The organism is Ruminococcus hominis (genome assembly GCF_014287355.1).
Classification (GTDB): domain Bacteria; phylum Bacillota; class Clostridia; order Lachnospirales; family Lachnospiraceae; genus Schaedlerella; species Schaedlerella hominis.
Map to the genome: position 1 here is coordinate 3229601 of NZ_JACOPE010000001.1, position 57671 is coordinate 3287271.

Consider the following 57671-nt stretch of genomic DNA (forward strand, 5'->3'; position numbering starts at 1 on the left):
ACCCAAATTCACTGTCCGAATCACATACTTGCGGTAAATCTTCAGGACAAATTCCAAACAATTTACATATTTCTTCATCCCATTTTAAGGTAAAGATATTGAATAACTGTGTTCTTGACGCATTAGAATAATCTGTTTTATAATCATGGCCTTTTGTCAGACGATATACAAGCCATGTATCAATTGTTCCAAAACAAAGTTGATGTTGAGCCATTAGTTCCTGACACTTTTGGCTCTTTAAAGCCACTGGTTCCTGACCCCTTTGGCTCTCTTCCCATTGGAAGTTTTCCAACAGCCATGCCATTTTTGCTGCCGGGAAATAAGGTGATAGGGGAAGTCCTGTTTTCTCGCGAATCATTTTTGCCGCATTTTTAATTTCTGGACGTTCACAAATCTCCGTTGCTCTGGAGCATTGCCATACAATTGCATCTGCGATTGGTTTATTTGTTTCTTTGTCCCAGATTAGTGTTGTCTCTCTTTGATTACTAATTCCTATTCCCTGAACAAGTGAATGGTCAATTCCGGACTCTTCTACAAGATCTTTTACAACCCGAATGGTATTTCTGTAAATCTCTTCCGGGTCGTGTGAAACCCATCCTTTTTCGTTTACAATCTGACGATGTGGCACATCTGTTCTTCGAAGCAAATGTCCTTCTGCATCAAATAGAAGTGCTTTTGTTCCCTGTGTACTCTGGTCGATACTGATAATATATTTCTCTTCCATTTTCATATCCTTTCAAACGGGGACGGAGTTAATGGCTCTTTATCTGTCCCCGCTGGCTCTAATCCACTGGAGGCAGATAAAGAGCCATTAACTCCGTCCCCAGTGGTTACCTACAGAATTTCTTTCACTTGTTCGGCGATTCCTTCTGCATTCAATTTATAATAATTGAACACTTCCTGTGAAGTTCCTGTAATAACAGGAGCATCCGGCAGTGACATATTTACCACTTTTTTCGGGCATTCACTTCCAACGACTTGTGCAACCATAGAACCGAGTCCGCCAAACGGAGCATGTTCTTCTACTGTAACAACTGCTTTTACATTTACAGCTTCTCTTACGATTGCTTCTTTATCCAGCGGTTTTACACAATACATATCAAGAACAGTTGCTGTGATTCCTTCTGCTTTCAAAAGATCTGCTGCGTCTTTTGCAGGTTTTACCATTTCTCCACAAGCAACAATCAACACGTCCTCTCCCTTTGTTACAACCGTTGCTTTATCCATTTCAAATGGAACATTTCCTTCTTCATAAATCGGATCTACTGCATTTCTTCCTGTGCGAATATACGCAGGTTTTTCATCTTTTAATAATGCCTTCATAAGTTCTTTTGTCTGAAGATGGTCACTTGGAAGATATACTCTCATATTTGGAATTGCACTCATAGCTGCAATATCCTGTGCAGAATGGTGACTCATTCCGAGTGCACCATAGCTGACACCTCCGCTGATACCGATTAATTTTACATTTGTATTTGAATAAGCTACATCTACTTTGCACTGCTCGTAACTTCTTGTAGATAAGAAACATGCCGGAGAAACTGCGTATGCTTTTTTACCACATTTTGCAAGCCCTGCGGAAATGCTTACAAGGTTCTGTTCTGCAATGCCTGTCTCAACAAACTGCTCCGGGTATGTATCTGCAAATGGTGTAAAAGAACCGCTTCCTCTTGAATCACTGCAAAGTGCCACGATATTTTTATCTGTCTTTGCCGCTTCCATCAATACTTCACATATCATCTGTTTATTTGCAATTTTTCCCATTACTGAAGTGCCTCCTCTGCTTTTTTGAAATCTGCCATAATCTGAGCATATTCTTCCTCTGTCGGAACTTTGTGATGCCAGTTTGCCTTATCTTCCATCACTTTTGAACCTTTTCCTTTAACTGTATTTGCAATCAATACAGTTGGTTTTCCTTTCACTGTTTTGGCTTCGTTAAATGCAGCTTCCAATTGGTCGATATCATTACCATCTGCCACATCAATCACATGCCATCCAAAACTCTTAAATCTCTCATGAAGGTCGTCTTGGTGCATCACATCTTCTGTATTTCCTGAAATCTGCAGACGGTTTCGGTCTACTACAGCACATAAATTATCCAATTTGTAATGACTGGCTGCCATTACACCTTCCCATACAGATCCTTCTGCCAGCTCTCCGTCACCCATAACTGTATAGACACGATAATCTCTGTTATCCATCTTTCCTGCCTTCGCCATACCAACACAAACCGGAAGCCCATGTCCAAGAGAACCTGAATTCATTTCAATACCTGGAAGTTTATTATTTGGATGACCGATGTATTTTGAACCGAATTTGCTGAATTCTCTGTGCAATTCTTCTTTTGGAATAAATCCTTTTTCTGCAAGAATAGAATAATATGCCTCTACAGAATGCCCTTTACTGAGCACAAACAAATCACGATTCGGGTCATCCATGTTCTCAGGACTAATGTTCATCTGGTGGAAGTACAACTCCACAAGAACTTCCATCACACTCATATCTCCACCAATATGACCTGCCTTTCCGGCACAGATTAAATCTACAGTATCTTTTCGAAGCTTATATGCAAGTAATTTTAAATTCATATTCATTCACCTTTCTTGAAAATGTTATTGTTGTTATCATTCTCCTCTTAAGTAAGCCTTAACTTCTTCCTCAATCGGATCGTATAAATCTGGTTTTACTCCGATGTATTTACATGCTTCATAGAGCACCGGCACTACATCTTTGTGGATTCCTACGCAGTGATGAATGTATGGTCCTTCTACTATTTTTGCCTCCAGACGTTTGATATTCTCAACTTCAACCCAGAGATAAGTTCCCATACATTTTGGTCCTTCCACACCTTTGGCACGTCCCAAAAGAAGCGAATATTCTCCGTTGTCTCCATCGAATCTACACAGTGTAACATCTCCGTGTTTTGCTTCTGCTGTCAGGCTTCCCGGATGTTCAAATGCCAATGGGTATGTCAGTTTTGCCTTCTCTCTTGCTACTGATACCGGCCATGGACCACAATGCTGAAGCAGTTCTCCACTTTCAATATCTGGGTGACGGATTGTCCAATCTGCAAAAAATCCTCTTGTTTCATCCATTCCTGCTGCTTCCACCATAAGTGCTGTGATTGCACCGTGGATATCTGTTTCGCATACAACCGGAATACCCTCATCATTTAAGATTGCATTTGCAGCACATGGCATAATTCCAAGCTCTGTCTGAAGTGCATTCCAGCACTGAATTGCTGCTGCCTGACATCCATATTTTTCAACCAGATTTTTCATTGCAACCGCAAGGGCAGCTACGTTTTCCACTTCTTCGTCTTTAATCTGAATTTCCATATTTTCACGGATATATTCCAAAACTTTTTCTTGTTTTGTTCTTTCATCCTTAACCGCCTTCACTTCTTCAGTAAGTTCTGTCATCGGAACCGGTGCCAGCTGAATGTTGAATTTCTCCAGTAGTTCTCCTTCGTTGCACATTGTTGTCCAGAAGTCAAACGGACGAGTGGAAATCTGAAGAATTCGAATGTTTCTGAATCTCTTAACTACATTACAGACTGCAAGAAAATCTCTTACTCCACGCTCGAATACCGGGTCATTCAAACGGCAGTTTGTTAAGTATGTAAATGGCACTTGAAATCTTCGAAGCACTTTACCTGTTGCAAACAGACCGCACTGTGTATCACGAAGTCTCACTCCATCCGGTTCAGGCCTCTCATCCAGTGGTCCCCAGAGAAGTACCGGCAGCCCAAGTTTCTTTGCCAGTCTTGCACAGACATATTCTGTACCAAAATTGCAGTGTGCGAGCATGATTCCGTCTACTCCTTCTGCTCTAAATTTAGCAGCAATTTTATCTACATCCTGATCATCATAGAGAAGTCCTTCCTCATTAATATCTGTGATATCTACAAAATCAATTCCTAATGCTCTGAATCTGTCTGCTGTTAATCCGCGATATTTAATCGCATCCGGTGCACTAAAAATACTTCTTCTTGTAGGTACAAATCCCAATTTTACATTTGCCATTTAAATGACCTCCTCTTTGTTATTTCATTCGTTCTTATATCGTTTTTGCCAGTATGTTGCAAGAATCTTTTTCCCTTGCTTTGTGTCCCCAGTATATCTCTCGCCTCACTTAATTACAGTAAATAATTTAGCGTGTTTTACTTAATTTCTAGCTTAACGCTTGTGTTTTATTCAGTTATTGTTCATAATAAATTTGTAAGGAAATTTCGTTTTATTTTAAGAAGTGAAAGTATTTGAACAAATACACGTATATTTATAACGATAGGAGATTTTTGATATGTCAATTACATCAAAAGAACTTGCTAAAATTTTGAATCTATCACCTGCTGCTATTTCTATGGCATTAAACAACAAACCAGGTGTCAGTACCTCAACCAGAAAACTTGTTATGGAAACAGCTGACAAATATGGATATGATTTTTCAAAGCTTGCCGAAAAGCATAATCTAAAGGGAACTATTTACTTTGTAATTTATAAAAAACATGGAGCTGTCGTGAGCGATACCCCTTTCTTTTCTGAATTATCAGAAGGGATTGCTCTCGGATGTAAAAAAGCTGACTATAAACTAAAAATCAGCTATGTATATGAAGATGAAGATATAGTAGAAAAGCAATTAGAAGAAATTCAGTATTCTGACTGTATCGGAATGATTGTTCTGGGAACAGAAATGAAGCCGGAAGATTTAAAGCCATTCCAAAAACTACCTATTCCATTTGTTTTAATAGATAGTTATTTTGAAACTGTTTCCTGCGACTGTGTACTGATCAACAACGTGCAAGGTGCTTATCTGGCTGCATCCCATTTAATCCGCAAGACAAAAAAACAGCCTGGATATTTACATTCTTCTTATGATATTGGAAATTTTGCAGAACGAAATTCTGGATTTTTTAAAGCTGTACGTGCACATGGAATGTCTTCAGCCAAAAGCATTGTCCATTTATTAACCCCATCTATGGACGGAGCATATGCCGACATGAAAGAAATTATTGAAAAGGGAGAAGAACTGGCCCCATGCTATTTTGCAGATAATGACCTGATCGCTATGGGAGCAATGAAAGCACTGAAAGAAGCCGGCTACCGAATTCCTCAGGATATTGCCATTGCCGGATTTGATAATCTTCCGTTCAGCAAAGTCTTTGAACCGGCACTTACTACGATAAATGTACCGAAACTTTACATGGGAGAAATGGCAGCGGCAAGACTTGTAGAGTTGTTAAAATCACCAAGTGCTAATCCGGTGAAGATCGAGGTGGGAACGGCATTGGTGGAAAGACGAAGTACGGATTTGTAAGAAAATTTGCTTATACTAAAAAAGGTCCACTGGACCTTTTTTAATATACTTGGCAACTCAGAATATACCTAAATTCACTCTGCTTCTCCTATCTCATTAATAATTGCCTGAATAACAGAAGTTTCCTCCTCGCACTTTCCACCGAAGAAGCGTATCTATTCTGCACTCAATTCTTATCTTTCCTGGAAGAACTCAATCTCTTCTCCAACCGGTCCTCTACAGAAAGCAATTCTTGCAGGGAACTCCGGTGTTGACGAAATTACAATATCGTTTAGCTCTATGAACACTTCATATCCAGCCTCTTTTACTTTTTTGGCACATGCGTCTACATCGTCTGTTGCAAGTGCAAAATGTCTGATTGTTCCCTGTCCCAATGGACATTCTCCATCGTTAAAAATCTCCATCAGACCTGCTCCAGTATTAAACATACAACCTGTATCCCAGGCTCTTACCTCTTCGAGCTCCAGAATCTCTTTATAAAAATGACTCAAAATCACTACTTGATTTTGCACAATATCGTTTTGTTCCCCATTTTATATGTTATCTCATGTTAAAAAATGCTATGATATATACAGAACATTTACAGATAAACCCATTGCTAAATGATTGGTTCAAAACACACTCACATCTCGTAATGTGTTTATATTAAAATTTTTCAGGAGGAAATCATTATGTTAAAAGTTGGAATTATTGGATGTGGTAAAATCGCTCAAAGACGTCATGTACCTGAGTACGCTTCAAATATCCATGCCAAGATCATTGGATATTTCGATGCCAGAAAAGAAGCAGCTGAAGCATTGGCCGCGCAGTATGGTGGGAAAGTTTACGATTCAATCGATGATATGCTCTCAGACCCGGAAGTTGAAGCGGTCAGTGTATGTACATCAAACAATACCCACGCAGAAGTCAGTATTCAGGCCATGCGTGCCGGAAAACATGTTCTCTGTGAAAAACCGATGGCCCGTACCGTAGAAGAATGTGAAGAGATGCTTCGCGTTGCCAAAGAGATGAATTGTTTTCTTATGATCGGACAGAATCAGCGTTTTAACACAGGTCATGTACGTGCCAAAGAATTAATTGAACAGGGAATTATCGGAAAACCACTCAGCTTTAAGACCTCTTTCTGTCATGGCGGTCCAGAACGCTGGCTTGCCGGTTCGGATTCCGACGACATGCCAAAAGACATCTGGTTCTTTGATAAGAAAATCGCCGGCCTTGGAGTTATGGCAGATCTCGGTATTCACAAAATTGATCTGATGCAATATCTGTTAGGTCAAAAGATTAAAGAAGTAACCGCAAAAGTTTTGACTTTGGATAAAAAAGATTCTTCCGGAAATCTGATCGAACTGGAGGACAATGCCATCTGTATTTTTAAGATGGAAAATGGTGTCATCGGTACCATGAATGCCAGCTGGACCGACTATGGCGAGGAAGATAACTCCACTGTTATCTTTGGAACAAAAGGTCTGATGCGTATCTATGACAATAGCGAACATACCATTCAGATCAGTACTGACCGCGGTGATAAAATTTATTATGATCTGGATCGAATGATGACAAATATGGATCAAAGAGAATCCGGTGTTATCAGAGAATTTATCCGGGAATTAGAAAAAAATAACTGGGCAAACGCCGCCGATGAATTTTCTGTAAATGCAATACGTGTAGTGCAGGCAAGTTTTCAGTCGAGTATTGAGGATCGTACGATCAAGCTTTAACGAAAAAACCGGGAAATCGACAAATGCTGATTTCCCGGTTTTTACTAATCTAAATTACTTCGATCCACTAAATACTCAATTGTATCTGGCACATCTACATTCAATTCCACTTCTTTTCCATTTCTTTGTGCAGACACTTTTATTCCCCCCTGAGGTGTTTTAAATGAACAGCTAAAATGATTCATTGTATTTGGCATATATGGCTTAATCGTTACTTTTGTAAATCCAGGCTCCTCTGGGATAATTCCTGCAATACCATTGTAATACCATTCAATAATATGTCCCATCATAGTAGGCTGCAAGCATATTTGCTGTGATGGACTTTCCAAAACGTCTTGGACGACTGATACAATTCAAGAATGCCTCTGCATTCTTGCTGCGAGATGCGCGTCATGCAATGCATGACATACTTCTTCTGCGCATCTCTGCAATCCTGCCGGAGGCTATATCAGATGGGGGATTGACTCCCACCACTGATACTGATTTGTTACTCGCCACCTACAGAGGTGGGAGTCATCTCACATCTGATATATTTTTGCGTTGTCCCCATCCGGCTCATGCAAAGAGCCACTAAACCCCGTCCCTACCGGCTCTACAGCACAACTTCAAACGTCGTTCCACCATATTCATTTTCTTTTATCGATATCTTTCCATTATGCACGCGCACAATCTCCCGCACCATTGCAAGTCCAAGTCCGACTCCGCCTAATGCACGGCTTCTTGATTTATCTACACGGAAGAATGGCTCAAATACTCTTTCTCTAAACTCCTCGGATATTCCATTTCCTGTGTCTTCAATCTCAATCACGATATCCGTATCTTTTTGAGCCGCTTTAACCAGTACCTGCCCACCAACATGATTATATTTAATCGCATTTTCCACGAGATTATAGATCATGCGATAAATCAAAATATCGCTCCCTGTCATAACGAGTTCTTCGCTTTCCTCTACCAGCTTTATTTCTTTTTCCTGTGCCAGTGGCTCAAGATCCGCTAACACTTCCTCGATAAGAGAATTGAGTTCTATCTCATCTTTACGTGCCACCGTCTGAAGTTCACTCATATCTAACAGAGTTCTTACCAATTTACTAAGTCGCTCATTTTGCTCTGTCATCATTTTTATTGTTTCTTTCGTCTGCTCATCACTATCCGGATGCTCTGTTGAATTATAAATATCAAGCTGTGCCTGCATAAGGGCCAACGGTGTTCGAAGCTCATGCGCTGCATTTCCGGTAAATTGTCTTTGCACTTCAAAAGCTTCTGACAATCTTAAGAGCATTTTATTATATGATACGCTCAGCCTGTCCAACTCAGGAACCGTTCCACCTTCAATCGTACAGTCTGTAAGATTCTGAGCCTGCACTTTTTCAACAGATTTTGAGAAATCCCGAAGTGGCTTCAATGCACGTCCGCTTATAAAATAAGTCACAGCTCCGCCAAACATTGCTATGAGCACTGTGATCAAAAGACTTCTCTTCCTATAATCTTCTTTGCTGTCGTACACCTTCATGGAAAATTTCGCTGCAAAATCATCCCACTCATCATCCGGAATATCAATATATAATTCATCCGGATTTGTATTTTGACTGTTTACCGTATCCTGCAATGAATCAATATAATAAATTCCATTCTTATATAAAAGAAGCGTCAGGCATCCGCATATAATAGCAATCAACAGTGTTGTAATAATTGTAAGTCTCCACTGGAGTGACATTTTTTTCATTTAAAATTGCCTCCTATCCTATAGCCCTCACCGATTTTATTTACAATCGGATCAAACCCAAGCGTCGCCTTTAGCTTTCTTCTTAAAGAAGACATATGCACACGAATAGAGCCACTAAAACTGTCCACCGAAGAATCCCATACATGCTCTATCAACTCTTCCTGACTCACCGGTCTGCCCTGGTTCAGCAACAAATATTCCAGGATTCCGTTCTCTTTTCTGGTAAGTGCTACCTTCTCTCCATTCGCATACGCCATTCGTTCCCGCGTATCAAACTTCACCCCATCACATTCCAGGCAAACATTTTTCTGTATAAATTTTCTTCTCGTCAGACTTCTTACACGCGCCTCTAATTCTTGTAAATGAAATGGCTTTTCCATATAATCGTTTGCCCCTGCGTCGAGCCCGTCCACCTTGTCCGCAATCTGACTTCTTGCAGAAAGTATCAATACTTTTGTCTCCTCATTTTCCTTACGAAGTTCCCTAAGGATCTCCATCCCATCCACTCCTGGCAAATTCAGATCCAATACGATCAGATCATACTTTTCTGCATAGATCATCTCCAATGCATCCTCTCCATCGTAACACAGATCCACTTCGTACCCTGCATCATGCAAGCTTTTTCCTATCATATCACACAAATTCTTTTCATCTTCAACTATTAATATTCTCAATTTAACTTCTCCATTTTCTTAACAGAAATTTTACACCTTCTATTGTATAATGCGAACATCGAAAGGTCAATAAATCAGCAAATGAAAGGAAGGAGTCTTATTTTGAAGTCAATAAAATGGTCGCAGCTCGGTTTATTTTGCGTCGGTATTATCATGTTTCTCTATGGTATTTTCCGTGGCGAAGCCGCAGTTGTACTTAGCAAAGCAATAAAATTATGTCTGGAGTGTGTCGGAATTGGATAAGAATAAAAATATAATCTCAAAAACTTTAAGCCGCTTCCGCGGGTGGATACAAGCAGCTGCAACACTGCTTACCAACATTCATCTGCCAAACCTTTTCAAAGGAACTATTTATCAGGGAAATGTCAAGACAGCCTGCGTACCGGGTCTGAATTGTTACTCCTGTCCGGCGGCTACAGGAGCTTGTCCGATCGGCGCTTTTCAGGCAGTGGTCGGTTCATCCAAGTTTAAAATATCCTATTATATAACAGGATTTTTTATATTAATGGGCGTTCTGCTTGGAAGATTTATTTGTGGTTTCCTCTGTCCGTTCGGATGGTTTCAGGATCTGCTCCACAAAATCCCCGGCAAGAAATTTTCCACAGCCAAATTAAAACCTTTACGATATGTAAAATATATTATTCTTGTCGTTTTTGTTATACTACTCCCTGCCCTTGTAACAAACTCGCTTGGCATGGGTGACCCATTTTTCTGCAAATACATTTGCCCCCAGGGCGTATTAGAAGGAGCACTTCCGCTTTCTATCACAAATGCCGGCATCCGAAGTGCACTTGGAAAACTTTTTACATTTAAATTTTCTATCCTTACAATTGTTATCATCCTTAGTATTTTATTTTACCGTCCGTTTTGTAAATGGATCTGCCCTCTTGGAGCGATTTATTCTCTCTTTAACAAAGTTTCATTCCTTAAAATAAACGTGGACAATAATAAATGTGTAGGATGTCAGAAATGTAGTAAGGTCTGCAAAATGGATGTAAATGTAGTCGAAAGCCCAAATCATCCGGAGTGTATCCGATGTGGCGAATGTATCAAAGCATGTCCTACAGACGCACTTTGTTATAAATACGGATTTAGTAATAAATCCACAAAGAAGAATACAAACAATTAACTTTTAAAACAACCGATACAAAAACATTTCGGTTCAAAATAATAATATAAAAAACAAGGAGATTTTAATTATGAAATTCAAAAAACTTATTGCAACAACAATGGCACTTTCAATGGTATTAACATTTTCAGGATGCACAAGCAAAAGCTCTGATGCAGACAAAAACAGTTCATCTACTCAAAGCAGCACAGCAGCTACTACAAAAAATGATTCTTCCGATGACCTCAATGCACGCCTGGATGCTCTTTATCAGCAGGAAAATGAACTTTTTGCCAAACATCAGGATGCCTGGAACAAATTCTTCGGTCTTATGAATAAAGATGCTGCTGCCAGTGAAATGGATGAAAACTATGCGGATTTTCTTGCTAAAACAGTTGAAGCAAACAAGGATAGCTTCACTGAAGAAGAACTTGACACATTAAATAAAGATATTGAACAAATTCGTGGCATCGAAGAAGAAATCGCAAAACTTGAAAAAGAGATTTCCGCTTCTGATAAATCTGCTTCTGATAAATCCGATTCTTCTTCAAGTGTTTTCAGTGGTTTCGCCGGAAAAGATCTTGACGGAAACGATGTTGATGAAAGTCTTTTCTCAAAAAATGCTGTTACAGTTGTAAACTTCTGGTTCAGCGGTTGTAAACCTTGCGTAGCAGAACTTCCTGAACTTAACAAATTAAATGAAACACTTAAAGAAATGGGCGGAGAAGTAGTTGGCATCAACACAGAAACTCTGGATGACAATCAGGATGGAATAAAAGAAGCTAAAAAAATCTTAGAAAAACAGGGGGCTTCTTACCGCAACCTCACATTTGATTCAAATTCTGAACTCGGAAAATATGCCGGAAATATTGTAGCTTTCCCAACTACTATCCTCGTTGACAGAAACGGAAATATTGTTGGAGAGCCATTACTTGGCGGCATCGACGAGCAGAAAAACTACGATAGTCTTATGAAGCAGATCCAGTCTGTTATTGACGCTGACACTGCATCTTCAAAATAATGACTTTGCTTTATATCCATCAGAATACTAGCTTTATTTTGTATCTATCGGGAAACATTGCGCCAAACACTTGCGTTCCAGTATTTTCTAGTATAGAATAATTCCGTTAATTATTTAACATACAGTTGATGAAAAACTAAAGAAATGAGGAAATACTGATGGACAATCACTTTAATACCCCTGCCGAAGTCATCGACCTAAGTATCAAGGCATGTGAAAATAAAACCCGCCTTCCACTTGGCAAGATGATTCTTCTCGGCATCATGGCCGGTGCATTTATCGCATTCGGCGGAGCAACAAGCAGCACAGCTGCACACGCTGTAGAAAATGTCGGAGTTGCCAGAGCTCTTGCCGGTACTATTTTCCCTGTAGGACTGATGCTCATTGTCTTTCTCGGCGGAGAACTTTTTACCGGAAACTGTCTTATTATTATGGATGTTTTCGACAAGCGTGTAACTTGGGGAGGACTTTTCCGTGACCTGATTATTGTATTTTTCAGTAATCTGATTGGTGCTCTATGCGTTGACATTCTGATCGTATTCAGCGGAAACTTGAACTATTCGGGCGGTCTGCTCGGTGCTTACACAATTAAAGTTGCAGTCGGAAAACTTGCTATTTCACCAGTTCAGGGAATCGCATCCGGAATCTTGTGTAATATCCTTGTTTGTCTTGCAGTCTTAATGGCTACTTCTGCAAGAGATATTGCCGGAAAAGTATGGGCAATTTTCTTCCCGATATGTGCATTTGTTGTTGGCGGTTTCGAACACTGCGTTGCAAACATGTTTTATATTCCGGCTGGTATTATGGCAGCTGCTAACCCCGACTATGTTGCAAAGGCTAAAGATGCTTACGGCATCACAGCTGAGCAGATTGCCACTCTCACACCACTAAACAGTCTGCATAATTTTATTCCTGTCACACTTGGAAATATGATTGGTGGAATGGTGTTTGTAGGATTGCCATTGTATTTGATTTATAAAAAAAAGTGGGACTAAAGTTGCTGTTTAGTTCACTGAGTTGCTAGTTAGTTCACTAAATGGCAATACGTTCCTTACAAAAAATTGGTATAAGAACTCTTGCTCAGATTCCATGAGCGGGAGACACATAAGAGCGTAGATTTTTGCTAAAAGCAAATGAATTTGAACTCAAACTTGCTGCTACGCAGCTTCGAACATGTTCGTTCAAATTCATTACCACAAAAATCTACGCTCTAAGTATCTCCAACACTCACTCCATATTCGCTCGAATTTCTTATATCAATTTTTTTGTAAGTAATGTATTGGCTCAAGTTGTGAGGTAAATAGAACTCAAAAGATATTTTTTTGGGGAAGGCATCTGCAACAGCGAATATTAAGCCAGTGCAGATACAACGGTTGCCACAAAGATATCTGTACAAGCAATAACCTCAGGATATAGATACATCAGACGCTAGAAAACTACAACTACAACTTCATCTAGTTTCTAGTATCTTCTTTCTATCTATTCACTACCTGTGCCGTTACACGGCTTTCGAAAATTATTATATATGGACTTCGTGCGAATTTGGAGAGAGTTTTAGAAGTAGTTGGAGAGCTTATATTTGCGTTAAAGAAATTGAATGAACATGTTTGAGGCTCACAGAGCCGAGTTTGAATTCAATTTCTTTGTTCTTAGCAAATATAAGCTCTCTTATCTACTTCTTAACGAACGGAACTTGAGTAAGAAGTCCATATATAATAATTTTCAAAAGGACTGCGTAGGCCACCCAAGTGAATCAATAAACCCTACCCCTCCATAAAATCCAACGGATTCACCGGAACACCATCCTTTTGCACTTCAAAATACAAATTTGCTCCTTCCACCGAATAATACTTTGTAGGTTCACTCACATACCCGATCAGTTCTCCTGCTCCCACATAATCTCCAATCTGCAGAGGCACTTCCTTCAACTGTCCATAAACTGCTGTGTACCCATTTCCCATATCCAACGTTACCGTAACACCGGTCTGGGCAGTCTGTTCGATATTACTTACAATCCCTGGTGCTGCCGCCCCAATCTCTTCTCCAACTTGTCCGCCTATGATTATTGCCGGATTATATTTATATTGCTCCAGCGTTGGAAAATATACCGTCTGATCCATACTATAACCAATTAATGTTGCGCCACTTGCAGGCCATTCCAGAAGACTATTTTCATCAAACCAGACATTATACGTACTTGCCGATGTTTCTGTTTCCTGCAAAGCATCCTCATTATTATCTGCTGTATTCTCATTATTATCTGTCGCATTTTCATCTGTATCCTCTTCTGTATCAGATGTATTTGCTTCTTGTTCAGGCAGCACAATATCACTTGTTCCTACTGACTGACTTTTTTCTTCTGTCCCTTTTGTTTCCTCCTGAGCATTCTTCACCTGCTGCTTTATTTTGTCCTCAGAATTGCGAAATGTATACGTACCAATACCTGCAATCACTGCAACAAAACAGATGACAACTGCAACTGCTGCACTTCTTTTTTTCCAGAATGAAGCTTTCTCTTTATTATTCATATTCATCACCTCTGGCTATATTTTTACCAGATAAATGAATTCTTATACCTATTTACTGATTTTATTCCATTGTCTGCTCCACAACTTCCGTCCCTTCATAAAAATACTGCAGAATTTCCCTATACGATTTTCCTTCTTTTGCCATCTGATTCGCTGTCCACTGGCTCATTCCCAAACCATGTCCATTACCGCTTGTTTTAATCTGTAATTCTCCCTTTACATCTTTTATAGAAAATGAACTCGATGGGAGTGACAGTGCTTCTCTAAATTGCTCTCCGCTACAAATGGTATTTCCTATTTTCATCTGCAACACATATCCGGCAGAATCATAAGCTTCTATTTTAAAATCCGAAAACTTATAGAGCTTATCTGCATCCTTTTCTTCCACCGCTTTCAAAAATGGCTGACATTTTTTCTGTACCTCACGATACGATATAGTCCGTACTTGTAGTTCATCCTCTGCCTCTTTATCTTCCGGGCACTCTTTTGCCGTCAAATAAGGATATGCTTCTTGCCCTGTAACTTCCTGATAACTTCTCGTCATTCCGTTACTAGACCGATGAAACGGTACATATGCATACGTCCCCTGATAATACAACACTTGCTTTTTTGTTTCTTCCTCAGCTTGTATAAGCCTCTCATAATAAGAATCATCTTGAGCATTCATCTGCTTTTTTTCTATTTCTTTCGTTGTTAAATATTGTTCCTCGAATACAGCTTCTCTTCCATTTTGTCTTGCATCCTCATTTATCTGATACAATTTTGTCCGCACAACAACCGCCTGCGCCTTTATAAATTCTCTTTCCGCCGAAACCGGTACTTCTGCTGATAGCACTCCTGTGAAATATTCATTCCAGGGAACTTCTATGATTTCTTCCTCGCCTTTTATATCTGCCTGCTTTACTTTTACAAAATTTTGATTTTGGTTCCATTTTGTTTTCATATCCGCCCCATGAATAAACACGGTCATAACATATGGAAATAAAATAAGGATTATGAGGAAATATGCCCAGAATTTTATTTTCCGTTGTATCTCTTCTTTTTTCATCAGAACAGCCCTCCATATCATATGATATGAAGGGCTGTCCTAATATATTCCATATTTAAAGTTCTGTTATTTCATTGTCTGATGCGACCTCATCAGAATCTCCAGTATCTAATGATACTGCTTCATTTGCAATCGGCATTTCCTCTTGCGGTTCTTCTGTCTTTTGCTCTTCCTCTGTATCCTCTGTGGAATCTGCATCATGAGTCTCGTTATTATTGCTCTGCTCGCGATTTCTCATCACAAAGAAGCAAATAGACTCATACAATGGTAAAAGTGCTCCGAGCACCGCATGTGCTACAGCCATATTTCCTGATGTCATATTGCGGTAAATCTGATAATTGACCATTACTCGCAAAGTCTTATAAAGGACCTCATATCCCAAACCTATGGCAAATGCCAGTATGAGCAGCATAATGAGAATTAAAATTCTTCCTGCACTTACATGCATCGTCATGCTAAATATTGCAAGCATTCCGCATAAACACATCACTCCATAGATGACCGAAACCACAACGCCGTACATAAGCGGAATGACTGCAAGCCAGATTCCTGTATCACGCATTGTTTTGTTCTTAAATGTGATATCTCCGCTCAATTTTCCCTGCAGATATATTCTAAAGAATGGAATAAATGCAAGCCATGCATACTCATATCCTCTATGCTTTGCAATTGTATATAATCCTATACCACGAAGGATATAACTTGCAAGGGAAATAATCCCTATCAACAGCATTACAATGATATAAAACATCATTATTCCTATTCCGATTCCTGTAAATGGATCCTCTGCCGGTATGCTGTAGCTGTAACCATAAATATTATTATACATATAAATCGCCTCTTCTTTTATTCAGGCTGTCCAGACGGAACTGTTACTTTCTCCAATTTCCAAATATCTTTTACATACTCTTCAATTGTACGGTCTGATGTAAATTTACCGCTGCATGCAGTATTTAACATTGCCATCTTTGACCATCTGTCCTGATCACGATATGCTTCTTCCACTCTCTTCTGAGCATCTGCATAAGATCTGAAGTCTTTCAGGATAAAGTATGTATCTGCTCTGTCTGTACACTGTGTATTCAGAAGTGAATTGTAAAGGTTCTTATACATCTCATGATCACCCTTTGCATATGTTCCATCCATCAGCTGATCAATAACACGTTTCAACTCCCAATCATTGAAATAAATATCTGTTGGGTTATATCCACCATTGTTTTCATAGTTGATAACTTCTTCTGAGCTCAATCCGAAGATAAATGCATTTTCAATACCAACTTCTTCTACGATTTCCACATTGGCCCCATCCATTGTTCCAAGTGTTGGAGCACCATTCAACATAAACTTCATGTTTCCTGTACCTGAAGCTTCTTTTGATGCTGTAGAAATCTGTTCGCTGACATCTGCTGCCGCAAAAATCAACTCAGCGTTTGATACACGATAATCTTCGATAAATACAACCTTGATCTTTCCGTTGATACTTCTGTCATTGTTTACAACATCTGCAACTGAGTTGATCAGTTTGATTGTCTCTTTTGCTCTCTGATATCCTGCCGCTGCCTTTGCACCAAAGATAAATGTTCTTGGATAGAATGACATCTCCGGATGCTCTTTAATCTGATTATACAGATACATAACATGCAGAATATTTAATAACTGACGTTTGTACTCATGCAGACGTTTTACCTGTACATCAAAGATAGAACGTGGATCTACATCGATTCCATTGTGTTCTTTGATATATTTTGCAAGACGGACTTTATTCTGATATTTGATATCCATAAATTCTTTTCTTGCTTTTTCATCTTCTGCATATGGTTTCAATTTTGAAATCTGTGCAAGGTCTGTAATCCATCCGTCACCAATCTTATCTGTTACCCAGTCAGCAAGAAGCGGATTACCATGAGCAAGGAAACGTCTCTGTGTAATACCATTTGTCTTATTGTTAAATTTCTCTGGCATCATTTCATAGAAATCTTTCAGCTGCTCGTTTTTCAAAATTTCTGTATGAAGTTTTGCAACACCATTTACAGAGAATCCTGCGATGATTGCCATGTTAGCCATACGTACCTGACCATCCCAGAGAATTGCCATCTTACGTACTTTTTCTTCATTTCCAGGATATTTTGCTCTTACTTCATTTACAAAACGGCGATCAATCTCCTGCACGATCTGGTAAATACGTGGAAGCAGTTTAGAGAAAAGGTCGATTGGCCATTTTTCCAATGCTTCTGCCATAATTGTATGGTTTGTGTAAGCACATGTCTTAGTTGTAACATTCCATGCCTCTTCCCATGTCAGACCTTCCTGGTCGATGAGCAGATGCATCAGTTCAGGTACTGCAACTGTTGGATGTGTATCATTCATCTGAATAACAACTTTTTCGTAAAGTTTACGAACATCACTATTTGTTCTCTTATATTTTGCAATCAGCTCCTGCAAACTTGCAGAAATGAAGAAATACTGCTGTTTTAAACGAAGCTCTTTTCCTGCATAATGATTATCATTAGGATAAAGTACTTCAACAATTGTTTTTGCCAGATTTTCCTGTTCTACTGCTTTGTGATAGTCTCCACGGTCAAATGAATCAAGCTGGAAATCAACAATTGCCTGTGCATCCCAGATACGTAATGTATTTACTACATGGTTTCCGTATCCAATGATTGGCATATCGTATGGAATTGCAAGTACTGATTCATAATTTTCCTGAATAAACTCATCACGTCCTGTCTCAGGATTTTTCTCGAAACGGATATTTCCGCCAAAACGAACTTCTTTTGCATATTCTTCACGACGAAGTTCAAATGGATTTCCTTCTTTTAACCAGTTATCTGGTGTCTCCACCTGATATCCGTCTTTAATTTTCTGTTTGAACATTCCATAACGATAGCGAATTCCACATCCGTAAGCAGGGTAATTCAATGTTGCAAGAGAATCCAGGAAGCAGGCAGCCAATCTACCGAGGCCACCGTTTCCAAGAGCTGCATCTGGTTCTTCATCTTCAATCACGTTCAGATCGATTCCCATCTCATCCAGAGCTTCTTTTACTTCTGTATATGCTGTCATATTGATCAGGTTGTTACCCAGCGCACGTCCCATCAAGAATTCCATTGACATGTAATATACTGTTTTTACATTCTCTTCTTCGTACTTGCTCTGTGTCTCAAACCAATCATCCATGATAATATCTTTTACTGCATATGATACTGCCTGGAAAATCTGCTGCTTTGAAGCTTCTTCAATCTTCTTACGATATAATGTTTTTACATTCTCTTTTACTGCCGCTTTAAATGCTTCCTTCTCAAATCTTTTGCTGTACATGGTTTTACATCCCCTCTTTCCAAACTCCCATTGTAACTTGCTCGCCGTTTATCTTCCACTCTTTTACATAACCGGCTGGTTCTGCTTTTGTAACTTCCTCAGCAAGCACTTCACTGCTAATGCTTTCTGCGTATTTAGCAAAAATGCTTTCTGCTTTTTCGCTTCCTGTATAAGTAACTCGGATCTTGTCCATAACTTCAAATCCGGCTTCTTTACGCATTGTCTGGATTTTACTGATAATCTCTCTTACAAATCCTTCCTCAAGAAGTTCTTCTGTCAGATTTGTATCAAGAACTACTGTAATTCCATTATCATTTTCTGATACATATCCTTCAATCTGAGCTGTATCAATCAACAAATCTTCTTTGAACAATGTAATTTCCTGACCATCTACATCCAGATTTAATGAACCACTCGCATTTAATTCATCCATTGCTGCATTACCATCTATTGCATCGAGAGCTTTCTTAATTCCACCCAACATTTTACCATATTTTGGCCCAACTGTCTTTAACTGTGGTTTAAAGCTATATGAAGTAAAGTCTCTTACATCATCTGTAAATTTAACATTCTTTACATTCAGCTCATCTGCAACGATTTCCTGGTAAAATTCAGGTAATGTGAATTCTGCTTTCACAAACATCTGTCCGATTGGCTGACGGTTCTTAATGTTAGATGTATTTCTGCAGGCACGTCCCATTACAACAAGTTTGAGTACATTTTCCATATTTGCTTCAAGCTCTGTATCAATGTAATCCTCATTTACAACAGGATAATCACAAAGATGGATACTTTCTGGAGCTGTCTGATCTACGCTTCTTACCAGATTCTGATAAATCTGCTCTGTCATAAATGGAATCATTGGTGCAGCAACTTTTGAAACAGTTACAAGTGCTGTATACAATGTCATGTATGCATTAATCTTATCCTGTTCCATTCCTTTTGCCCAGAAACGCTCACGGCTGCGTCTTACATACCAGTTACTCATATCATCTACGAAATCCTGAAGTGCTCTTGCACTCTCTGGAATTTTGTAGTTTGCAAGATTGTCATCCACTGTTTTAATCAATGTGTTCAGTTTTGACAACAGCCATTTATCCATAACGGATAACTTATCATACTCAAGTGTATATTTTGAAGCATCGAATTCGTCAATATTTGCATACAATACGAAGAACGCATATGTGTTCCACAATGTTCCCATGAATTTACGCTGTCCTTCCATAACGGCTTTTCCGTGGAAACGGTTTGGCAGCCATGGTGCACTGTTAACGTAGAAATACCAACGGATCGCATCTGCTCCGTACTGCTGTAATGCGTCAAACGGATCAACTGCATTTCCCTTAGATTTACTCATCTTCTGGCCGTTCTCATCCTGCACGTGTCCAAGTACGATTACATTCTGGTAAGGTGCTTTATTGAACAACAATGTAGAAATTGCCAGCAGAGAATAGAACCATCCACGAGTCTGGTCTACAGCCTCTGAAATAAACTGAGCCGGGAACTGTTTTTCAAAAATCTCTTTATTTTCAAATGGATAATGATGCTGTGCGAAAGGCATTGATCCGCTGTCAAACCAACAGTCAATTACTTCCGGTACACGGTGCATTTCTTTACCACACTTTGGACACTTAATTGTTACATCGTCAATATATGGACGGTGCAGTTCAATATCATCAGGACAATTGTCGGACATAGACTTCAGTTCCTCAATACTTCCGATTGAATGCATATGTCCACATTCACACTGCCAGATATTCAGTGGTGTTCCCCAGTAACGGTTACGGCTGATACCCCAGTCCTGAACATTTTCAAGCCAGTCACCGAAACGTCCTTTTCCAATGCTTTCAGGAATCCAGTTGATTGTATTATTATTTGCGATCAAATCATCCTTAACAGCTGTCATCTTGATAAACCAAGACTCACGAGCGTAGTAAATCAGTGGAGTATCACATCTCCAGCAGTGAGGATAGCTATGCTCAAATTTTGGTGCATCGAACAGCAATCCCTTAGCATCCAGATCTTTGAGTACTTCTGGGTCTGCTTTTTTCACAAATAATCCTGCAAATGGAGTGCTGTCAGCCATCTCACCTTTTTCTGTTACAAGCTGTACAAATGGAAGATCATAATTTCTTCCTACATTCGCATCGTCTTCACCAAATGCTGGTGCGATATGAACAACACCTGTACCATCTGTCAATGTTACATATTCATCACATGTAACGAAAAATGCTTTTTTGCGCTGTTTTTCTGCTGCATCTGCTGCACACTGATACAATGGCTCATACTCTTTGTATTCCAGGTCTTTACCTTTATATCTCTCAAGTACTTCATATGCTGCCTGACCTTCTTCTGCCAGACGTCCAAGTACTGTGTCAAGCAATGCCTCTGCCATATAATAAGTATATCCGTCTGCTGCTTTTACTTTTACATAATCCTCTTTTGGATTCACACAAAGTGCAAGGTTTGATGGCAATGTCCAAGGTGTTGTTGTCCATGCAAGAATATATGCGTCCTCATCTTTTACCTTGAAACGAACAACTGCTGAACGTTCTTTGACATCTTTATATCCCTGAGCAACTTCCTGTGCTGAAAGCGGTGTTCCACAACGAGGACAGTAAGGTACGATCTTAAATCCTTTGTAAAGAAGTCCTTTATCCCAGATTGTTTTTAATGCCCACCATTCAGACTCGATAAAATTATTGTCATATGTGACGTATGGTTTCTCCATATCAGCCCAGAATCCAACTGTACTTGAGAAGTCTTCCCACATTCCTTTATATTTCCAGACACTCTCTTTACATTTGTTGATAAATGGCTCCAGACCATATTTTTCAATCTGATCTTTTCCATCCAGTCCAAGCAATTTTTCAACTTCCAATTCTACCGGAAGACCATGTGTGTCCCATCCTGCTTTACGAGGAACTTCATAACCTTTCATTGTACGGTAACGAGGAATCATATCTTTGATTACACGAGTCAACACATGACCGATATGTGGTTTACCATTAGCTGTCGGAGGTCCATCGTAAAATGTATACATTGGACTTCCTTCTCTTTCTTCCATACTCTTCTGGAAAATCTGATTGTCTTCCCAGAACTTTTCAACTTCTTTTTCACGCTCGACAAAATTCATGTCTGTAGAAACTTTCTGATACATGTTATTCTTCCTTTCTTTTAATAATGAAAAAATCCCTCCGTCCTTGTAATAGGACGAAGGGTTAAATCTTCGTTTATAAACCACCTGTTACAACATACTCCAAAGCTTTTCTGCTATGTTCATATGCGTTCCTGTAACGGTGGAACTCCGGCAATTGCTACTCCATCTAATCTATTGATCAATCCGCTGTTTCATCAATTGCAACTCGGAAGTGATATTCAAGAATGTCTTACTCGTACCGGTCTTACACCATCTCCGGCTCGCTGTAACTTTCGGGTATTCCCTACTGTCTTCGTCATCGTTTTTCATAGTTTTTATAAATTTCACAGTGTAAATTATACGGAGAAATCAAGGTTTCGTCAAGGGCTTGACAAGGATATTTGTTGTTTTCCTCGACAAATTTTTCTATTTTTCTTTTTCTGCTTGCCTCATCATCTTTTTTATGCTATTCTGTCCACACACAAATGATATCTACATCATTTGTTTATCTATTATCCAATCGGTTGAACATTTCCTAAGCTCAATACCTTGAGCAGAATATCCGATGAAAAACATTTCAATACAACCTTTATTAAACACATAAGATTTATTTGTTAGTGTTTATTCTAGTTATTTTTCCAATACATATTATAACCCCCTGCACTTCTATTTCTTTAACTTTTATGCTAGAATCATCTTATTAACAGAGTTTTCTTTTTGTTTGAAAAGGTTGCCTCAAAAGAAAGGAAAACTCTATGAACAGAATTCGAAAAAGAAAGGTAAACACACCTGAGAAACCACACAATTTTATAATGCTTCCTACTGTAGATTTTTGTTTCAAAGAACTTATGCAGAATCCAAAGGTTCGTCAGGGAATTATTTCTGCTATTTTAAATGTTCCACCTGACAGAATTCAATATACCAAACTTATGCCGACAATATTACAAAAGGAACATCAAGATGATAAATTTGGTATTTTAGATGTCCGTGTAATGTTAAAAGACGGAACGCAAATAGACCTTGAAATGCAAGTAGCTCTTTTTAATTTCTGGGCGAATCGTTCTATTTTTTATCTGAGCAAGATGTATACATCTCAAATTAAATCTGGTGAGAGCTATGATAAGTTAAAAAAATGTATTCATGTAAGTATTTTAAGTGATACCTATTTTCCAGATGATGAGCGCTGTTACCGACGAATTGCTTTTTGTGACACAGAAACCGGAAAAGTTTATTCCGACCTTATGGAAATGCATATTCTTGAATTATCCAAACTCCCTCCTGAAGACAGGGATGAAAATGGAATTATTCTTTGGATGAGATTTCTCGGTGGAAAGTGCGAGGAGGATTTTGAAAAAATGGCTCAAAAGGATGTATATATTGGTGAAGCATATGAATTATTAAAGAATTTAAGTGCGGATGAAAAAAAGCGACTAGAATATGAATACCGAGAAAAATGTATCCGAGATCACAATGCTGCTATGCAAAGTGCTGCACAGCATGGATTTGAAGAAGGTATTCAAAAAGGAAAATCTGAATTAATACTTAATATGAACGCTGCAGGTTATCCAATTTCTGAGATTTCTAAAATTGCAAATCTAGCCGAAGAAGAAGTGTGGGAAATCTTACAGAAGAAATAATAAAAATAACACTACTATATCTTAAAACATTAGGAGGAGTAAAAGATGAGTGGTATGATCAAACCAGTAGAATGGAAAGAAACTTATGTAAAAGTATTAGATCAAACTTTATTACCTGAAGAAGTGAAATTTATGGAAATCAGAGATGCACAGGTAATGTGGGATGCCATTAAAATGCTCTGTGTCAGAGGAGCACCTGCGATTGGGGTTGGAGCAGGTTATGGCGTTGCAATAGAAATGCAGAAACATGTCAAAGAAAGTACCACTGAATATCATAAAAAATTAAAAGAAACCATCGAATATCTGGCAACTTCCAGACCTACGGCAGTAAACTTGTTTTGGGCATTAGATAGGATGAAAGAAACCGGAGAAAAATATGCTGATGAATCAAATGAGGTGTGCCAGAAGGCATTGGAAGAAACAGCTATAAACATTGAAAAATACGAAGAGAATGCATGCATATCAATTGGTGAAAATGCATTGACATTGTTAAAAGATGGCATGACATTATTGACGCATTGTAATGCCGGTGGACTGGCAACCGTACATTATGGAACAGCATTATCTCCAATGTTATTAGGAAAAGAAAGAAACATTAATTTCAAGGTATACGCAGATGAAACAAGACCTTTATTACAAGGTGCCCGTTTAACAGCATGGGAGTTAAATCAAGCCGGTGTTGATGTTACGGTTATTACAGATAATATGGCTGGAATGGTAATGAAACAAGGAAAAATTGACGCAGTAATTGTTGGCTGTGACAGAGTTGCAGCGAATGGAGATGCCGCAAATAAGATTGGTACATATTCCGTTGCTGTTTTAGCAAAACATCATAATATTCCATTTTATATTGCAGGTCCGGTTTCAACAATTGATATGAACACACCGACCGGAGACGATATCCCGATTGAAGAGCGAAGTGCGGAAGAAATAACCTGTGGTTTTGGCAAGCGAACAGTTCCGGAAGGAGTAAAAGTATATAATCCGGCGTTTGATGTTGTTCCTCATGAATTAATTACTGCAATCATAACTGACAAAGGAATCATAGCAAATCCTGACAAAGAGAAAGTTGCACAAGTAGTAAATGCAAAATAGCACATACCCCATCAGGGGCAGATATGACACCACTCATATCTGCCCCTGATTATTTCTTTATCCGTTTTACCTTCTTCTTCGGTTCTTCCTTCTCTTCCTCTGAAGATGCAGCCAAATTGGTAAAAACACAAACAATATTGCTACTGTAATGCCTCCCATTACAATCAATGGCAGGTACCCTTTCCATGAAATTTCTTCGTCTTTTGCTGCTCCTGTCTGGGTCGATTTCTTCGAATCCTTTTTCTCTGTCACCGCTGCACTCTGTTTTGCTTTGTAAACATCACTTACCTTAACTTTTGCTTTTCCTATAATATTTCCCTGGTAAGTGTATACTGCTGTTGCCATATCGGCATTATTAACATCACTGTCCGACAATTGAATTTCACAGTCCACATTTGTAAAATCAACTGCTTCCGGCAAGATTATGTATGCGTTACTATCTGCAAAACTTTCAATATTCTCCGACTTTGATTGTTCGGACAGCATAACTTTTCGAAAGTTTCCAAATCCATACTCAAACATATTTCTCGTATCTTCATATGCATCCACGCCATAATCCCCAAGCACGACCGCTGCCAGTCTCATATTTCCATTATCCGCCATCGTTACAAGCGTTGTCTTTGACTGGTCTGTATATCCTGTTTTTCCGGCTTTTGCATATGGATAATAATAATAGTTTTCCGGCCAGAGCATCTTATGGTTCTGATCCAGAATACGTTCTTCCTCTACCAGATTTGTCTTGCCTAGTTTATACTCCAATGTCTGCTCGATTCTCTGGAAATCTTCTTTCTGATAGACCGCTGATGCAATCAGTGCCATATCGTAAGCCGTCGTATAATGATTTTCGTCATGAAGACCATTTGCATTAACCCAGTGCGAATTTTTACATCCAAGTTCCTGTGCACGTTCATTCATTAATTCAATAAATCCATCATACCCTATGCCAAGATTTTCCCCGACATTCTTTGCAACAGCATAAGAAACTTCATTTGCTGATGCCAGTAACACCCCATAAAGTGCCTCTTCGAGCGTAATCTCTTCTCCGACACGCATTCCGATATTTGCATCATCCCACTCTAAAAAATTTAAACATTCATCTGTAAATGTAATCTTGTCTGTCAGATTTGCATTTTCCAATGCAACTAATACAGTAAGCAGTTTTGTAATACTTGCAGGATATCGTTTTTCATCTATCTGTTTCCCGTAAAGGACTGCTCCGCTATCAATATCCATGACAATTGCTGATGCCGCATATACATTCGGCCCTGTCGGCCAGTTTTCCAAGGCATTTGTATCTACCGGTGTGTCATAGGATGCCTGTTTTTTTGCAGCCTCCTCGGCTGCGATCTGCTCTTTTGTCTTCTCTTCCAGATTCGCATCTGCGGCTTCTTCTGTTGCCTCTGGATTATTTCCTTCCTCCGCATACACCATTTGCATTGGCTGAGATAATAATAATGCTGTCGTGATTATTCCTATCCCAATTTTTTTCAATATTACTTTTCCCGTCATTTCCCACTCCTGTTAAATCTGAGAACTTTTATTTATTCTTTTCATCATATCCTTTTTGTACTTCTTGAGTCAATTTGTCTCCTCCAGAACTATACCATTCCTGAACAAATTCGTCAAAATACGAGAGTGGCTTTTCTCCACAGACAATCTGTAAAAATGTTGCCTGTTCCAGTTCCTGTAATGACTGCGGAATTTCTCCATCTGCATCTCCCATAGACAATGGCTGGTTTCCTCGTCCTGATTCTGATTTTGCCAACAGAGGTACTGCCTGCATACGGGATGCATAAGATGCCCAGGCAGTTGCTGTCGTCAAATATCCTTTCATATAAGATTTACACGTCTGATAATATGCCTTTTCAATCCCTGTCAGGCTGTTTACTTTTATGGTTCCATCCAAAGCCTGTTGTATATGCTCTGTTGTTCGATATAGGGCATCCCAATAATCTACATTTATATTCATCGGTCTGGCTGTCGGGTCTACATTTAACGAGAAATAATCATTAATCTCAGATGCATTCCGGTCTTGATACCTTGTATAATCAAATAATACACTTATACATTTTCCTACAATTTCCGGATGTTCATATCCTTTTCTCACCACCACATACTGCCAGTCTTTATAAGATTCCAAAGTTTGTAACTGTTTCTTATTTGTCAGCAAATAAGGCTTCCATACAGCGGATTCATTTGCCCGGCTTGTACTGCTCAACGGGTTATTCGGTGCCCACCATTTTCCAAAAACAGCCCCGCAGGTACCATCTGCAATCATCTGATCCAGATTTTCTGTCTTTCTAAGAAGAAATCTAGAGTCAATGATTCCATTTTCATACAACTCATGTAAATATGCCAATGCATCTCTTGTCTGACTTGTCACAGATCCGTATACAACACTGCCATCATCCTGCAAAATCCATTTTCCCGGCATGGAACCCATTTCTGTAAAAATCGGATCAACTCCGTAGGTTGAACTGCTCTCTGACAACAAATCGGTACTGCATGCAATTCCAATTGTTTTGTTATCTCCTGCCATATCCTGTTCTACAAACTGACGAATGATTTCCATCCCCTCATCCATTGTTGTCGGTTCTGCCAGCCCAAGCTCTTCCATCCAGTCACTTCTGAGCCATAAAAGCATTGAGCCATGATCTATCACCGTATCTGGAAATGCGTATAACTTCCCATCAAATGTAGCCGAGTCCAGGACGCTTGTTCCATAGCTCTCATACATTTCCTTAATTCGGTCTGTTGCACATTCCTCATATACGGAGGACAAATCTTCCACCATCCCCCGTTCTACCAGTTGTTTCAATGTGTCCAATCCTTTTACTACAAGAACATCCGGGATTTCTTTATCCTGAATTGCCATTTCTACAGCCTGCTCATAGGTTCTTCCATCCTCCAACTCAAAAACGTCCTTGTTCTGAATATTCAGCAGTTTTTTCAAATATCTTGTATATGCATTATTCTCGTAAGTATCTCCCACCGGAAGGTTTGAATTTTTTGTTCCCACGATTTTCCCAAGTGTATATGTAACGGTTTCCGGATATGCACCGTACGCAGAATGTTCCGCCCGCTCCAGCACCCTCGTCTTTAAATCTTTCTTATTTTGAGCTGCTGATACAGGAAGACAGCACTCTCCTAATAAAGCAATACACAATGCCGTGCATCCTGCAATCACTTTCATTCTTTGTTTATTGGGAAATCTTTTTCTCGCTGTCTTTTTATTATATCTATGGTACTTCATTATCTTCTTCCCTTTCCATCCTAAATTCTTCCTTCGTATTCCATTTCCTGCTTTTCCGAAATCCGAATTTCTACCATAGTTCCTCTTCCTTCTTCACTCACAATTCGCATTGCTCCATTTTCTTTATATAGCAGCTTAATTCTTTCATAGACATTATGAACGCCATAGCCAGGAGACTGAATTCCCAGTATTTGTTCTGCTTTTTCCTGTGGCATCCCATTTCCATTATCCTGAACTTGAAATACAACCTGATTTTCCTTTTTTTTCACACGGATCGTAAGAACTTTTTCTTCTTTTTCCAGAGGATCAAGTCCATGATCTATCGCATTTTCTACAAGCGGCTGTAAAATCAATTTGGGTGTCATGATCTGATAACAGCTTTCATCGATCTCCTCTTCAACCCGAAAACTATTATCATGCATAATTAATTGAATATTCAAATATGCCCTGATATTTCGGATTTCATTTTCAACCGTTGTCATTGTCTCACCACGATTCAAACTGGTTCGATAATATGTAGACAAATCCAAGGTCACTTTACTGATTTCATCCTCTTCTGCCTCTATTGCTTTCCAGTTAATAATAGACAGTGAATTATACAAAAAATGGGGATTGATCTGTGCCTGCAACGCCCTCATCTCCGTATGCTGAAGCTCGATTTTAGCTTCATACACTTCCGATATTAATTTATTTAATTCTTCCATCATTCGTTTAAAAGAACGGATCAGCGTTCCGACCTCATCTTTAGAATCACTATCCACTGTTACTTTACGAAATCCACGGTGGACCTGATTCATATTCTCTGTCAATCGTTCCAGACAAGAAACCAGTCGTTTTGAAAATGCATACCCTAAAACAACCAATAAAACGATACACAATAATATAATCGGAATATTACGCAAACCAAGTATATATGCTGACTTTGTAATAATTTTTTCAGGACGATACAAATAAAAATACCATCCCGTATTTTCCATCTCCTGCCCCATGCACACATAGTTCTTTTGTAAATACTCTAACGACTCCGGCGACTTTGGTCTAAATACTTCATCCATAGAATAACCGGAATATATCACATTTCCGTCTTCATCAAGAATAATCCCTCCTGTATTATTCTTCAGTAATGAAGTAAATGGTTCCAGCATTACAGAATAATCCAGCTTCATTGCAAGCACTGCCGTGATATCATCTTCGTCATAAAACTTTCTTGCAACAACGATTTTCTTATTAACACCACGTTGTACAAACCATTCCAGTATTGAACTGTCAGTTAATTGCTCTGCCCATTCTTCTCCTTGTATTGCTTCCATTGGAACAAGAGATGAACCATGCTCCACATCAATATTTCCCGAATAAATTGTTATCCCCTGAATCTCTTTATGATATATCTGCGGCATTTCCAAAAGTGGATCTACTATATTTCTATACTGAACGTATTTTTCGTAATCACTCTCTCCGGTCTGACTTAAAACATTTCTCAGATTCTGAGAATATGACAAATAATCAATTAGATTCTCATATATCTGAATCTGTCCTTCCATCGTATCTACAGCCTGTTTCAATGAGTTCTGCATACTGCCTGTTTCCTGCTCTCTAAGAGATCTCAACACACCCATCTGCATATATATGACAATGAGTACTACCGGAAGCATCCCTGCCAGCACAATTATAAGTGTAGTCTTATAACGATATTTTAAATCTTTATACTTCTGCTTCAGTTTCCTTATCATCCATCTCTCCTTTTCGACATGACTCAGGTGTACTTCCAAAGAATTCTCTGAAACTTCGACAGAAATATGATGTATTTGAAAATCCTACTTCTCTTGCAATCTGTGTAATCTTCTTTGTCGAATTTTCCAACAACTCTTTTGCCTTGTTCATTCGCACCTCTCGTATAAATCGATTCAGGTTCATCCCCGTCGCTTCTTTAAAAATCGCACTTAAATATCCAGCCGACAAGTATACCTTTTCTGCCAGTATCTCAACATTCAATTCTTTTTCATAATTATGGTAAATATAACTCTTAACTTCTGTGATTTCGCTTCGGAACCCTTCATTTTGTTCTTGTAAATAATTCTCCAGCTCCTGTATCGCAGTGGATGTGATGGACCGCACATCCTGTATTGTCTTGCAATGATATAATTGATCTACTTTTTTTGATAATCCTTTTTCTTCCGATGAAGACATTGCTTCATAAACTTCCTTTAAAATGCTTGAAAAAACAAATTTTGCGTACATTTCCGAATAAGGTTTATCTGTCGTATATTTCTGCTCCAATCGATGGAAATCCTGCCATAAATGTGTAATATCTTTGAACTTAATATCCTCTGATATATTATTTAATATCTCTGAGTCTTCAACAATAACATCTTCTGTTGACTCCACCTTTTTTCCATGTACAAATATATGTTGCTTTGGCTGATAAAATTTTTCTTCCAGCAACTGTTCTAACTGCTGAAATTCCTCTGGCATTTCTTGAATACCGCTTACTTCCCTGCTTACCGCAAAATAGCAGTTTGTATCATAGTGCTGTTGAAAAAAATGATTTAATTGATTTGCCAGTTCTTCATAATCTGCATATTTTTCTCTGAATAAAAATAGTGACTCATTTGAATTCAGATTCAGGTAAAAAAAGTCTCTTTTTAACTTTTCTTTTAAGCTTTCAACAAAATGTTCTTCCTCTGTTTCAAAGAAATGATTGGTACTGCTCGCTATTATCATTCTGATATATGGATTCTTCTCATCTGTCATTTCCTGTGCATACGCCTGGACCTGTTGGTAATCTTCAACATTTCCTTTGTAAAGATAATTTTGAAGAAAATATTTTTTCAGATAATCCCCCTGTCTTGTCTGTTTTTCTTCATCTTCAATCCTGCTTTGGATTTTTCCTTGCACACGTTCAAATGTCTTGTGAAATTCTTTCGGATTGACAGGCTTTAGCACATAATCAACCACCCCATAACGCAAAGCATCTCTTGCATAAGTAAAATCGTTATACCCGCTGAAAATAATAATCTCCAGATTCGGATACAACTCTCTCGCTTTTTCTGTAAGCTCAAGACCATTCATATATGGCATCTTAATATCTGAAAACAGAATATCCACTTTCCGATCCATCAAAATTCCCAGTGCCACTTTTCCATTTTCAGCTTCCAGAATTTCACACTCTGCCCCTTCTCTTTTTAACAATAATTTTATTCCGTTTCGTTCCAGTTTTTCATCATCTGCAATTAATATTGTAACCATACCCACTATTCCTTTTTAACGTCCGAAAACAGCAGTATTTCTTATTCCAAAAAAATACTGCTGTTATCATATAATAAAGTTTCTCTCTTTTATTTTAGTTTATCCATCTTCTTTTTACAAGGTTTAACCTTTAACTGCTCCTGCCACAACACCTTCGATGATGTATTTCTGACAGAATAAATAGAAGATAATAATTGGAACGATTGCGAGTACCAAAGTACCCATCATAGCTCCCATATCAACTGAACCATATCCACCTTTCAGATACTGAACAGCCATCGGAACTGTTTTATATTTTCTTGCATCCAGCACAAGTGATGGAAGCAGATAGTCATTCCAAATCCACATTGCCTGCAAAATTGTGATTGTCACACAAGTAGGTTTTGTAATTGGAAGTACAATTTTAAAGAATGTCTGGATTGGTGTGCAGCCATCAATCATAGCTGCTTCTTCAATTTCAAGCGGAATCGATTTCATGAATCCGGTAAACATAAATACCGACAATCCGGCTCCAAATCCCAGATAAATAATAATGATTCCCCAAGGATTTCCAAGCTTTAACATATTTGCAATTTTTGACAATGTATACATTTCCATCTGGAATGGTACTACCATTGCAAATAAGCACATTACATAAATTGCTTTTGTAACCTTTGTATGTACTCTGCTGATATACCATGCACACATAGAACAGCAAAGAATAATCACTGCCACTGAACCGATTGTGATAAACAAGCTCCATCCAAATGCCTGAATGAGACCTGTCTTTTCAATTCCTCGTACATAGTTCTCCAGTCCGACAAACATCTTGTCTGTTGGAATTTTAAATGGAAATTTACTAATGTATGCTTTCTTCTTGAAAGAGTTAATAAATACAAGTGCTATCGGATAAAGGTATGCCACACTAATGATTGTGAAAATGATGGTCAACAGCCATCCGTGTTTTGCTTTTCTTGTTCCCATTACTGCTGCACCTCCTTCGATGTTGTCATCTTATTCTGAATGAGTGCAATAAGACCTACAATAATGAAGAATACAACTGCTTTTGCCTGTCCAACACCTTCATATCCTGTTCTTCCATAGAATGTATTATAAATGTTCAACGCAAGCATTTCTGACATTTTTGACGGAGCACCATTTGTCAGTGCCAAGTTCTGGTCGAACAGCTTAAATCCATTTGTCAAAGTTAAAAATGTACAAATTGTGATAGATGGCATTACCATCGGAATTGTTACACTTTTTAATATCTGACTTGGACTTGCCCCATCAATTTTTGCAGCCTCAATCAATTCTCCCGGGATATTCTGAATACCGGATACATAAATGATCATCATATAACCTATCTGCTGCCAGCACATCAGAATGACTAATCCCCAAAATCCATACACTGAAGAATATGTCAATGTCTTTCCAACAATTGCCAGAATACCATTTAACAGAAGCTGCCAGATATAACCAAGTACGATACCACCGATTAAGTTCGGCATGAAAAATACTGTTCTGAAAATATTTGTTCCTTTGATTCCCTTGGTCAATAGCAATGCTACCGCAAATGCGATCACATTGATCAAAAGCACTGTCACAATTGTAAATAGTGCCGTATACCATGTGGCATGGAAAAATGTTGAGTCTTCTAAAATTTTCGTATAGTTTTTAAATCCCATAAATTTTGCATCCGTCACGGTTGTGAATTTACAAAAGGATAAATAGATTCCCAAAAGAAATGGTGCTATAAATCCAATTGTAAATGCAACCAATGTCGGGAGTACAAAAACCGGAAAATATTTTTTTATTGCTTTTTCCATAATTTTCTACTCTTTTTTTTATTACTCGTTTGCTGCTGCATATTCTGTTGCCCAGCCATCTACGAATGCTTTCTGTACTGCATCCCACTGTCCTGTTCCCTGTGCATACTCAAGAAGTGCGCTTCCAAGGTCGTTTTTCCACTGTTCTGATGGCATTGTTGTAAAGTTCCAGCTTACAGGTGTTTTTCCTGCTTTTGTATATTCGCTGTTTGCTTCTACGAGTGGATTAGCTGGAAGGTACTCATCAAATGTTGTAAATGGTGTTACAAATCCCATTTCATTTGCCATACCGTCTCTTCCTTCATCGCTTTCTACTACCCACTGTAAGAAATCAAGTGTTGCCTGGATATCTTCTTCAGATGCGTTTTTATTTACACACCAGTAGTTCTCAGATCCTGTACAAAGTCCCTGATCTTCTTCTCCGTCTACACCAATGTAGATTGGAAGCATTCCAAGATCCTCGTCAGCTACTTCATTATCTTTGATATCATTGTAAGCCCATGTACCATTCTGATAGAATACTGCTTCACCAAGTGCGAACTCAGATGCTGCATCATCACCTGTCTTAGATGAGATCATGCTTGGATCGCAAGTAGAATCTTTCAGATACAGATCCCAGATCTGTTTGTAATTATCAAGGTAAGTTCCTTTGATTGCATCTGTTGATGAAATTCCTTCATCTTTGTATTCATAGTAAATTGGAAGGTTTGCAAGATGAGTTTTGAATCTCCAGTCAGAAGAAGAATCCATACCTGCTGATGTAAATGCTCCTTCTACTCCAAGGTCATCTTTATGTGCCTGAATTCCATCTGCAACTTTCTTCAATGCATCGAAGTTATTCAGATCATCAATTGATGTAATCTCTGCATCTGGTAACTCGAAATATTTATTCAATAATGCTTTGTTGTAAATCAGACCATATGTCTCGATTACGTATGCAATACCTTTTACTTCATCACCATCTTTAAGTGCATAATCATCGCTCTGGAGGTCTTTGTAAATTGCACTGTCTGATAAGTCATAGCAGTAATCTTTCCATGTAGCCAGTCCAACCGGTCCATTTACCTGGAACAGTGTAGGAGCTTCGTCTTTTGCCATCTCTGATTTTAACTGTGACTCATATGTTCCGGAAGCTGCTGTCTGTACATCTACCTGTACACCTGTCTCTTCTGTATATTTCTCTGCCAGGTCTACCCACTGATCTGCCTGCTCTGGTTTGAAGTTCAAATAATAAACTTTTCCTTTTGCATCGCCTTTTGCACTTTTTGAACCTTCGTCGCTACTTCCTGTGCTTCCGCATCCTGCGACCATTCCACCAACCATTGCTGTACAAAGAAGCATAGCAATTATTTTTTTCTTTTTCATAGTTCTTGTCCTCCTTTTTTATCGCTTTCAATTTGATGATTACATTATAAAAAAAACTACACTTTTAAGATATGATAAAAATTCCAGAAACATGTTCAATTTTCATGAAAAATAATAAAAAAAATAGGCAGTACCGGATAGGGACGGGGTTTGGAGCCAATGGGGACGGAGTCAATAACATTTAGTTAAGCTTTTTTCATCATAGTATGAACCTATTGAAGTTCTCTTCCCTAAGCTTTTAAAAAGTATTATTATCATAAAAGTAGATGATTTTTATAAGAAAATATTTTTTTGCACCATAATCAGGCAGAGCCTTGCTTCTGCCTGATTAATACAATATAATATATCTTGTGTTAAGCTCTATTGTTTAACGGCTTTACAGTTTGTGATCTGACCTGTCGAGCGGTCTGTTGTTTCACCCTAATAGCTGTTTGATGTCGTAGCATTAGAGCTTTTACTATATCATTCGTCATTCGATGTTTTATGAATCTTCGTGCAATAGGAAGAACATCTTCAAAGGATATTTTGTATTCATATTTCCTTTTTTTCTTTCCTTGCTCTTTCTTTTTTTCTTCTGTAGCAAAGGTGTGAAGAAGTGAGGCAAAGTTATACATAATAAGTTTTGCATATACTTCTTGAATAATCAGTTCCCGATTAACCGAATGTAAATACACTAGTGAAAGCGCATATTTTAAGCGTCGGAAAGAAGTTTCAATAGACCATCTTTTCCAGTAAAGTTCTCGTAGATCCAGTGCAGAAAAATTTTTTAATGGTAAATTAGAAATCAAATATTCGTAGTTTCCATTTTCAAGTTGTATACAGGTGCATCGAATTTTCATGGTATATACACTTTTCTTATCATCAATCGGAATCGGCTCGAAGGTTCTTTTATTTTTTACTATTTTCATTTTATCCCCATGACAAAGATGCTTGTTTTTTTTCGATCTTGTTACGTCCAAAACAATCTCTCTATCTGATTCTGTTTCAGCTGGCAAAATATCTTTCAGAAAAGCAGATGGTGCAGACGGAGATTTCCAGCGAATGAGAAAAAATTTCTTTTTTTCAATTAAATGAGCCATTGTGTTTAGCGAGGCATATCCTCTATCTGCGATAAGTATCGTATTTTCTGGCAGATTACAGTGATCGACCATATGACAGAAAGCCTGTGTTTCATTCATTTTAGGGCGTGGTTGGGTAACAGCAGTAATATACCTGTTTTCACAGATATCAAACAAAGTGTTCAAATGCATCTGAAAAAACACATTGTCACTTCGAGCCTGTTTTATACGATATTCAAAATCATTTTTATTAGTAGGAAGATTAATATCAGAACCATCTACTGCAACAAGATGAAACCCTTTATACGTTTTGGTAAAAGGAATTTTTTCATTAAAAGATTTTAAAAGATACGGGAAAAAATCAGCAATTAGTTTTTTTCGCTGTTGTGTGAAAGCTGATTTAGATGGAACTTTCTTGTTTTGGGACATAAAAAAGTTAAATAATTCTGTATTTGTCCTATTCATGGTGAGGCAGAGAGTAGATTTTACCGTGTCAGAAAAAGGACAGAGTCTGTGTCTGGTCATATCTGAACCTGGAGTATTAACATACAAATGAATATTTTTCTCTGCTGTTTCAAGAACAGAGAAGAAACGTTTTCGAATAGTTGCTGGTGTCATGTACATGTGTGGTACCTCCTTGAAGTAAAAATATATCTAACTTCAAAGGGCACCTTACTGATTATAATAATCAGTAAGGTGCCGCACATTTTTACGATTTTGTCAACTATTAATTGAAAAAAGCTTAACTAAATGTTATTGGGACGGAGTTTAGTGGCTTTTTTGCATAGCGAAAAAGCCACTAAACTCCGTCCCCATTGGCTCCGTATCCCGATAATAACCTTCACGCTATTATCACAGTTTCCTCTTATATATGATTTCAGCTATCTCTTCTACGGATTTAACCAGGTAATCTGCCCCATCCAGTTCTCCCTTCTCACCATAACCATACAGACATCCGATAAACGGACTTTTACAGGATCTGGCACATTCCAAATCCTGTCTTCTGTCTCCGATCACCAGATAAGGTCCCGGATAGTCCCGGATAACTCCCTGCACGATTCCCGTCTTAGGGCAGAAACCATATGATTCACAGTCATAAAACCGTTCAAACCATCTTTCCATCCGGAATTCTTCCCAATGTGCTTTGCGATATGCCGCCTTACAGTTGCTTAAGATCACAAGATGATATCCTCTGTTCTTCAAAGCTGTGAGCATCTCTTCCGCTCCCGGATACCACACTGCCCGGTGCTTCCTGATCTGCCTGACCATGGAATCTCCCACGATCGCACTCGCCTGATCTTTGTATCTCTGGTCCAATTCCGGCAGAAATGTATCCCACATTTCTTTGCTGTTTAAGCCCAGCCATCCTGTGATCTGTGCCGTCTCTATCTTCTGTTCCTCTACAACATTCTGTTCTGCCAACCACTGATAAGCTTCCCTGAACGCCGGTTCATAGATTCCAAGAGTATTATGTATCGTTCCATCATAATCAAAAATGATTGTTTTCACCATCGGCTGCACCTGATTAAAGCTGCTTCATTAGATTTACCATCTCAATTGCGGACAATGCACAGTCATATCCTTTATTTCCTGCTTTACTTCCTGCACGTGCGATAGCCTGTTCGATATTCTCTGTTGTGATCACTCCGAATAATACCGGAATTCCTGTTGCAAGTTCAACCTGCGCGATTCCTTTGGCCGATTCATTACACACCAGATCATAATGGGAAGTATCCCCGCGGATAACTGCTCCCACGCAGATGACTGCATCATACTTTCCGGACTGTGCCATCTTCTGTGCAGTCAGCGGAATCTCAAATGCTCCCGGTACCCATGCAGCCGTAATGTTCTCTTCTTCTACCCCATGTCTTACCAGCCCGTCGACGGCTCCGCCCAATAACTTATTCACAATGATCTCATTGAATCTGGCCGCCACGATTCCGACTTTCATTCCCTCAGGTGCTACTACTTTTCCTTCTACTAAATTGATCTGTCTCATGATTTCTTCCTCCTGTTATTCATTAAATCTTTTTATAATTCTATTTCTTTGAAAATGTGTCCCATCTTTTCCTGTTTTGTCTTCATATATTTCAGATCATACTTCTGCGGTGGAATCTCCAGCGGTACTCTTTCATTGATCTTCAGTCCAAACCCACCAAGTCCATAGACTTTGTCCGGATTATTGGTCAGAAGTCTCAATGACTTCACTCCGAGATCCGATAATATCTGCGCTCCGATCCAGTACTCTCTGAGATCCGGTGCAAATCCCAACTTTACATTAGCCTCTACCGTATCATATCCCTGCTCCTGCAGTGCATATGCCTTGATCTTATTGAGCAGCCCGATTCCTCTGCCTTCCTGCCTCATGTAAAGAATGATCCCTCTGCCTTCTGCTTCTACCTGACGCATCGCTGTCTGAAGCTGCAGACCACAGTCACATCTAAGCGAGCCAAATGCATCACCTGTCAGGCACTCCGAATGTACCCTGCAAAGTACATCTTCACCGTCTCCGATATCACCTTTTACCAGTGCAAGATGATGTTCTCCTGTAATATCATTGATATATCCGTGAAGTCTGAAATCTCCATACTGCGTCGGAAGGTCTGCAACCGCCTCTTCTTTTACATGTTTTTCATGGATTCTCATGTAATCCTGAAGATCACGGATCGTAATAAATGTAAGATTATGCTCTTTTGCAAGTTCCCACAACTGTGGTGTACGCATCATTGTACCATCTTCTTTCATAATCTCACAACACACGCCGCATTCTTTCAATCCAGCCAGTCTCACCAGATCAGTCGTTGCCTCTGTGTGTCCGTTCCGCACCAGGACTCCGCCTTTTCTGGCAATGAGTGGAAATACATGTCCCGGTCTTCTGAAATCTTCCGGCTTCGCATCTTCATCCACACATTTCATGATTGTATAGGAACGTTCTGCTGCCGAAATACCTGTCGTCGTATCAACATGGTCCACTGCAACGGTAAATGCTGTGCTGTGATTATCGGTATTCTCCGCAACCATCGGTGGAAAGTTAAGCCTTGCTGCAATTTCCGCACTCATCGGTGTACAGATAAGCCCTTTCGCATAAGTCGCCATAAAATTGATATTCTCCTGTGTTGCAAACTCTGCTGCACATACCAGATCCCCTTCGTTCTCTCTGTCCGGATCATCTGTAACCAGAATAACCTTTCCTTCCCTCAGATCCCTTAGTGCCTCTTCGATTGTATTGTACTGATTGTTTTGTGACATTCTATTTATCCTCCTGTTCTAAAATCCGAATTCCTGCAAAAATTCCATCGTAATTCCGGATTCTTTTTTCTCTTCTTCACTCTTTCCAAGGCCTAACAGCCTTTCTACGTATTTTCCGATCACATCATTCTCCAGATTCACTGAATCGCCCGGTACTTTTTCCAAAAGCGTCGTTTCTTCTCCTGTATGCGGGATAACCGATACCTGAAATCCCTCTTCCTCTACTTTTGCCACCGTCAGGCTGATGCCATCTATACAGATGGAGCCTTTTTCTACGATCAGATGTAATATCTGCGGCGATGTTCCAATAGATACCCAGATGGCATTCTCCTCCCGGGTCAGAGACCGGATCACACCGGTTCCGTCAATATGACCGCTTACGATATGTCCTCCAAATCTTCCGTCTGCAGCCATTGCCCGTTCCAGATTCACCTGACTTCCGACTTTACAGCTTCCCAGACTGCTTCTCCTGATGGTCTCTGCCATCACATCTGCAGTAAATCCATCCGGCTGAAGTGATGTAACTGTCAGACACACTCCATTGACTGCGATACTGTCACCGATCTTCGTTCTTTCCAATACCTTCTTCGCCTTGACTGCCAGAACTCCCGACTCTCCGGTCAGCTGCATATAGCGGACCGATCCTTTCTCTTCTACGATTCCTGTAAACATGGCCCCTCCTGTTCTTTTTCACATACCTGACAGATTATCCTGATGTCTTCACCGATCCGGCAGATATCCGTACATTTCAGTTTCAATGCTTCTGATGGAAGTCCGATGCCGACTCCTTCCACCGGTGTCTTACTGTTCTTTCCGCCAAATAATTTTGGTGCGATAAAACAGTGTACCTCTTTTACAATTTCTGCCCGCAGTGCACTGTCGTTCAGCGTGCCCCCGCCTTCCAGCAGAATGCTGTCAATGCCCTCATTTCCAAGATATGTCATCAGCTTTTTAAGGTCTATCTGACCTTTTTCATCCGGACAGCAGACAGTATCCACGCCTTTCGCATGTAACCGTTCTATTTTTTCTGTTATTTCTTCGTTCTCTTCCCGTCCTGCATAAGCCACGATTGTCCGGTACTCTTTTGCGCTTCTTACGATCTGGCTGTCAAGCGGTATCCTAAGACTGCTGTCGCATACTATTCTGACCGGACTTTTCCATCCTTCTACCCGGACATTCAACATCGGATCATCCGCAAGTACAGTCCCGATACCGGCCATAATACCCATATACCGGTGCCGCATATGCTGCACTTCCTGTCGGGCCGGTTCTCCTGTGATCCACTTCGATGCACCCGTCTTTGTCGCAATTTTCCCATCCAGTGTCATGGCATATTTCATCACTACATACGGTGTCTTCGTCGTAATATAATGGAAGAACACCGGGTTCAGATGGTCACATTCTTCCCGCATAAAATCCTGAACTACTGTAATTCCCGATTCACGCAATATCTGTGCACCTTTTCCTGCCACCTTTGGATTCGGATCCCTGGAACCAATCACCACTTTTTTAATCTTCTGTTCTATGATCGCTTCCGTACACGGCGGTGTCTTGCCATAATGACAGCATGGTTCCAGCGTAACATAGATTGTCGCACCCTCTGCCGATTCTGTAAGCGATGCGATTGCATTGCGCTCTGCATGAAGTTCTCCGCATTTTTTATGATAACCTTCCCCGATGATCCGGCCATCTTTTACGATCACCGCACCTACCATCGGATTCGGATTCGTCCATCCTTCTCCCTTTTTTGCAAGCTGGATTGCCCGGAGCATGTATTCCTGATCCGTCATTTCTCTTCCTTCTTTCTTAGTTATACAAAAACCCCTGCAGGATACCTACAGGGGAAATGATCTGTTACATATAACTGACAAATGATCTGTTAACCAAAAAAGCTCTGAAATGGATCACCATCTCAGAGCTCAGACACTACATTCATCTATTAAAATAACTGTACCATCATCTTCTTTCATCCAGACTATACTGTCGGCTCCGGAATCACACCGGATCATGCCTCTCGGCCCGCGGGCTTTACCGCCGGTAGGGAATCACACCCTGCCCTGAAGATTTCGTTTTCTTTTATCATAATACTTTATATATCATTTGTAAAGCAAAAGTTTGGAAATAGCAAACCCCGTCCCTATCCGGCACTTTTCCCCATTGCCTATCCATTTTGGATTTGCTACAATATTCAAGTCGAACGTCCGTGAGACTTGGCGCGTGATTCTGGTCAGCGAAGCTGACATATTCCTATCAGAATCACTGCGCATCCTCGCGGAGCGTTTATCTCAGTCGGAGATTGGACTCCCACTGAGACAAATTTGCTATTACTCACCACCTGAAGAGGTGGGAGTCTTCTCGACTGAGATAAAAACCTATCAAGGAGGACCTGCACATGAACACGATTGAACAATTAGATGAGCTTCAGAAGAAAGCAATACATACCCCGGAATTAAAAAACCGGTTTCTTGCATCAAAAAAGGCAGAAGACCCATTGGGGGAATTCTGCCTGATTTGTCAGCAAGAGGGCTATGATATCTATCCTATGGATATCATTCAAGCCGGAGATGAATTTTACGCCACAATGAAACGAAGCACCAATGGCGGTGGAGAAAATTCTCCTGTTCTCACTTGCGAAGATGATGCATATGAACTATTTTTCGCCGGTCTTGAAACCGACAACTGATTTAAGTCCTGTCTAGCACCTGGCTAAAAACTTATTTGCGTTTTCTTCTCTTCCATGTCACTCCACCGACACCTGCACCAAGTGAAGATACTGCAAGACCTAACCAACCAAGCACGCTTGTCACATCTCCTGTTTTAGCAGCATTTGTTCCACTTGTCTTTGTTGTGTTGCCTGTTTTATTGGTTGTGCTATTCGTCTTATTTGTTGTCTGTGTTGTCTGACTTGATTTCTTAACCAGTCCTTTGATTGCACTGTTCAAAGTATTGCTTGCCTCATCCACTGCTGTCTGGCTTTCTTTTGCCTGCAAAGCACTCTTTGCTTTTGTAAGTGCTGTCTGCATTGCTTTCCAGCTATCTGCTGTGTAATCTGCTTCTTTCAACGCTTCTGCATCAGAGATTGCTTTTTCAAGTGAAGAAGTATCAACACTTACCGGCTGTTCTGCTTTTACAAGAGCTGCCTTTGCTGCATCCAATGTTGCTTTTGCCTGATCTACTGCTTCCTGACTTTCTTTTGCTTCTGCTACGCTTCTTGCATTGACAAGGGCTGCCTGATATGTTGCCCAGCTTTCTGCTGTATAGTCAGATTCTTTTAATCCATCTGCTTCTGCGATTGCTGCTTCCAGTGCAGAAGTATCAACTACAACCGGTGCCGGAGTTTCTCCTGCAACCTTATAAGTAAATGTAAGAGGGATTGTATATCCCGTTGAAGTTACTGTAATCTGGAATTCTGTTCCCGCTACCGCATCTTTAAATGGCGCTGCATCTGTCTTTAATGTTCCGTCACTTCCAATAATCTCAACTTTACCTCTTCCGGTTGCTGCATAATCTGTACCATTTACATTTACAGAAGTGATTTTCCCAATATATGAATTTAATGCATCAGCATCAAATCCTTCTGCCTGTACAAGTTTCTTATTCTCTGAATCATAAGCAGCTGGCATATTTGTTGTTGTCAGCAGGAAGGATGTAACAATATCTGCATATTTGCCATTTTTATCTTTTACTGTGAGCGTATATTTACCTGGCTCTATTGAACCTGCCGCTCTTGTTTCTGTGGTTGCCTTATATGTCAATACATTTCCTTCTACTGTCACGTCTAAACCATCCACACTATACTCTGGATCAAAGTCGTCCTGAAGATTCAATTCAATTGTTGTCTTACCTGCAGAAATATCTGAATCTGCAACCTTAACAGCATCTTCAGTTTTTGCAAATTTTACAGGAACATAAAGGTCTTCGATATCAATTGTATACAATCCATTTGTTGTGTAATATTCAATACTGTCAATTGTCTTGCCCATCATAGATGCATAATGTGCGGAAGATGTTGGGCACCCATGTACTGAATCTGTATATCCTGTACTCCAAGCCAGCTCATTTCCTCTCCAGATATTTTCAAGATGACGCATACCATATGCTGTTCCATCAGTTGTTTTTACAACAACCGCATTTACATTGGAAGATGTGATTTCATCTTTCGGAAGTCCATCGAGATTAAGCTGATAATCACCATAAGAAGACCGTGTTAATAATTCTGCTGTAACTCCTGTCAGAGCTTTTGCTCCCTGTCCTTTTACCTCACTGAATACAAGATTTCCATTTTCATCAAGTGAAACTTCTTTGTAGTTTGCAGGAGTCTCTGTTAATGGATAATAAGCATATGTTTCATTCTGGAATAACGTATCTTTTCCTTCCAGTGTTGTTGTAGATGTTTTTCCACGATTTGTTACTGTAATTTCTACCTTATCTGTATCTTTGACTTCTTTATATTTTGTAAGATCTACAGAAGAATCCACTTTTACTGCATATGTAATACCATCAATTTTAGAACCATCTTCATTTGCATGATAAGAACCGCCTGAAAGTCCCGTTGTGCGTGTTTTATTCAATGTAGCTGAAGTAAATGCATCCACTTCTACTTCATTGTTTGTTGTCTCTGCTTTATAGAATGCTGCATACGGAATATTCATAAGGACATATGTTTCTTTTGTCTCTGCCTTCACCAGATTATTGATTGCTTCTGTCAAATGTGTTGTCTGCTCTTTTACTTCTGCCTCCAATGGTTTTTCTTTTGCAAGCAGGTCTTTTGATTCCTGAAGTTCTGTCTGCAGATTGCTCCAGCTATCTGCTGTGTAATCTGACTCTGTAAGTCCTTCTGCCTCTGTTACTTTTGCCTGTAATGCTGCAAGATCTTCTGCACTTGCTTCTTTTTCTTCTAATGCAAGATTATCTGCTCCTACTTCAAATTCATATGTGTAATCTTCATATCCAAGTGCATATACTGTCAGTTTCCAATATCCTGTTCCGTCTGTTCCTGCTGGTAACTGGCATCTCTCTGATTCTGTCAACGCAAGCTGGATTCCCATTGATTTGTGCATCCAGTTGTCTGATGCGAACTTTGTTCCATATGTTGCAACTGCATTTGTTCGGCTGCTGTCTGAACCATAGTATGTCCACTCTACTGCCTGCATATTTGCTCCCAGGTCTCCGTAGTTTCCATCCAAGTCTACTCTCAGGAAATCTCCGAATGCTCCTGTATTTTTCCTTTCATCTGTTGTTTTTCTTACAGATGGTGTTACATCCGCTTTCTTTAAGCTGACATCTTTCAGTCCGGATTCTGTTCCATCATTCTTTCTTGCTGAGAACTCAAAACTTCCGTCATCATTCTTTGTCGCTTCTTTTAAGCCATTTGTATTATCTGTTACATTTGCTGTCACTTCATAGGCACTTAAGTTTCCTTCTCCGTATCCACCTCTAAGTGTTCCACCATTCTCTACTACCGCATATTTCTCTTTTAATGCTGAAAGGTCTGCTGTCTTTACTTTTACCGGTACATACTTCAGTCCTGTTACTTTATAATCTTTGATGTTTGACTTAATATCACCAATTGCAACTTCCTGTCCGTCTGTTGTTACAAATATGGTTTTATCTTTCCAATATGCAAGATTGTATATCTGTCCATCGTTTGTCTCAATCACTGCACTACACTGGAAACTACCTCTGTGAAGGCCATGATTTGACGTTGCTCTTGTTACAGCATCAAAAGCTCCCTTGTCATATTCTTTATGGGAATCTAACACATCAGATGATGCTGTGCTTCCTGCATTCAATACGCCTTCATTTACCCAGTACTCTGCCCATGTCATTCCTACATAAACATATGAATACTCTTCCTTTGTCTCTGCTTTCACCAACGCATTTACCGCTGTATTCAATGTGTCTTTTGCTTTATCCACCGATTCCTGGCTTTCCTTTGCTGCCTGTGCACTTTCTGCTGCTGTCAATGCAGTCTGCATTGCCTTCCAACTATCTGCTGTATAGTCCGATTCATTCAATGCTTTTGCTGCTACAATTGCCTGCTCCAATGCTGTTGTATCTACTGCTGTGGCTGTTCCTGCTGAACGGATTGCTTCGAGTGCAGCTTCTTTTATTGCTTTTGAAGTACGTGTTGCCTGACTCACTGTATCCCAACTATTGATTGTATCTTCTGTTGCGACCTGACCTACTAACTTTGTTTTTATTCCTTTTGACTTATCATATGCCTTCGAAAAATAACTGTCATTTGCACTCTCATATCCATTCTTTGTTGTTACTACAATATCTGAAAACTTTCCGTTTTCTACTTTCAAATCAACTTGGACATCATATTCATTCCACTCATTTTCATCGTCCACGTCTTCCTGAGTTCTCGTTACATGCTTTGTACTTGTATACACCCCATCTTTCGCAACTTCACTTCCTGTTGCCGCAAATACAGTAGACGGGCAAAGTCCCGCTACCATCGACATTGCCACAGCCATTGTCATTGCTTTTGTTGTTATGTTTTTCTTTTTCATTAGGTTCCTCCTTTTAAAAAGATTTTATTGATAAAATTTATTATTAAGTTAGCTTTCACTAACCTATAATCAAAAAAAATTATATAGTTTCCATTGATTTTACTGCCTCTTTTTTCACAACCGGAAGCAGTTTTTTACTTAATATTCCAATCAAGAATCCGGTTATTGTTCCTGCTGTCAGAAGTACTGGAAGATAATATACTAATTTCATGTTCTCTACCACGATAGAAGCAACAATCAATTGACCGATATTATGTGAGATTCCTCCTGCGACGCTGACTCCCACTTCGGAAAACCCTTTTGCCTTTTTCAAAAGCGTCATAACTAGAACACTTAATATTCCACCTGCAAGACTGTATATAATTGACATTCCATTTCCAAACATAAAGCCAATCAGAAGTACTCGCATAACTACTACCAACAATACTTCCGGAAGTGTCAGAAAATATATTCCGGTCACAGTAACCAGATTGGCAATCCCAAGCTTCATCCCTGGCACTCCAAAATTGATTGGAATCAGGCTTTCCACATAGCTAAATATCATTGCAACTGCAACAAGCATTGCCATATTCGCAATCTTCTTATTACGATTCATTCCCTTCACTCCTCTGTTTATTTCGATATGGTATCAGGCATATCTTCCACTGCATTATCATCTTCCAATCCATTTACATCCAATACTTCCACAACTAATTTATGTGGAAGGCAGACTATCGTCTGTGTACGACCATTGATTTTTCCCTGCTCTTCACAATATCCATCCGGACAATTTGCCTCTTCCATATACGCCGAGCCATCTTGAATTCGAATACGGTTATAAAAGTCATCTTCTTTTACTTCAATCACTTGATTTTTTTCAAGAGAATACGTACCATATACCACTCCATCAACTGTTATCTGTATCTGATTACCCGCTTCATTTCTGGTCAAATGCATGACCAGAAACAAAACAAGTGCAATGGCGAGAATTCCTCCACCAAGTACGACATCATTTTTCTTCATCCTTATACTCCTGCCCAGATTAAGATTGCTGCTAACAAGATTCCTCTAAAAAGTGTAAACCAGATTTCATTTCCTTTCAGGCTTCGAATTCCAGTATGGATGTTTCCTTTCGGACATGTATCTATACATTTCTGACACTGGAAACAATCCCCTTCCACTCTCGGTGAACCATCCTTTGGAAGTCCAATTCCAGAGGGGCATTTTTTTGTGCAGGCACTGCATCCTTTGATACAGTTCTCGCGGTCACGATGTAATGCGAAGAACGGAAATACCGGAAGCAATGAAAATACCGCCCCCATCGGGCATAAATTTCTACAGAAAAATCTCTCTTCCAGACACATACCTACAAGTATCAGAATTAAAATAAGTAAGCCAACGATATAACCACCCAATTTAAAATTACCTGCTCTTATCATGGAAAACACATCCCAGGGGCTTGTCCCTTTTGCTTTACCATATACACCTGCAAAACACATTAAGACAATCGCTGTCAGTACAACATATTTTAATTTGTCCAACCAATTCGCCCATTCATCTGAAATCAGAAGCGGTTTCTTTTTGATTTTCTTGAAAATGTATCGGTACAAAACATGTACTGCATCTCCCAATGTCCCAAATGCACAGGCAAATCCGCAGAAAAATCTGCCAAATAATATCGTGTATAAGCAAATCAGAATAAGTACTGTCACAAAAGATGTGAGCTCAATCCGCCCTCCTGCTCCAATCTGTGTAAATATGTATTTCACTCCGGCAAATGCTGCTGTATATACAGAAGGAATGAAAATAAAATACAGAAGTTGAATCGCAGCCCGTAACCATGTATGTATCTGTTTTAATTGTTTTTTTGACACAGAATGTAGTTCTATTTTTTTCATCTTACTTCACCGCCTTTTCTAAAGCTTCTTGTGAAGCATTTTTAATTCCTGTCGAGCTAAATGTTGCTCCGCTGATAGTATCTACATCTGTACTCTGTGACTCGATGATTTTCGGAATGATGTCTTTTGCCATAGACAGATAAGCACCATCCTCTTTTTGAGCACTTACAATCTCGATTGCTGTGATTTTTCCTTTTTCTACCTTCACCTCAACAGCAACCGTTCCGCCGAAGCCTTCTGCCTCTCCCTGATAAGTACCATCTTTGTAATTGCTGTCGTTACTTTCTGCTGACTGCGTCTCCGTCACCTGTGCCTTCAGTTTTGCAATCTCTTCATTTTTTTCTCTTGCATCCAGAACCGAATTATATCCGACCAGAATGCCTACAACCATAATCAGACTCACGACTCTAATCCAAAACTCCCTCATCGTTATTCAGCCTCCGTCTTTTCCGGCCGTTTCGCCTCTTCCAGTGCTTTCTCACAGCCTGCTACGATTGCATTCGAAGAACAAGTTGCTCGCGATACCGCATCAATTTCTTCCGGCAATCCCTTGTTCACAATCTGAGAAATGACACCTTCTTTTGATGATGTACCATTGGTTGCTTTCTTGATATAACTATCATTTGTAGATGAGCCATCACCATAAATATCCGTGATTGCTACGATTTTATCATCACGAATCGTCACATTCATCGTTAAGTTATATGTCTCAAAATCTTCATCTTCATCCGGTTCACATGGCACTGTCACCGTATAAGTTCCATCAATGTAGACTCTGTCATCTTTATCTTCATTATCTCCGGAATCCTTTTTCTCCAGCAATGTCACCGCCTGATTCAAGTTATCTAATGCCTTATTAACAACCGCTTGTTCTTTCGCTTCCATTGCCTCTTTTGCTTCCTGCAATCTTACTTTAAGAACTGCCCAGGTTGCTTCTGTGTATTCTGACTCTTCCAGTTTATTTACATTTTCAATTGCTTCTGTAAGTTTTGCTGTATCGACTTTCTCATCCAGTGATTCTCCGTTGGTTGCTTTCTCTGCCTGCTTCAATGCATTCTTGATTGCGTTTAGCAAGCCTTTGGAACTGTAAGTTGCCCCTGAGACAGTATCCACATCGGTACTCTGTTTTTTCATAATATTTTTCACAACATCCATTGCACGATTGAAAAATGCCTCATCATCCGAATTATCCGTAACCAAAATTGCCTTTAGTGTATGTTCCTGAATAACAACTGCAACACTGACATCTCCGCTGTAGCCCTCTGCTGTTCCATAATAGATTCCTTCTTTGTACGGAACAGTTCCGGTAATTGTATCTGTTGTGGAATCATTCTTATCTGACTGACTTGTGTTGCTGCTCTGACTACTGCTGTCTGTACTGCTGACCACCGCCTGACTGAGTGCGTCTCGCACCGCTTGAATGATTCCGACTGAACTGTAGGTTGCTCCAGATACGGTGTCCACATTCGTACTCTGATTGGAAATAATTGCATTGATGATAGAAGATGCCTTGGAAATGTATTCACTTCCATCATTATTTTCCAATATTTGAATTGCAGCAATCTTACCACCACTGATATCTACCTGTACCTTCAGGGTTCCTCCAAATCCTGTACCGGTTCCATAATAAGTTCCATCTTTGTAGCCGGACGCGTCTTCTACCTGAGCCACTGATGTAGGACGGATTTTGCGGACATTCAAAATAAAAAAGAATGTGGAGGTAACAGACAATGGCAAAATCATTATTTGAGGAACTGGGCGGCAAATACGAAAGGCAAGGGGATTATTTGATACCGTGCTTAACTGTACCCGCCGAAGAAGAACAGGCAATAGGCATCTGGGGGCAACGGCATTTAGATTATCTAAAACAGTACCGTAAAGTTACATACACCAATCTTCTTACAAGCGGCAGGCTAAACGCCTACCTTGCCGACATCAACAGACAGGCACAGGAACGCTTTGAAAGGCTCATAGAGGGTATGAAACAGGCACAGGGCATAACGGAACAGCTAAAGGCAGAAAACGCCTTAGAATGGACAGGATGCCTCAATAACATAAGGGCTTGTGCGAGGGAGATTGTGGAAAAGGAAATTATTTTTGCATAAACAGATGATTAGTGGCAGGGGGAAATCCTGCCGCTTTTTCTGCTTTAGTTTGTCAGCTTGACAAATAAAGGGTTAAGGAATATAATTAGATTCAGTATTATACAAGGAGTTAATAAATATGCGGCAAGGTATTCTTAAATAAACTGTCAATTTGATAGTGGGAACAAAAAGTAGCAGTCCCGTTTCACTTTTAATATGGGGCTTAGTTTTTTGTACCCAGTTTAAGAATACTTTTATCATGTAATTTTATATGCCCGAAAACATATAAGTGTTTTGGGGCTATTGGAGTTATTTACCCAGTGATAGGAGTATTTATCACTGGGTATTTTTATGCCCTTTTTTGGGTGTTGATAGGAGGAAAATCACATGAAAATAATTAACTTAGGCATTCTGGCTCACGTTGACGCAGGAAAGACAACATTAACGGAGAGTTTATTGTATACCAGTGGTGCAATTGCAGAACCAGGGAGCGTAGATAAAGGCACAACAAGGACAGATACAATGAATTTGGAGCGTCAAAGGGGAATCACTATCCAGACAGCAGTGACATCTTTTCAGTGGGAGGATGTAAAAGTCAACATTATAGATACGCCAGGCCATATGGATTTTTTGGCGGAAGTATACCGTTCTTTATCCGTATTAGACGGAGCAGTATTATTAGTTTCTGCAAAGGATGGCATACAGGCACAGACCCGTATACTGTTTCATGCACTACAGACAATGAAGATTCCGACAATTTTTTTCATCAATAAAATTGACCAAGAGGGGATTGATTTGCCAATGGTATATCAAGAAATGAAAGCAAAGCTTTCTTCGGAAATTATAGTGAAGCAAAAGGTTGGGCAGCATCCTCATATAAATGTAACGGACAATGACGATATGGAACAGTGGGATGCGGTAATTATGGGAAACGATGAACTATTAGAGAAATATATGTCAGGGAAACCGTTTAAAATGTCAGAACTGGAACAGGAAGAAAACAGGAGATTCCAAAACGGAACGTTATTTCCCGTTTATCACGGAAGCGCTAAAAACAATCTGGGGATTCGGCAGCTTATAGAAGTAATTGCCAGTAAATTTTATTCATCAACGCCTGAAGGTCAATCTGAACTATGCGGGCAGGTTTTTAAGATTGAATATTCAGAGAAAAGGCGGCGTTTTGTTTATGTGCGTATATATAGCGGAACATTGCATTTGAGGGATGTTATTAGAATATCTGAAAAAGAGAAAATAAAAATCACAGAGATGTGTGTTCCGACAAACGGTGAATTATATTCATCCGATACAGCCTGCTCTGGTGATATTGTAATTTTACCAAATGATGTTTTGCAGCTAAACAGTATTTTGGGGAACGAAATACTGTTGCCGCAGAGAAAATTTATTGAAAATCCTCTCCCTATGCTCCAAACAACGATTGCAGTAAAGAAATCTGAACAGCGGGAAATATTGCTTGGGGCACTTACAGAAATTTCAGATGGCGACCCTCTTTTAAAATATTATGTGGATACTACAACGCATGAGATTATACTTTCTTTTTTGGGGAATGTGCAGATGGAAGTCATTTGTGCCATCCTTGAGGAAAAATATCATGTGGAGGCAGAAATAAAAGAGCCTACTGTTATATATATGGAAAGACCGCTTAGAAAAGCAGAATATACCATCCACATAGAAGTCCCGCCAAATCCTTTCTGGGCTTCTGTCGGGTTGTCCATAGAGCCGCTCCCTATTGGAAGTGGAGTGCAGTATGAAAGCAGAGTTTCACTTGGATATTTAAACCAATCGTTCCAAAATGCGGTTATGGAGGGGGTTCTTTATGGCTGCGAGCAGGGGCTGTATGGATGGAAAGTGACAGACTGTAAAATCTGTTTTGAATATGGATTGTATTATAGTCCTGTAAGTACCCCCGCAGACTTTCGGCTGCTTTCCCCTATCGTATTGGAGCAGGCTTTAAAAAAAGCAGGGACAGAACTATTAGAGCCATATCTCCACTTTGAAATTTATGCACCGCAGGAATATCTCTCACGGGCGTATCATGATGCTCCAAGGTATTGTGCAGATATTGTAAGTACTCAGATAAAGAATGACGAGGTCATTCTGAAAGGAGAAATCCCTGCTAGATGTATTCAAGAATACAGGAACGATTTAACTTATTTCACAAATGGGCAGGGAGTCTGCTTGACAGAGTTAAAAGGATACCAGCCAGCTATTGGTAAATTTATTTGCCAACCCCGCCGCCCGAATAGCCGTATAGATAAGGTTCGGCATATGTTCCACAAGTTAGCTTAACAGCTTGCAAAAGTCATATAAAATGAGATTTGAAAGGATTAGAGACTAATTATGATGAAATGCGAATGGATATTGTGTCCTGTTTGTGGGAGCAAAACCCGTAATAAAATTAGGAAGGACACTGTTTTGGAGAATTATCCCCTTTATTGTCCAAAATGCAGACAAGAAAGATTGATTAAAGTTGACAACTTGAAGATAACTGTCATCAAAGAGCCAGACGCTTAAGACGCAGAGCCGATGAAATTGTGGAACAATTCACGAATCATCGGCTCTTTTTGTTTCGTATTTGAAAGAACAAACTCACCAAATAAAAAAAACGATATTCGGGTGGGTTATTTTGTTATACCCTAAATTACCCTCTGAATTTGTTTTTAAATTTGGAGGGATTTTTTTATGTCCTTTTTTCGGGCAGTTATCTATCTGCTCATACGAAGCAAAATTTATCAATACATAGCATATCAGAGAACGGCAGGAAACCAGTTAAAAAAATTTCTGCCAGTGCAACGGTACTTCTCACCTTGAAAGTAGAAGTACAATCTCCATACAATAGAATTACTATTTCCTATAACCGTAAAGGTCACAGAGCCTTTGCGGTTTTTCTTTTGTCGATTTTTGTTGGAAAGTGCCGTAGGGCTGTTTCTGATATGCGGTGTCGTTCTCCGCCTCTCCATCTGGATTTTTTACATTTCAAAAATTCAGATGGGAGGTATTTATGGTGAAATATGCACCAAGAAAGGTATATATCAGAGAAAGTGGCGGCTATGTGGAATTATCCTACACGGAGTTCTGCCGTTGCAGGGAATCCGACCAGACCTATATGGACAAGCTGTTTATCCCCATTCAAGGCTGTCTGCTTGAAGTCGTGAGGGAGCAATACACAGACTTCTACCGTGACAAGGAACGGTGGCGTTATCTGCAAAAATTAGATACAAAGAATAGACTGCTATCTCTCGACGGATTTACGGACAGCGAGGGGAATCCTCTGGACTTTATCACTGATGAAGCGGTGGACATTGCAGAAACCGTTGTCAATGCGGTCATGGTGGACAGGCTGAAAGCCGCCCTGCCTTTGCTGTCGGATAGTGAACAGGAGCTGATACAGGCAATCTTTTTTGACGGACTTTCCGAGCGTGAAGTCGGGGCGAGGTTGGGCATAACCCAGAGCGTTGTAAACAAACGCAAAGCCAGAATCCTAATAAAACTAAGAAAGATAATAGAAAATTAAAATTTAAGGCGTTCAGCCCCCTTGTTTTTTCCTTTGGGAAGATGAGGGGGCTTTTCTCTGCCCTCTCAATCAATTCTGATTGGAGGAAGTAAGAATGGCATACAACCACGGACGGGAGGACAGGAAATGGCGTATCTGGAAAGAAGCGGAGGAAAAGCTGCTGCGTGAGTGCGGCGTTGATGAAGCGACCATTGAGCAGATACGCATGGCGGACAGGGCAGACTTCAATTCCAACAGGCGGTTTTACCGATGGACGAATGACGTTGCGGAATATCTTGAGGACATGGCAGGCAGGGAGCGGCAGGCGGAAGTGGGTACGGTTGCGGAGTTACTGGAAGAGATTGAGAGCGAAAATCTCTATCAAGTATTAGTCACGGTGGACGGGCGTACCTTGAAAATCGTCCTGCTGAAAATGCAGGGGTATTCCACAAAGGAGATTGCCCCGCTTGTGCATTTGACGACTGGTGCCATCTATGCGAGGTTAGACCATCTGCGGAAGAAGCTGCGGAAAATTTTATAGCTTCTAAAACAGCCTGCCATCCTGCGGGCTACTGGGTGAGGGATGGAAATCCCCTCACTCATTTTTTGCAGGAGGACAACAGGATGGCATACAGGGTTAAGGCATACACGCTTCGGGAGGAATCCACGGAAAGCGGCACAAGGTATTTTATCAGCTTTAAGGACGGGCAGGGCAAATCCCACGAGTTGGAAGTGTCGGAACAGTTCTTTATGGAGTTTCGGCAGATGGAGCGCAGGAACAGGAATCTTTTCTAATGGGACGAGCGGCACAGGGAGTTTAACGAGGTATGGGACGAAACCCTTTACAGACGGGCGTTGCGTGTGCCTAAGAGCCTTGATGAACGCATGGTTGAGGAAGAACGGAATGAAACGCTCTATAAGGCGGTTGGGAGCCTTCCAGAGATACAAAGGCGGCGTTTCCTGCTCTACTACGAGTATGAGTTCAATTTTTACCAAATCGCCGCTATGGAGCATTGCACCGCTTCGGCAATACAGAAATCTGTTGCGATTGCAAAGGAGAAAGTAAAGGCGGAAATTGAAGAAATATCTCCAACCGTGACCGACACCGCCCGAAAAAGAAATCTGTTTTTTATTTGTGTGGGATTGGCGGCATTACATACTCTCACTTTTTTCCGTGGGAGTAAATCTATTTTTAAGGAGGTCAACGCCTATGTGCAACGAAAACAAAGACACCGCCCGAAAGGAGGAAAGCCATGCAGAAGTTACAGACAGTCAACGCCGAAACGCTCCTTTATGAACCGCTTGAGAAACCATCCTTTGTGGTGGACAGCCTTATCCCGACAGGCTTATCGCTGTTCTGCGGCTCACAGAAGATAGGCAAAAGCTGGCTCATGCTGAAGCTATGCTTATGCGTGTCGCAGGGAATCCCTTTATGGGATATGCCGACAATGGAGGGCGATGTGCTTTACCTCTGCCTTGAGGACACGTTCTGCCGCATACAGGACAGGTTATTTCGTTTGACGGACGAAGCAAGCGGGCGGCTCCACTTTGCCGTGGCAAGCTGCAAGCTGTCAGACGGTCTTATCGTGCAGCTTGAAGATTATCTGAAAGATTACCCAGACAGCAGGCTCATTGTCATTGATACCTTGCAGAAAGTCCGTACAGCTTCAAAAGACAATGCCTATGCAAGCGACTATGGGGACATCTCCCTCATCAAAGACTTTGCCGACAGGCACTCTCTGGCGGTCATTGTCGTACACCACATCCGAAAGCAGAATGACAGCGACGTGTTCAACAAGGTGTCTGGGACGACAGGATTAACGGGGAGTGCGGACGCTACCTTTGTTCTGGAAAAGGAGAAACGTGCGTCTGACACCGCCAAGCTGTATGTGACGGGCAGGGACACGCCTTATCAGGAATACACGCTGCGTTTCCGTGATTGCCGTTGGGAGCTTGTGGAGCGGAAAACGCAGGAGCAGCTTGCGAAAGAAACGATACCAGATGTCCTTTTTCGGTTGGTGGATTTTATGAGGGATAAGGAAGAATGGATAGGCACGGCAACGGAACTGTTAGCCGCTATGGGGGAAACGGAAACCATACCCACGGTGATTACGAAATGGCTGAATGAATACCGCACCACATTTTTAAGCGAGAACCGTATCTGCTACCAGTACAGCCGCAGGAAAGACGGCAGGCGGATTGCCCTTGCAAGGAGGGCGGGTGACAGCGGTGATGGTGGTGACAGCGATATTAGGATACCCCCCTGTTACTGTCATTGACGCTTAAAGCCATGTAAAGCTGGCGGCTCTGCCCTGCGGGTGACAGCAGTGACGGTGGTGACAGTGATTTTAGGATACCCTGCCGCTGTCATCCCTACGGGAGAACACCCCGTAAACGCAAAATGCAGGCGTGAGATTTACTCGCCCTTTTCGGTCGTGTAAAACCACCCCTGCGGTCAGAAAAATCATTCCGATTTTTCCGACTGCGTTTACAGGGTGTAACACACTACACTTTGCCCTGCAAAGTCGTGTGCCAGACGTTCCCTCTGGACTCCCTTAAGGCGGGGCTGTGCCCTGCTATCCTACGCCTTACGGCTTCGGATAAAAGAATGGCGGCATGACGGTGACGGCTCTTGCGAGGGGGGTATCCCAAAAACACCGTCATCATCGACATGACCGTCATGCAGGGGGTGAGGGTGACAGTTGCGGCAGTCGGCAGGGGGTATCCCAAAACTGCTGTCACCACCGTCACCGCTGTCACCCCAAAGGACGGTCACCCGCCGAAAGAAAGGAGGAATCCGCCTATGCCTTATGCAATCCTGCGTTTCCAGAAACGAAAAGCGGGCGGCGTTGCGGCTTGTGAACGCCACAACGAGCGGAAGAAAGAAGCCTACAAAAGCAACCCAGATATAGATATGGAACGCTCTAAAAACAATTACCATCTCATAGCACCACCAAAGTACACCTACAAGAAAGAGATTAACCGCATGGTAGCCGAAGCGGGGTGCAGGACAAGGAAAGACAGCGTGATGATGGTGGAAACGCTCATCACAGCTTCACCAGAATTTATGAACCAGTTACCGCCCGAAGAACAAAAAGCGTATTTCCAGACGGCTCTTGACTTCATTTCGGAGCGTGTTGGAAAGCAGAATATCCTCTCCGCTGTCGTCCATATGGACGAGAGAACGCCCCATATGCACCTCTGCTTTGTGCCGATTACGCCAGACAATAAGCTGTCAGCGAAAGCTATCTTAGGCAACCAGAAATCATTATCCGAGTGGCAGACCGCCTACCATGAGCGGATGTCCTCACGGTGGAATCAGCTTGAACGGGGGCAGTCCTCAATGGAAACCAAGCGGAAACACGTCCCCACATGGCTCTATAAATTAGGCGGCAGGCTTGATAAACAGTATGAAGAAATCGTGTCTGCCCTATCCGACATCAACGCCTTTAACGCAGGGAAGAAAAGGGATAAAGCGTTAGATTTACTCTCTGCATGGCTGCCAGACGTGGAGAAATTCTCTAAGGAAATCGGGAAACAGCAGGCGTATATCGACAGTTTGAAAGAGAGAATTGGGCAGGAATCAGACTATGCGGGGCGTATGCGTGATGAAAAGTACGAGCAGGAACTAAAGGTGCAGAAAGCGAATCAGAAGATATTTGAATTGCAGAGAACCAACGAGCAGATGGGGCGGCTGCTGTCAAAAATACCGCCCGAAGTGTTGGAAGAATTGCAGAAAAATCATAGAAGCAGAGCGAAAGAAAGGTAGATATGTGAATGAAGAAACAGGATTTTAAGGTGTTAAAGACCAAAGACTTGTACCCGTTCCCCGACAATCCGTTTCATGTGGCAGAAGATGAAACACTGTCAGAGTTAGCGGAAAGCATCAAGGAATTTGGCATTGTCACGCCGATAATCACACGCCCGAAAGAGGACGGGGACGGTTATGAAGTGATTGCAGGACAGCGGCGTGTCCGTGCTTCTGAACTTGCAGGGATAAATACCGTGCCTGCGTTTGTCCTGCCCTTAGACCGTGACCGAGCCATCATCACCCTTGTAGACAGCAATTTGCAGCGTGAGAATATCCTGCCATCGGAGCGGGCGTTTGCTTACAAGATGAAATCCGAAGCCATGAAGCGGCAGGGTTTCCGCACAGACTTAACCTCGTCACAAGTTGTGACGAAGTTGCGGACGGACGACAAGGTGGCACAGGGCTTCGGCGTGGGCAGGATGACCGTGCAGCGTTTTATCCGCCTGACGGAACTGATACCGCCGATTTTGCAGATGGTGGACGAGGGGAAAATCGCCCTCACGCCTGCGGTGGAACTGTCCTTCTTGAAGAAAGACGAGCAGGAAAACCTCTTTGCCACGATGGAGAGCGAAGAAGCAACGCCCTCACTCTCACAGGCACAGCGGATGAAACAGTTAAGCCAGAGCGGGCGGCTTGACATGGATACGATATTTGCGATTATGACGGAGGAAAAGGGCAACCAGAAAGAAACCTTGAAAATCAACACAAGCAAGCTGAAAAAATACTTTCCGAAGAACACAACGCCGAAGCAGATGGAGGAAACCATCATCAAACTTTTGGAGCGTGAGTTGCAGAGGAAACGCAACCGTGACAGCCGCTAATCTTCTTTTTTCGGGAAGTAAATACAGAGAGTTGAGGTATGGAGAATGAGAGAAATCCAGTATGAAATCGTAAAGGAAATCGCAGTATTGTCTACGGGCGACAGTGGCTACACAAAGGAAATCAATCTCATTTCATGGAATGGGAAAGAGCCGAAGTATGACATCCGCAGCTTTTCCCCGAACCGTGAAAAGTGCGGCAAGGGAATCACGCTGAACGCTGATGAAGCGGCGGCACTCCTTAAAGCATTACAGAAAGAATTAAACAGCGAGGATTAATGGTATCTGATTGGCAGGGCGGGGACATTTCCAAACTCTTCCCTGCCCTGTCTGGAAAGGAAGATTTAAGTATGGGCGAGGATAAGAAAGCAGATAAAAAGAGAAAGCGTATCGTGCCAAAAGCACCAGTGCAGATGATAATCAGCCGTGAATATGTCGGCACACAGACCGTTACAGAAGCGTTTGTCCCGATTATCTCCGAGGATATTCGGAAGAAGATTGCCGAGGGCGACACCTTCGACAATGAGGGGCTGTCCGCTTAGAATGTACGCAATGGGACATGAAAACAGATAGGACAGATACGGAGGTTTTACAGTATGGCAGGAATCAAAGAAGAAAAGAAAATCTATTTAGTCGGCATTTATTGCCGCTTATCTAAAGACGATGGTACGGATAACGAGAGTGCGAGCATTGCGACACAGAAATCCATCCTCACGGATTATGTGAAAAAGCAGGGATGGCACATAGC

At 40.5% G+C, this 57671-nt stretch carries 53 protein-coding genes, 1 pseudogene and 1 riboswitch (2 of these 55 running past the window's edge); of the genes and pseudogenes, 21 read left to right on the forward strand and 33 right to left on the reverse strand.

Annotation, left to right across the window (positions count from 1 at the left end; genetic code table 11):
• From H8S40_RS14680 to H8S40_RS14695, 4 genes are all read right to left on the reverse strand, one after another.
• Nucleotides 1-724: the beginning of an FGGY-family carbohydrate kinase gene (locus H8S40_RS14680; protein ID WP_186865507.1), read on the reverse strand. 800 nt of this gene lie to the left of the window's left edge; the window shows 724 of its 1524 coding nt (coding positions 1-724); the start codon lies at nt 722-724; its stop codon lies off the left edge, out of view.
• 110 nt (nt 725-834) lie between these two features.
• Nucleotides 835-1764, reverse strand: a complete 930-nt coding sequence (locus tag H8S40_RS14685; RefSeq protein ID WP_118724001.1) for a transketolase family protein — start codon at nt 1762-1764, stop codon at nt 835-837.
• Entirely contained in the window at nt 1764-2588 is an 825-nt protein-coding gene (locus tag H8S40_RS14690) for a transketolase (RefSeq protein ID WP_366482619.1), read from the reverse strand. The genes H8S40_RS14685 and H8S40_RS14690 overlap by 1 nt, the downstream gene beginning before the upstream one ends.
• 36 nt (nt 2589-2624) lie before the next feature.
• On the reverse strand, nt 2625-4025 hold the full coding sequence (locus H8S40_RS14695; RefSeq protein ID WP_186865509.1) for an L-fucose/L-arabinose isomerase family protein: 1401 nt from the start codon (nt 4023-4025) through the stop codon (nt 2625-2627).
• A gap of 277 nt (nt 4026-4302) precedes the next feature.
• Here H8S40_RS14695 and H8S40_RS14700 point away from each other — a divergent pair, with 277 nt between their 5' ends.
• The gene (locus H8S40_RS14700) at nt 4303-5316 is read left to right on the forward strand and encodes a LacI family DNA-binding transcriptional regulator (protein ID WP_186865510.1); all 1014 of its coding nucleotides are present in this window, start codon (nt 4303-4305) and stop codon (nt 5314-5316) included.
• Between the two features lie 173 nt (nt 5317-5489).
• Here the strand turns inward: H8S40_RS14700 and H8S40_RS14705 are convergent, their stop codons facing one another.
• Nucleotides 5490-5828: a VOC family protein gene (locus H8S40_RS14705; protein ID WP_366482621.1), complete on the reverse strand. Its 339-nt coding sequence runs from the start codon at nt 5826-5828 to the stop codon at nt 5490-5492.
• Nucleotides 5829-5987: 159 nt separating this feature from the next.
• On the opposite strand from H8S40_RS14705, the gene H8S40_RS14710 reads away from it, so the two are divergent.
• Nucleotides 5988-7034 (forward strand): Gfo/Idh/MocA family protein, encoded by a 1047-nt coding sequence (locus H8S40_RS14710; RefSeq protein WP_118738047.1) that lies wholly within the window; start codon nt 5988-5990, stop codon nt 7032-7034.
• A gap of 44 nt (nt 7035-7078) precedes the next feature.
• Here the strand turns inward: H8S40_RS14710 and H8S40_RS14715 are convergent, their stop codons facing one another.
• The 4 genes from H8S40_RS14715 to H8S40_RS14730 all read right to left on the reverse strand — a co-directional run bounded on the left by H8S40_RS14715 (nt 7079) and on the right by H8S40_RS14730 (nt 9431).
• On the reverse strand, nt 7079-7324 hold the full coding sequence (locus H8S40_RS14715; protein ID WP_186865511.1) for an alpha-L-rhamnosidase C-terminal domain-containing protein: 246 nt from the start codon (nt 7322-7324) through the stop codon (nt 7079-7081).
• On the reverse strand, nt 7305-7391 hold the full coding sequence (locus H8S40_RS14720) for an AAA family ATPase (protein ID WP_118738049.1): 87 nt from the start codon (nt 7389-7391) through the stop codon (nt 7305-7307). Before H8S40_RS14720 ends, H8S40_RS14715 begins: the two co-directional genes overlap by 20 nt.
• Nucleotides 7392-7626: 235 nt before the next feature.
• Entirely contained in the window at nt 7627-8757 is a 1131-nt protein-coding gene (locus H8S40_RS14725; protein ID WP_186865512.1) for a HAMP domain-containing sensor histidine kinase, read from the reverse strand.
• Nucleotides 8754-9431, reverse strand: coding sequence for a response regulator transcription factor (locus H8S40_RS14730; RefSeq protein WP_117991802.1), 678 nt, complete (start codon nt 9429-9431; stop codon nt 8754-8756). Before H8S40_RS14730 ends, H8S40_RS14725 begins: the two co-directional genes overlap by 4 nt.
• A 99-nt stretch (nt 9432-9530) precedes the next feature.
• On the opposite strand from H8S40_RS14730, the gene H8S40_RS14735 reads away from it, so the two are divergent.
• The 4 genes from H8S40_RS14735 (at nt 9531) to H8S40_RS14750 (ending at nt 12555) form a co-directional block, all read left to right on the forward strand.
• A complete protein-coding gene (locus H8S40_RS14735; RefSeq protein ID WP_436286268.1) occupies nt 9531-9674 on the forward strand; it encodes a CD1871A family CXXC motif-containing protein in 144 nt (47 codons plus the stop codon).
• Nucleotides 9667-10560 (forward strand): 4Fe-4S binding protein, encoded by an 894-nt coding sequence (locus H8S40_RS14740; RefSeq protein WP_186865514.1) that lies wholly within the window; start codon nt 9667-9669, stop codon nt 10558-10560. Before H8S40_RS14735 ends, H8S40_RS14740 begins: the two co-directional genes overlap by 8 nt.
• 70 nt (nt 10561-10630) lie before the next feature.
• The gene (locus tag H8S40_RS14745) at nt 10631-11560 is read left to right on the forward strand and encodes a TlpA disulfide reductase family protein (RefSeq protein WP_207723272.1); all 930 of its coding nucleotides are present in this window, start codon (nt 10631-10633) and stop codon (nt 11558-11560) included.
• A gap of 158 nt (nt 11561-11718) precedes the next feature.
• Nucleotides 11719-12555 (forward strand): formate/nitrite transporter family protein, encoded by an 837-nt coding sequence (locus tag H8S40_RS14750; protein ID WP_186865515.1) that lies wholly within the window; start codon nt 11719-11721, stop codon nt 12553-12555.
• Nucleotides 12556-13323: 768 nt separating this feature from the next.
• Here H8S40_RS14750 and H8S40_RS14755 read toward each other — a convergent pair.
• The 5 genes from H8S40_RS14755 to ileS all read right to left on the reverse strand — a co-directional run bounded on the left by H8S40_RS14755 (nt 13324) and on the right by ileS (nt 21617).
• Nucleotides 13324-14088 carry a M23 family metallopeptidase gene (locus H8S40_RS14755; RefSeq protein ID WP_186865516.1) on the reverse strand — a complete coding sequence of 255 codons (765 nt, stop codon included), beginning with the start codon at nt 14086-14088 and terminating at the stop codon, nt 13324-13326.
• 61 nt (nt 14089-14149) lie between these two features.
• A complete protein-coding gene (locus H8S40_RS14760) occupies nt 14150-15136 on the reverse strand; it encodes a SpoIID/LytB domain-containing protein (protein ID WP_186865517.1) in 987 nt (328 codons plus the stop codon).
• 55 nt (nt 15137-15191) lie between these two features.
• Nucleotides 15192-15965, reverse strand: a complete 774-nt coding sequence (locus tag H8S40_RS14765) for a hypothetical protein (RefSeq protein ID WP_186865518.1) — start codon at nt 15963-15965, stop codon at nt 15192-15194.
• A gap of 17 nt (nt 15966-15982) precedes the next feature.
• On the reverse strand, nt 15983-18457 hold the full coding sequence (locus tag H8S40_RS14770) for a glycogen/starch/alpha-glucan phosphorylase (RefSeq protein ID WP_118725208.1): 2475 nt from the start codon (nt 18455-18457) through the stop codon (nt 15983-15985).
• Nucleotides 18458-18461: 4 nt separating this feature from the next.
• Nucleotides 18462-21617 carry an isoleucine--tRNA ligase gene (gene ileS, locus H8S40_RS14775; RefSeq protein WP_118725207.1) on the reverse strand — a complete coding sequence of 1052 codons (3156 nt, stop codon included), beginning with the start codon at nt 21615-21617 and terminating at the stop codon, nt 18462-18464.
• A gap of 734 nt (nt 21618-22351) precedes the next feature.
• Here ileS and H8S40_RS14780 point away from each other — a divergent pair.
• Both H8S40_RS14780 and mtnA read left to right on the forward strand, forming a co-directional pair.
• Entirely contained in the window at nt 22352-23233 is an 882-nt protein-coding gene (locus tag H8S40_RS14780; protein ID WP_118725206.1) for an Rpn family recombination-promoting nuclease/putative transposase, read from the forward strand.
• Between the two features lie 45 nt (nt 23234-23278).
• Nucleotides 23279-24328: an S-methyl-5-thioribose-1-phosphate isomerase gene (gene mtnA / locus H8S40_RS14785; RefSeq protein WP_186865519.1), complete on the forward strand. Its 1050-nt coding sequence runs from the start codon at nt 23279-23281 to the stop codon at nt 24326-24328.
• A 66-nt stretch (nt 24329-24394) separates the two neighbouring features.
• Here the strand turns inward: mtnA and H8S40_RS14790 are convergent, their stop codons facing one another.
• From H8S40_RS14790 to ribD, 13 genes are all read right to left on the reverse strand, one after another.
• Nucleotides 24395-25837 carry a D-alanyl-D-alanine carboxypeptidase family protein gene (locus tag H8S40_RS14790; protein WP_186865520.1) on the reverse strand — a complete coding sequence of 481 codons (1443 nt, stop codon included), beginning with the start codon at nt 25835-25837 and terminating at the stop codon, nt 24395-24397.
• Between the two features lie 28 nt (nt 25838-25865).
• Nucleotides 25866-27581 carry an extracellular solute-binding protein gene (locus tag H8S40_RS14795; protein WP_243238268.1) on the reverse strand — a complete coding sequence of 572 codons (1716 nt, stop codon included), beginning with the start codon at nt 27579-27581 and terminating at the stop codon, nt 25866-25868.
• A 20-nt stretch (nt 27582-27601) separates the two neighbouring features.
• Nucleotides 27602-29311, reverse strand: coding sequence for a cache domain-containing sensor histidine kinase (locus H8S40_RS14800; RefSeq protein ID WP_207723273.1), 1710 nt, complete (start codon nt 29309-29311; stop codon nt 27602-27604).
• Nucleotides 29283-30827 (reverse strand): response regulator transcription factor, encoded by a 1545-nt coding sequence (locus tag H8S40_RS14805; protein ID WP_186865521.1) that lies wholly within the window; start codon nt 30825-30827, stop codon nt 29283-29285. Before H8S40_RS14805 ends, H8S40_RS14800 begins: the two co-directional genes overlap by 29 nt.
• Before the next feature lie 123 nt (nt 30828-30950).
• Nucleotides 30951-31790, reverse strand: a complete 840-nt coding sequence (locus H8S40_RS14810) for a carbohydrate ABC transporter permease (RefSeq protein ID WP_022076196.1) — start codon at nt 31788-31790, stop codon at nt 30951-30953.
• Nucleotides 31790-32632 carry a carbohydrate ABC transporter permease gene (locus H8S40_RS14815; RefSeq protein ID WP_117991816.1) on the reverse strand — a complete coding sequence of 281 codons (843 nt, stop codon included), beginning with the start codon at nt 32630-32632 and terminating at the stop codon, nt 31790-31792. The genes H8S40_RS14810 and H8S40_RS14815 overlap by 1 nt, the downstream gene beginning before the upstream one ends.
• 21 nt (nt 32633-32653) lie before the next feature.
• On the reverse strand, nt 32654-33997 hold the full coding sequence (locus tag H8S40_RS14820; protein ID WP_186865522.1) for an ABC transporter substrate-binding protein: 1344 nt from the start codon (nt 33995-33997) through the stop codon (nt 32654-32656).
• Between the two features lie 353 nt (nt 33998-34350).
• Nucleotides 34351-35679 carry an IS4 family transposase gene (locus H8S40_RS14825; RefSeq protein WP_186864359.1) on the reverse strand — a complete coding sequence of 443 codons (1329 nt, stop codon included), beginning with the start codon at nt 35677-35679 and terminating at the stop codon, nt 34351-34353.
• A gap of 228 nt (nt 35680-35907) precedes the next feature.
• The gene (locus H8S40_RS14830) at nt 35908-36567 is read right to left on the reverse strand and encodes an HAD family hydrolase (RefSeq protein ID WP_186865523.1); all 660 of its coding nucleotides are present in this window, start codon (nt 36565-36567) and stop codon (nt 35908-35910) included.
• A gap of 13 nt (nt 36568-36580) precedes the next feature.
• Nucleotides 36581-37045, reverse strand: coding sequence for a 6,7-dimethyl-8-ribityllumazine synthase (ribH, locus tag H8S40_RS14835; protein ID WP_436286269.1), 465 nt, complete (start codon nt 37043-37045; stop codon nt 36581-36583).
• A 41-nt stretch (nt 37046-37086) separates the two neighbouring features.
• Nucleotides 37087-38304 carry a bifunctional 3,4-dihydroxy-2-butanone-4-phosphate synthase/GTP cyclohydrolase II gene (locus tag H8S40_RS14840; protein ID WP_006427674.1) on the reverse strand — a complete coding sequence of 406 codons (1218 nt, stop codon included), beginning with the start codon at nt 38302-38304 and terminating at the stop codon, nt 37087-37089.
• Between the two features lie 18 nt (nt 38305-38322).
• A complete protein-coding gene (gene ribE / locus H8S40_RS14845; RefSeq protein WP_006427675.1) occupies nt 38323-38976 on the reverse strand; it encodes a riboflavin synthase in 654 nt (217 codons plus the stop codon).
• Complete coding sequence (gene ribD / locus H8S40_RS14850; RefSeq protein WP_186865524.1) at nt 38958-40094, reverse strand: bifunctional diaminohydroxyphosphoribosylaminopyrimidine deaminase/5-amino-6-(5-phosphoribosylamino)uracil reductase RibD; 1137 nt, start codon at nt 40092-40094, stop codon at nt 38958-38960. Before ribD ends, ribE begins: the two co-directional genes overlap by 19 nt.
• Nucleotides 40095-40258: 164 nt before the next feature.
• Nucleotides 40259-40373, reverse strand: a riboswitch (FMN riboswitch).
• Nucleotides 40374-40696: 323 nt separating this feature from the next.
• On the opposite strand from ribD, the gene H8S40_RS14855 reads away from it, so the two are divergent.
• Nucleotides 40697-40987 (forward strand): hypothetical protein, encoded by a 291-nt coding sequence (locus H8S40_RS14855; RefSeq protein WP_118725195.1) that lies wholly within the window; start codon nt 40697-40699, stop codon nt 40985-40987.
• 31 nt (nt 40988-41018) lie between these two features.
• Here the strand turns inward: H8S40_RS14855 and H8S40_RS14860 are convergent, their stop codons facing one another.
• The 6 genes from H8S40_RS14860 to H8S40_RS14885 all read right to left on the reverse strand — a co-directional run bounded on the left by H8S40_RS14860 (nt 41019) and on the right by H8S40_RS14885 (nt 48370).
• Nucleotides 41019-44822, reverse strand: coding sequence for a penicillin-binding Tp47 domain C-containing protein (locus tag H8S40_RS14860; RefSeq protein WP_186865525.1), 3804 nt, complete (start codon nt 44820-44822; stop codon nt 41019-41021).
• A 79-nt stretch (nt 44823-44901) separates the two neighbouring features.
• Nucleotides 44902-45417: a Gx transporter family protein gene (locus tag H8S40_RS14865; protein WP_118725193.1), complete on the reverse strand. Its 516-nt coding sequence runs from the start codon at nt 45415-45417 to the stop codon at nt 44902-44904.
• Between the two features lie 17 nt (nt 45418-45434).
• Complete coding sequence (locus tag H8S40_RS14870; protein WP_186865526.1) at nt 45435-45824, reverse strand: NusG domain II-containing protein; 390 nt, start codon at nt 45822-45824, stop codon at nt 45435-45437.
• A 2-nt stretch (nt 45825-45826) separates the two neighbouring features.
• Nucleotides 45827-46699, reverse strand: a complete 873-nt coding sequence (locus H8S40_RS14875) for a 4Fe-4S binding protein (RefSeq protein ID WP_186865527.1) — start codon at nt 46697-46699, stop codon at nt 45827-45829.
• A 1-nt stretch (nt 46700) separates the two neighbouring features.
• The gene (locus tag H8S40_RS14880; RefSeq protein WP_118725190.1) at nt 46701-47126 is read right to left on the reverse strand and encodes an FMN-binding protein; all 426 of its coding nucleotides are present in this window, start codon (nt 47124-47126) and stop codon (nt 46701-46703) included.
• Between the two features lie 2 nt (nt 47127-47128).
• The gene (locus tag H8S40_RS14885) at nt 47129-48370 is read right to left on the reverse strand and encodes an FMN-binding protein (RefSeq protein WP_366482626.1); all 1242 of its coding nucleotides are present in this window, start codon (nt 48368-48370) and stop codon (nt 47129-47131) included.
• 59 nt (nt 48371-48429) lie between these two features.
• Here H8S40_RS14885 and H8S40_RS14890 point away from each other — a divergent pair, with 59 nt between their 5' ends.
• The 12 genes and pseudogenes from H8S40_RS14890 to H8S40_RS16595 all read left to right on the forward strand — a co-directional run.
• Entirely contained in the window at nt 48430-48804 is a 375-nt protein-coding gene (locus tag H8S40_RS14890) for a TnpV protein (protein WP_001129922.1), read from the forward strand.
• A gap of 366 nt (nt 48805-49170) precedes the next feature.
• Entirely contained in the window at nt 49171-51090 is a 1920-nt protein-coding gene (tet(O), locus tag H8S40_RS14895) for a tetracycline resistance ribosomal protection protein Tet(O) (RefSeq protein WP_024402538.1), read from the forward strand.
• A gap of 51 nt (nt 51091-51141) precedes the next feature.
• Nucleotides 51142-51331, forward strand: a pseudogene (locus H8S40_RS14900) (cysteine-rich KTR domain-containing protein).
• Between the two features lie 471 nt (nt 51332-51802).
• Nucleotides 51803-52315, forward strand: a complete 513-nt coding sequence (locus H8S40_RS14905) for a sigma-70 family RNA polymerase sigma factor (protein WP_000241709.1) — start codon at nt 51803-51805, stop codon at nt 52313-52315.
• 94 nt (nt 52316-52409) lie between these two features.
• Nucleotides 52410-52835, forward strand: a complete 426-nt coding sequence (locus H8S40_RS14910) for an RNA polymerase sigma factor (RefSeq protein WP_000323895.1) — start codon at nt 52410-52412, stop codon at nt 52833-52835.
• Nucleotides 52836-52918: 83 nt separating this feature from the next.
• Nucleotides 52919-53089, forward strand: coding sequence for a hypothetical protein (locus tag H8S40_RS16590; RefSeq protein WP_000331638.1), 171 nt, complete (start codon nt 52919-52921; stop codon nt 53087-53089).
• A gap of 458 nt (nt 53090-53547) precedes the next feature.
• A complete protein-coding gene (locus tag H8S40_RS14920; protein ID WP_001170964.1) occupies nt 53548-54573 on the forward strand; it encodes an AAA family ATPase in 1026 nt (341 codons plus the stop codon).
• Between the two features lie 524 nt (nt 54574-55097).
• Nucleotides 55098-56063, forward strand: coding sequence for a MobV family relaxase (gene mobV / locus H8S40_RS14925; RefSeq protein WP_001820668.1), 966 nt, complete (start codon nt 55098-55100; stop codon nt 56061-56063).
• 8 nt (nt 56064-56071) lie between these two features.
• Nucleotides 56072-56926: a ParB/RepB/Spo0J family partition protein gene (locus H8S40_RS14930; protein ID WP_000743700.1), complete on the forward strand. Its 855-nt coding sequence runs from the start codon at nt 56072-56074 to the stop codon at nt 56924-56926.
• A 45-nt stretch (nt 56927-56971) separates the two neighbouring features.
• Nucleotides 56972-57202: a YdbC family protein gene (locus H8S40_RS14935; protein WP_001206986.1), complete on the forward strand. Its 231-nt coding sequence runs from the start codon at nt 56972-56974 to the stop codon at nt 57200-57202.
• A 71-nt stretch (nt 57203-57273) separates the two neighbouring features.
• Complete coding sequence (locus H8S40_RS14940) at nt 57274-57465, forward strand: hypothetical protein (protein WP_001820669.1); 192 nt, start codon at nt 57274-57276, stop codon at nt 57463-57465.
• Between the two features lie 54 nt (nt 57466-57519).
• Nucleotides 57520-57671, forward strand: the beginning of a protein-coding gene (locus tag H8S40_RS16595) for a recombinase family protein (protein WP_436286254.1). The gene runs 601 nt beyond the window's last position; only the first 152 of its 753 coding nucleotides appear in the window; its start codon is at nt 57520-57522; the stop codon falls past the right edge of the window.

Excerpts from the sequence above, each read along its gene's own strand:
- H8S40_RS14905 (WP_000241709.1), top strand. The coding sequence starts at position 51,803 with ATGGTGAAATATGCACCAAGAAAGGTATATATCAGAGAAAGTGGCGGC.
- H8S40_RS14830 (WP_186865523.1), bottom strand. The coding sequence starts at position 36,567 with ATGGTGAAAACAATCATTTTTGATTATGATGGAACGATACATAATACT.
- H8S40_RS14700 (WP_186865510.1), top strand. The coding sequence starts at position 4,303 with ATGTCAATTACATCAAAAGAACTTGCTAAAATTTTGAATCTATCACCT.
- H8S40_RS14920 (WP_001170964.1), top strand. The coding sequence starts at position 53,548 with ATGCAGAAGTTACAGACAGTCAACGCCGAAACGCTCCTTTATGAACCG.
- H8S40_RS14880 (WP_118725190.1), bottom strand. The coding sequence starts at position 47,126 with ATGAGGGAGTTTTGGATTAGAGTCGTGAGTCTGATTATGGTTGTAGGC.
- H8S40_RS14890 (WP_001129922.1), top strand. The coding sequence starts at position 48,430 with ATGGCAAAATCATTATTTGAGGAACTGGGCGGCAAATACGAAAGGCAA.
- H8S40_RS14910 (WP_000323895.1), top strand. The coding sequence starts at position 52,410 with ATGGCATACAACCACGGACGGGAGGACAGGAAATGGCGTATCTGGAAA.
- H8S40_RS14875 (WP_186865527.1), bottom strand. The coding sequence starts at position 46,699 with ATGAAAAAAATAGAACTACATTCTGTGTCAAAAAAACAATTAAAACAG.
- mtnA (WP_186865519.1), top strand. The coding sequence starts at position 23,279 with ATGAGTGGTATGATCAAACCAGTAGAATGGAAAGAAACTTATGTAAAA.
- H8S40_RS14805 (WP_186865521.1), bottom strand. The coding sequence starts at position 30,827 with ATGGTTACAATATTAATTGCAGATGATGAAAAACTGGAACGAAACGGA.
- H8S40_RS14725 (WP_186865512.1), bottom strand. The coding sequence starts at position 8,757 with ATGAAAAAAATGTCACTCCAGTGGAGACTTACAATTATTACAACACTG.
- H8S40_RS14795 (WP_243238268.1), bottom strand. The coding sequence starts at position 27,581 with ATGAAGTACCATAGATATAATAAAAAGACAGCGAGAAAAAGATTTCCC.
- H8S40_RS14815 (WP_117991816.1), bottom strand. The coding sequence starts at position 32,632 with ATGGAAAAAGCAATAAAAAAATATTTTCCGGTTTTTGTACTCCCGACA.
- H8S40_RS16590 (WP_000331638.1), top strand. The coding sequence starts at position 52,919 with ATGGCATACAGGGTTAAGGCATACACGCTTCGGGAGGAATCCACGGAA.
- H8S40_RS14825 (WP_186864359.1), bottom strand. The coding sequence starts at position 35,679 with ATGTACATGACACCAGCAACTATTCGAAAACGTTTCTTCTCTGTTCTT.
- H8S40_RS14750 (WP_186865515.1), top strand. The coding sequence starts at position 11,719 with ATGGACAATCACTTTAATACCCCTGCCGAAGTCATCGACCTAAGTATC.
- H8S40_RS14710 (WP_118738047.1), top strand. The coding sequence starts at position 5,988 with ATGTTAAAAGTTGGAATTATTGGATGTGGTAAAATCGCTCAAAGACGT.
- H8S40_RS14935 (WP_001206986.1), top strand. The coding sequence starts at position 56,972 with ATGAGAGAAATCCAGTATGAAATCGTAAAGGAAATCGCAGTATTGTCT.
- mobV (WP_001820668.1), top strand. The coding sequence starts at position 55,098 with ATGCCTTATGCAATCCTGCGTTTCCAGAAACGAAAAGCGGGCGGCGTT.
- H8S40_RS14940 (WP_001820669.1), top strand. The coding sequence starts at position 57,274 with ATGGGCGAGGATAAGAAAGCAGATAAAAAGAGAAAGCGTATCGTGCCA.
- H8S40_RS14760 (WP_186865517.1), bottom strand. The coding sequence starts at position 15,136 with ATGAAAAAAGAAGAGATACAACGGAAAATAAAATTCTGGGCATATTTC.
- ileS (WP_118725207.1), bottom strand. The coding sequence starts at position 21,617 with ATGTATCAGAAAGTTTCTACAGACATGAATTTTGTCGAGCGTGAAAAA.
- H8S40_RS14695 (WP_186865509.1), bottom strand. The coding sequence starts at position 4,025 with ATGGCAAATGTAAAATTGGGATTTGTACCTACAAGAAGAAGTATTTTT.
- H8S40_RS14870 (WP_186865526.1), bottom strand. The coding sequence starts at position 45,824 with ATGAAGAAAAATGATGTCGTACTTGGTGGAGGAATTCTCGCCATTGCA.
- H8S40_RS14770 (WP_118725208.1), bottom strand. The coding sequence starts at position 18,457 with ATGTACAGCAAAAGATTTGAGAAGGAAGCATTTAAAGCGGCAGTAAAA.
- H8S40_RS14930 (WP_000743700.1), top strand. The coding sequence starts at position 56,072 with ATGAAGAAACAGGATTTTAAGGTGTTAAAGACCAAAGACTTGTACCCG.
- H8S40_RS14765 (WP_186865518.1), bottom strand. The coding sequence starts at position 15,965 with ATGTATAATAATATTTATGGTTACAGCTACAGCATACCGGCAGAGGAT.
- H8S40_RS14840 (WP_006427674.1), bottom strand. The coding sequence starts at position 38,304 with ATGTCACAAAACAATCAGTACAATACAATCGAAGAGGCACTAAGGGAT.
- H8S40_RS14820 (WP_186865522.1), bottom strand. The coding sequence starts at position 33,997 with ATGAAAAAGAAAAAAATAATTGCTATGCTTCTTTGTACAGCAATGGTT.
- H8S40_RS14790 (WP_186865520.1), bottom strand. The coding sequence starts at position 25,837 with ATGACGGGAAAAGTAATATTGAAAAAAATTGGGATAGGAATAATCACG.
- H8S40_RS14745 (WP_207723272.1), top strand. The coding sequence starts at position 10,631 with ATGAAATTCAAAAAACTTATTGCAACAACAATGGCACTTTCAATGGTA.
- H8S40_RS14800 (WP_207723273.1), bottom strand. The coding sequence starts at position 29,311 with ATGATAAGGAAACTGAAGCAGAAGTATAAAGATTTAAAATATCGTTAT.
- H8S40_RS14780 (WP_118725206.1), top strand. The coding sequence starts at position 22,352 with ATGAACAGAATTCGAAAAAGAAAGGTAAACACACCTGAGAAACCACAC.
- H8S40_RS14690 (WP_366482619.1), bottom strand. The coding sequence starts at position 2,588 with ATGAATTTAAAATTACTTGCATATAAGCTTCGAAAAGATACTGTAGAT.
- H8S40_RS14855 (WP_118725195.1), top strand. The coding sequence starts at position 40,697 with ATGAACACGATTGAACAATTAGATGAGCTTCAGAAGAAAGCAATACAT.
- H8S40_RS14715 (WP_186865511.1), bottom strand. The coding sequence starts at position 7,324 with ATGATGGGACATATTATTGAATGGTATTACAATGGTATTGCAGGAATT.
- H8S40_RS14685 (WP_118724001.1), bottom strand. The coding sequence starts at position 1,764 with ATGGGAAAAATTGCAAATAAACAGATGATATGTGAAGTATTGATGGAA.
- H8S40_RS14860 (WP_186865525.1), bottom strand. The coding sequence starts at position 44,822 with ATGAAAAAGAAAAACATAACAACAAAAGCAATGACAATGGCTGTGGCA.
- H8S40_RS14755 (WP_186865516.1), bottom strand. The coding sequence starts at position 14,088 with ATGAATAATAAAGAGAAAGCTTCATTCTGGAAAAAAAGAAGTGCAGCA.
- ribE (WP_006427675.1), bottom strand. The coding sequence starts at position 38,976 with ATGTTTACAGGAATCGTAGAAGAGAAAGGATCGGTCCGCTATATGCAG.
- H8S40_RS14865 (WP_118725193.1), bottom strand. The coding sequence starts at position 45,417 with ATGAATCGTAATAAGAAGATTGCGAATATGGCAATGCTTGTTGCAGTT.
- H8S40_RS14810 (WP_022076196.1), bottom strand. The coding sequence starts at position 31,790 with ATGGGAACAAGAAAAGCAAAACACGGATGGCTGTTGACCATCATTTTC.
- ribD (WP_186865524.1), bottom strand. The coding sequence starts at position 40,094 with ATGACGGATCAGGAATACATGCTCCGGGCAATCCAGCTTGCAAAAAAG.